Raw genomic sequence first — 54196 nt, forward strand, 5'->3', positions numbered from 1 at the left:
AGCGAGCGCGGCTGCAGGAAGACGCGGCCCGAGGGCTCGACCAGGCGCGGCGCAAAGGCGGCGGCATCCGGATAAGCCTTGGCCGCCGCCAGCAGGGCAGACACCGCGCCTGGCTGTATTTCGAGATCGGGGTTGACGATCAGGACGAAGGGCGTCACCGCCGCCCGTACACCACGGTTGTTGGCGCGGCCATAGCCTTCGTTACGGGCGTTGCTCAGGACTCGTGCGCCGTGTTGCGCTGCGACCTCGGCCGAGGCGTCGCCGCTGGCATTGTCGACGACGATCGCCGCGACGCCCTCGCCCGCCAGCGCGGCGAGGCAGGACGGCAGCACCTCAGCGCTGTCGAAGCTGACGACAATGGCGGTGACGTCGGCGGCGGAAAGGGTCATGGCCGCATCTGCGCGGGATGAGCGGCGCGAGGCAAGAGGCGATCAGCGTCGCGCGCCAAAACGCAGCTCCTGCTGGAGCCGTTCGCGCTCGGTCGCATCGCAACGGCGCGGCGCGTTGTAGGACTTCACCGCATAGCTCGCATTGGCGGCGACGAAACGGCCGCGTTGGTCGGCCGGCAGGCGCCCGATGATGCGGCTACGATCGACCCTCAGCCCGCAATCATAGGCGCGTGAGACCTGCGCAGCCGTGAATTCGGGCGTGCCGAGCATCGGCCCGGCCATCGTACAGCCGGCAAGGCTCAAGGCTGCGAGCGCGGCAAGGCTAGGCTTCAGTACAGCCATGGACGGTCAGGGCGCCTCGAATCGGCCGGCACGGACATCGTTCATCTTGCCGCGCAGCGTCGCCCGCTCTTCAGCGGTGCAGGGCTGCGGGCGGACGTCCTGGTTGATCATCTCGGCTTCGGACACCGTGACATAGGCCGAGCGCGCAGCCGCGAGTTGCTCGTCGTTCGCCCCACGTGCCTTCTCGGCAGCGATGAAGCGATCCAGCGTCGTGCGCTGCGGCGAGCCGGCCTTGCAGGCGATAGCGCGCGAGACCGTCGTCGCCAGCGCCGAAGCGCGGCCTGAAGTGGAATCGGCATGACCGGCGACGCAGGCGCCAAGCGGCAGCGCGACGAAGCAGGCGAGCAGCAGCGCTCGCCCGGCAGGCAGGTAGGCCATGGTCGCTCAGCCGTCTTTCTCGGTCAGGTTGACGCGCAGATGCGCCTCGCGCAGCTGCTTCGGGCTCGCCGGCGACGGCGCGCCCATCAGGAGGTCGACGGCCTGCTGGTTCATCGGGAACAGCGCGACCTCGCGCAGATTGGTCGCACCGGCGAGCAGCATGATGATGCGGTCGACACCCGCAGCCATGCCGCCATGTGGCGGCGCGCCGTACTGGAAGGCCCGGTACATGCCGCCGAAGCGCTCGATCACCGTCTCCTCGCCATAGCCGGCGATCTCGAAGGCCTTCACCATCGCTTCCGGCTTGTGGTTGCGGATGCCGCCGGAGGCGAGCTCGTAGCCATTGCAGGCGATGTCGTACTGGAACGCCTTGATCGAGAGCGGATCGTCCTCGAGCAGCGACTTCAGACCGCCCTGCGGCATCGAGAACGGGTTATGCGAGAAGTCGACCTTCTTCTCGTCCTCGTTGTACTCGAACATCGGGAAGTCGACGATCCAGGCGAAGGCGAAGGCGTTCTCGTCGATCAGCCCGAGCTCCGAGCCGACCTTGTTCCGGGCGCTGCCGGCGAACTTGTAGAACTTGTCCGGATCGCCCGCGACGAAGAAGCAGGCATCTCCGCCCTTCAGCCCCATCTGGGCGACGATCGCGGCGACACGCTCGGGACCGATGTTGTTGGCGATCGGCCCCTGCCCCTCACCGTCTTCCTTGACCATCAGATAGCCGAGGCCGGGCTGGCCCTCGCCCTGCGCCCAGGAGTTCATCCGGTCGCAGAAGGCACGGGAGCCGCCGCCCGGCGCGGGAATCGCCCAGATGCGGTTCTTCTCGCCTTCGAGGATGCGGGCGAAGACCTTGAAACCCGAGCCGCGGAACTGCTCGGAGACATCCTGCATCTCGATCGGGTTGCGCAAATCGGGCTTGTCGGAGCCGTATTTGCGCAGCGCCTCGGCATAGGGAATGCGCGGCCAGTTGCGGGTGACCGACTTGCCCTCGCCGAACTCCTCGAAGACGCCGGCAATCACCGGCTCCATCGTGGCAAAGACGTCTTCCTGCTCGACGAAGCTCATCTCGACGTCGAGCTGATAGAACTCGCCGGGAAGCCGGTCGGCGCGCGGGTCCTCGTCGCGGAAGCAGGGCGCGATCTGGAAATAGCGGTCGAAGCCCGCCATCATCAGGAGCTGCTTGTACTGCTGCGGCGCCTGCGGCAGCGCATAGAACTTGCCCGGATGCAGGCGGCTCGGCACCAGGAAGTCGCGCGCGCCCTCAGGGCTCGAGGCCGTCAGGATCGGCGTCTGGAACTCGGAGAAGCCGGACGTCTTCATGCGCTGGCGCAGCGAGTCGATCACCTTGCCGCGCAGCACGATGTTGTTGTGCAGCTTCTCGCGGCGCAGGTCGAGGAAGCGGTATTTGAGGCGGGTGTCCTCGGGATATTCGAGATCGCCGAAAACCGGCAGCGGCAGTTCGGCCGACGGGCCGAGCACTTCGATCGTGGTCGCGAAGACCTCGACGGCGCCCGTCGCGAGATTGGCGTTCTCGGTGCCGGCGAAGCGCGCCTTGACCTTGCCGTCGATGCGGATGACCCATTCGGCGCGCGCCTTCTCTGCATCGGCGAACGCCGGCGAATCCGGATCGATCACGACCTGGGTCAGGCCGTAATGGTCGCGCAGGTCGATGAACAGCACGCCGCCATGGTCGCGGATGCGATGGCACCAGCCGGACAGGCGCACGGAGGCGCCGATGTCGCTCTCGCGGAGCGCGCCGCAGGTGTGGGAACGGTAGCGGTGCAAGGTCACGGGTTCAGCTTTCCGGGCGTCCATGCGGCCAGGATCGGGCACGCAAGCGATTTGGCGCCGTAACCACACGCGCGCGGCTTGCTTGTCAAGAACGCCCGCGACATGGCGCGCGCTGATCTGCTATGAGCGCCGGCCATGAACCTGATCAACACCACCGACGAGCTCGCCTCCGCCTGCTCCCGCCTCGCCGCGCACCCCTTCGTCACCGTCGACACGGAGTTCCTGCGCGAGACGACCTATTACCCGAAGCTCTGCCTGGTCCAGATGGCCTCGCCGGACGAGGCCGTGATGCTCGACCCGCTGGCTGACGGCCTCGATCTTGCGCCCTTGATGGCGCTGATGACCGATCAGAACGTGGTCAAGGTCTTCCATGCCGCCCGGCAGGACCTCGAAATCGTCTGGATGCTCGGCAAGGTGCTGCCGACGCCGCTGTTCGACACCCAGGTCGCTGCGATGGTCTGCGGCTATGGCGACTCGGTCGGCTATGAGCAGCTTGTCAATGACCTCGCCAAGGCGCGCGTCGACAAATCCTCGCGCTTCACCGACTGGTCGCGCCGCCCGCTCAGCGAGGCACAGCTGACCTATGCCGAATCCGACGTCACTCATCTGCGCGACGTCTATCTGGCGCTGCAGGCCGATCTCGCCGCGAGCGGCCGCGAGAGCTGGGTCGCCGAGGAGATGGCGGTGCTCAATTCGCCGGGGACCTACGAGGTCAAGCCCGAGAACGCCTGGCAGCGGCTCAAGGGGCGCCTGCGCAAGCCGAAGGAGCTGGCGGTGCTGATGGAGCTCGCCGCATGGCGCGAGCGCGAGGCGCAGCATCGCGACGTGCCACGCCAGCGCGTGCTCAAGGACGATGCCCTGATGGACATCGTCCAGCGCGCGCCACGCTCGGCCGAGGCGCTCGGCGAATTGCGTTCCGTGCCGAATGGCTTCGAGCGCTCACGCGCCGGTGGCGAGGTGCTGGCCGCGGTCGAACGCGCATTGGCGCTCGACCCGCACAGCCTGCCCCGGCTCGAGCGAGAGCGTGGCCGGCCGAGTAACGGCGCCGTGCTCGATCTGCTCAAGGTGCTGCTCAAGGCAACCGCCGACACCGAACGCGTCGCACCGAAGATCATCGCCTCCAGCGACGATCTCGAGGAGATCGCCAGCAACGACGAGGCCGACGTGCCGGCGTTGAAGGGCTGGCGCCGCGAGCTTTTTGGCGAGAAGGCGCTGGCGCTGAAGAACGGCTCGCTATCGCTCAGGATCGTGCGCGGGCGGGTCACGGTCGGCTAGGGCCGCCATCAGGTCTGCAGCTGTCGTGTGAGCGCTGGCGGAGTTCGGGGGGCGACGTGTTCATCCTGTTCCATCAATTGCCGCTGACGGCGATGTTCCTCGCCGTCCTGGCGCTCAGCGTCGCGGCTTGCTGGTTTCTGATCGGCCTCGTCCGCTTCGCGATCCCTCGTCTTGGCTACCGCCTGGATGAGCCGCTGCCGATCCGCGATTCGATCATCAACACCTGCGGGGGGCTGTTCGCCCTGATCGTCGCCTTCTCCGCGGCCGGCATCTGGAACGACGCCGTTTCGGCGCGGACCGCGGTCCAGCGCGAGGCCGATGCGGTGGAGACGGCGTTGACGCTATCGGTGGTGCTGCCCGAGGAGACGCGGTCCGAGCTGACCAAGGGGCTGCAGGACTATCTGCATGAGGTCGTCGCGGTCGACTGGCCAGCAATGGCCAGAAGCACACCCCTCAACGATGCGATCTTCGATAAATCGGAAAAGCACCTGCTCGGTGCGATCCAGCTGGTCTCCCGACAGACTGCAGTGGCGGCCTATGCACCAGTGCTCAACCAGCTTCTCGAAATCCGCCATGCGCGGCTGGCGCGGCTGGCGGCTTCCATCGCCGGCATCACCTGGGCGCAATGGTGCGCGATGTGGCTGATCTCGACCGCCACCATGCTCTCGATCATCATCTGCAACAGCCACGCTTTCCGCATGCAGATCGTGGCAGCACATCTCTATGTGGTGGTGGTCTCGGCAGCCTACTTCGTCATCCTGGCGCATGACCGGCCGTTCGTCGGCCGGATATCGATCCAGCCGACGGCCTTCCAGCAGCTCATACCTCGTTAGAGAGGCAGGCTACGCCTCTGTCGCGGTTGTCGCGCGACGAAGGAAGTCCCGGAAGCTCTCTGGTTCGCGGCCCGTAAGGACAGCAAAGTCGTTAGAGACCCGGCTGTAGCGGCCTTCGGCGATCGAAGCGCACAGAGTGGAGAAGGCGCAAGGCCAGGGATCGTCAAGCTGCGCCGACGCCAGGGCCCGGTATTCGTCGATGGAGCAGGGACGATAGCCGACCTGGCTCGCGACCGTTTCGCCATAAGAGGCGGCGATCTCGTCAAAATCCAGCGCCAAATCTCCCGTGACCGTATGGATTTTGGGAGATTTGTCGGGGTTGGCTGCGACCGCCGCGATGGCGGCTGCCACGTCGTCACGCGAGATCGGCGCGACCCCGCCGTCCCCAGTGGGCAGCACCAGTTCTCCCGAGGTTTGGCTGGGGGAAAGCCAATGGTCGAGAATGAACTCACAATACAGGCCGCATCTGAGGATGATCGAAGGCACGGCGCAAGCCGCAAGGCGCCGCTCCGCGTCGCGGTAGACAGGCGCGAAGTAGAACGGCGACCGATCGTCGACATCAACGATGCTGGTGAAGACAATGTGCCTTGCGCCGGCCGCAGTCGCCGCCGCGATGGCGTTGGCGTGGTGGCGCATGACTGCGCTCGCCTCGCCGTCGCTCGATATGAGGACAATCTCGTCGATGCCCGCGAAAGCCCTCTTCAGGGCAGAGGCATCCTCGTAATCGGCGACGCGCAGGGCGATTTCGGGTGGCAGGCGTTCGGCAGCGGTTTGGCGGTCCCGAACCATCGCGACCACATCGTGGCCGAGCGACGCCAGCCTGCCGACGACAGCGCTCCCGACATGGCCGGTCGCTCCCGTGACGAGGATCATGGAGCGACCCTTCCCGCTCAGCGGATATCGATCTCGCGCCCGAGCAGCTTCGCGAGCTGCTTCAGCCGCCCGGTGACGCGCTCGCTCGCCAGTGATTTCAGATCGTCCGGCAGGCGCAGGACGAGGCGGCTGTCGACGCAAGTCAGCGGCGCCCGCGACAGGATGCCCGGCATGCCGGCCGAGATCAGATAGGCGACGCGGAAAGCCGCGGCGAGAATATGAATGCGCTCGAGCAGGCGCGTCGTCAGCAGCCGGCGCAGACCCTCGACCGCGGGCGCCGAGGCCTTCAGGCCGGCATAGCGATAGAACGCCGTCAGCGCGAGGAAGGCGCGGCCGGCATGGTCGACGCCGTTGAACGAAGCGTGGGCGATAACGTTCAACGTCTGCTCGCCGCGATAGTCGGGATGGGCGCGCCAGCCGATATCGGAGAGCAGGCAGGCGGCGCGCTGGAGCCGCTGCAGCGCCGGGTCGTCATGCGGATAGGCACCGGCGACGAGCTGATTGGTCCAGGCGATCAGATCTTCGGCGTGGCGCGGATCGCGGGCGCGCAGCCGATTGTAGTCCTCGGCGCCGCGCAGCAGCGCATCGGCAGAGCGCTCGCCCTTGTCGAGCTGCTCATGCAGCAGGCCTTCGCGCACGCCATTGGCGGAGATCACCACATTGCGCGGCCGGCCGCGCTTGATGATCTGGTCGAGCACCAGCGCGCCGTAGGCGAGCAGCGGGCGCCGGGCCGAGGAGACCGCCTCGATCGCTTCGAGCATCGAGGCGTCGGCACGCTCGACCAGGCGGACGAAGTCGCTCGCCTCGCGGGCCGGTACGATGTAGCCGTGCATGACGTTGAGCGGATAGCCCGACTGGCGCTGATGCAGGGTCGCGAGCGCGCGCCAGGTGCCGCCGACGGCGTAGAAATCACGCCCGCGCATCGCTGCCAACTGCGGGTGATGGTCGAGATCGTCGCGGACGATCTTCTCGGCCGCCTTCATCGAGTTCCCGGAACGATCGATCAGCGCGAGGCCGCCGAGCGGCAGGCTGATCCCCGCTCCGACCTTGTCACCGTCCACGGAAATCAGCTCGAGCGAGCCGCCGCCAAGGTCGCCGACGACGCCATGCGGCTGATCGAAGCCGGAGATCACGCCGAGTGCCGAGAGATAGGCCTCGCGATCGCCGGAGATCAGCTCGATCGGCTGGCCGACCGCCGCTTCGGCCCGCGTAATGAAGTCAGGACCGTTCTTGGCATAGCGGGCCGCCGCCGTAGCGATGACCCGCAGCTCGCCGACATGCATGGCCTCGCACAGGATGCGGAAGCGCACGAGCGCCGACAGAGCCTTGTCGATCGCGTCCGCCGCCAGCATGCCGGTCGACGCAACCTGCCGGGCAAGACCCGCCATCTCCTTCTCGTTGAAGACCTGCGCGGGAGCCCGCGACAGGTTTTCGTAGACGACGAGACGGACCGAGTTGGAGCCGATGTCGATGATCGCGACGGTGTCGCCGACGCTCAGCCGGCCCGGCGCCTGCTCAGGCCTTCTTGCTTGCGCGGCGGGAGAGGCTGCGCGGGCTCGAACTCGAGAGAGATTTTCCACGACCAGACAGACTCGGATTCGTCATGAAATACTTGTGGGCGTTGAACGACTCTTCGGCCGAAGGCGGGACAATGCGTCGCGAGCCGCCATCGGGCAAGATGGTCCAGCTCTGTTCGTTGTCGAGAAAGTTCGCCAGCATGATCTGTTCGAGCATCTGCTGGTGGACCGTCGCGTTCAGAATCGGCGTCAGCGCCTCGACGCGGCGGTCGAGGTTGCGCGGCATCAGGTCCGCCGAGGAGATGTAGAGCTTGGCCTTGGCCGAGGGCATGCCGTGGCCGGCGCCGAAGGCATAGACCCGGGTGTGCTCGAGGAAGCGCCCGACGATCGACTTGACCCGGATGTTGTCGGAGAGGCCCGGCACGCCCGGCCTGAGGCAGCAGATGCCGCGGACCACGAAATCGATCTGCACGCCGGCCTGGCTGGCGTCGTAGAGCGCGTCGATGATCTCGGGATCGACCAGCGAGTTGCACTTGCCCCAGATCGCGCCCTTGCGGCCCGCCTTCACATGCGCGACCTCCTCGGCGATGTCGTCGAGCAGGCGCTTCTTCAGGTTGACCGGCGAGACGGCCATGCGCTCCAGCTCGGCCGGCTCGGCATAGCCGGTGATGAAGTTGAAGATGCGGGCGACGTCCTGCGCCATCACCGGGTCGGCGGTGAAGAAGGAGACGTCGGTGTAGATCCGCGCCGTGATCGGGTGGTAATTGCCGGTCGCGATATGGCAATAGGTCGCGAACTGGCCGGCCTCGCGGCGCACCACCATCGAGAGCTTGGCGTGGGTCTTGAGCTCGATGAAGCCGTAGACGACCTGGACGCCGGCGCGCTCCAGATCCTTGGCCCAGCGGATGTTGGCTTCCTCGTCGAAACGCGCCTTGAGCTCGACCAGCGCGGTCACCGACTTGCCCGCCTCGGCGGCCTCGGCCAGCGCCTGGACGATCGGCGAGTTCGATGAGGTGCGGTAGAGCGTCTGCTTGATCGCGACGACATTGGGATCGCGCGCCGCCTGCTGCAGGAACTGCACGACGACGTCGAAGCTCTCATAGGGGTGGTGGACGATCAGGTCCTTCTGGCGGATGGCGGCGAAGCAATCGCCGCCATGCTCGCGGATGCGCTCGGGAAATCGGGCGTTGTAAGGCTTGAACTTCAGGTCCGGGCGGTCGACGCCGACGAGCTGCGAGAGTTCGTTCAAGCCGATCATGCCGTCGACGACGACGATCTCGTCGGGATCGACCTTGAGCTCGCGGATGATCATGCTGCGCAGATGCGCCGGCATGTCGGAGTGGAGTTCGAGCCGGATGACGACGCCGCGGCGGCGCTGCTTCAGCATCGTCTCGAAGACGCGGACCAGATCCTCCGCCTCCTCCTCGATGTCGAGATCGGAGTCGCGGATGATGCGGAAAGAGCCGGTGCCCTTGACCTCGTAGCCGGGGAAGAGCTTGCCGATGAAGAGCGCGACCAGGTCCTCCAGCATGATGAAGCGCTGGACGCCATCGCGGGCGAGATCGGGCAATTCGATGAAGCGGTCGATCTTCACCGGCACGCGGATCAGCGCATCGAGCGCGCGCCCGTCACTGACCCGTTCAAGCGCCAGCGCGATGGTGAAGCCGAGATTGGGAATGAAGGGGAACGGGTGGGCCGGGTCGATCGCCAGCGGCGTCAGCACCGGGAAGACGTAGTGGAGGAAGCGGTCTTCCAGCCAGATGCGGTCCTGCGCGCCGATATCGGCCGGCCGCAGCAGCACGATCCGATTCGCTTCCAGATCGTGCTTGAGCTCGGTCCAGCGGGTCTGCTGGTCACTGGTCAGAGCGTGAACGCCCTCGCCCAGCGCCGAAAGCTGCTCGGCCGGGCTCAAACCGTCCTGGCTCGGTGTCACCACGCCGGCCTTGAGCTGCTCGCGCAGGCCGGAGACGCGCACCATGAAGAACTCGTCGAGATTGTTCGCCGAGATCGAGAGGAAGCGCAGCTGCTCGAGCAGCGGATGATTGCGGTTGGAGGCCTCCTCCATCACCCGCCGGTTGAACTGCAGCCAGGACAGCTCCCGGTTCATGAAGCGCTTGGGCGATTGCCGAAGCTCCTCGTCGATTTGCAGGACCGCCGCTGTCGGAGCCGGGGCCACAGCCGCCTGGACCGGCGCTTCCGCCACATCTTGGGTCATTCGCTTCGCTCTCGCTGTCGATGCCGCTCGTGCCACTGCCGGTCCTGTAGCTGTGTTCTGTGTCGTTTTGCTTGCAGCCATCGCGACCGCCTTCGCCTTGAAGCCACCGTAGCGTGACGGTTCGATGACAGGCGAGACCGAAACGTCATGAACGGCCCGGGTCTGCAGTCGCCGGATTCTTCAGCAGTCCGGCAAGGAAGAGGTCGAGCGAGCGCTCCATAAGGTCCTCGGCTTCGGCCTCCGCGACGCCCCAGCTCGGAAACTGCCCGTCGATCAACATGCGCGCCAGGCCATAGACCAACGCGCGACCGGTGATTTGGATCAGTTGTGGGTCATCGACGCGCAGGAGCCCGCGCCGGCCCGCCTCCTCGAGCAACGCCACCATCTGCGCCTGGATCTGGGCATTGTTTGCGCCCAGCGAGGCCGAGCCGGCGAAATCGATCGCCCGGCGCGAGGAGATGATCTCGAAATGCGTCGGATTGCGCCGCGCCCAATCGAGGAAGGCCTTGCCGATGGCGCGAACCCGCCTGATCGGATCATCGCTCACCTCGCGTGCCAGCGCTGCGACGATCTCGGCCCGAAAGCGCACCATCGCCTCCTCGGCCACCGCCGTCATCAGCGCCACCTTGTCGGGAAAATGCCGGAACGGCGCCGCCGGCGAGACGCCGGCGCGGCGCGCCACCTCCCGGATGCTGACCGCGTCGAGCCCGCCTTCGGCTGCGAGTACCAACCCCTCGGCGATCAGCGCCTCGCGCAGATTGCCATGATGATAGGTCGAGGCGCTCGCGGCGCTCGTAGCCTTCCCCGTCCGACTCGCTTTCGTCGTGCTCATCACAGCGAGCCTAGACCAGTTTCCCGTTCCGCAGCAGCCGAGCTGAGCCGCCATGCTTGCCCATCACGATCATGTAATCATCGATTACATCCATTGCTGGAGCGCCATTGATATGTAATCACCGATTACATCTCGAAAACAACGAAGCGGAGATCTGTGATGTCGAACGAAACCAAGCGCGGCTCGGCGCTTCCAAGCGCACAGGAAGGCTGGCCCCTTCTGGCCACGCTCGCGGCGATCCTTACGGTTGCAGCCCTCGCCGCCTTCGCCTCCACCGGCGGCAGCGACGGTATCCGCATGGCCATCCGGTTGACGGCGCGGACCTCGCTCGCCCTCTTCCTGCTCGCCTTCACCGCCTCGGCGCTGTTTCGTGTCTGCCCGAACCCGTGGACGCGCTGGCAATTGCGCAACCGGCGGCAACTCGGCCTCGGCTTTGCCGTTTCGCATCTCCTGCACGCCATCGCCATCATCGCGCTCGCCGTCACCGACCCGAAGCTGTTCGCGGATCTCGGCGGTCCGAACATGCTGCCTGGCGGCGGCAGCGCCTATCTGGTAATCGCGGCGATGGCGGCGACCTCCTTCGACCGGACGGCCGCTCTGATCGGACCCGTCGCCTGGCGTCGGCTGCACCTGTTCGGTGCCTGGTACATCTGGCTGAGCTTCATGATCGCCTTCGGCATGCGCGCCCGGCTCGACATGGCCTACTGGCCCTTCATGGCTGCACTGCTCGGCGCCTGCGCGCTGCGCCTGATCTTCAGCAAATCCCCGTCATTTCCCCTGCTGCGGCGCTGACGCCGCTTGCGCCAGCCCCGCCCCTGCTGTTTGGTCGGCATGTGAATCTCGCATGCCTTCAGACGCACTTTTAGAGAATGAACTTGTCAGAGCAGAACCAGCACGCCGACGACCACGGCGATATCGTCTACCCTTCGGCCATTCCCTTCGTGCTGGCCCATCTCGCCTGCTTCGGGGCGCTCTGGAGCGGCGTCAGCGCGACCTCGCTCTGGCTCGCCTTTGGCCTGTACTGGCTGCGCATGTTCGCGGTGACCGGTGGCTACCACCGCTACTTCTCGCACCGGACCTACAAGACCAGCCGGGTCGGCCAGTTCGTGCTCGCCTTCCTCGCCCAGTCGACAGCCCAGAAGAGCGTGATCTGGTGGGCCTCGAAGCATCGGCACCATCATCGCTTCGCCGACACCGAGCATGATGTGCACTCGCCGGTGCTGACCTCGTTCTTCTATTCACATGTCGGCTGGATTTTCAGCAACGGCCACGATCGCTGCGACACCTCGACCGTCACCGACCTGACCCGATTCCCGGAGCTGCGCTTCCTGCACCGCTTCGAGCTGCTTCCGGCGGTGCTGCTCGCCATCGCCTGCTTCGCCATCGACGGCTGGAGCGGCCTGTTCGTCGGCTTCTTCTGGTCGACGGTCGCGGTCCATCACGCCACCTTCTGCATCAACTCGCTGGCGCATGTGCATGGCGACAAGGACTATGTCACCGGCGACGAGAGCCGGAACAACTGGTGGCTGGCGATCATCACCATGGGTGAAGGCTGGCACAACAACCACCACGCCTATCAGTACAGCGTCCGCCAGGGTTTTCGCTGGTGGCAGTGGGACCCGACCTATTACCTCATCCTCGGCCTGTCGAAGCTGCGCCTGGTCTGGGATCTGAAGGCGCCTCCACAGGCCGTCGTCGAGCGCTCGCAGGCGCTGCCGCCGCGCGTGATCGAGCGCTCGGCTGAGCGCCTCGCCGCCTCCGTGCCGGTGGAGCGCATCGTCCAGTCCCTGCGCGACGCCTATGCCAATGCGCCAGGCCTGCCCGAACTGCATCTGCCGACGCTGACGCTGCCCGAATTCCGCGAGGCGCTCACCGCGCTGCAGGCGCGGGCCAGCGAGCAGTTGCATGCGATGCAGGCGCAGGCTCAGGACGCGATCGCGCAGTGGCACATGCCGACCCTGCCGAGCCGCGAGGAGCTGGCCGAGAAAGCCGCCGCCATGTTCGTCAAGACGCCGTCGCTCGACGCAATCGCAGCGCGGGCACACGATCTCCTGATCGAGACCATCCATGCCCGCTTGACCGGCACGGCGAATACCGCCAAGGCCTGAGCGGTTACTCGTCCGGGAAAAGCGAGGCGACCACCTCGGTGGCCATGGCGCGGGTGACGCGCCGGCCGCGCTCGAGCGAAAGCCGGTCGAGCGCGTCGACGAGATCGCGCGCCGCGGCGAAGGAGCGCTCCATCCGGAGCGCCAGCGCCTCGATCGTGCCGGTATCGACGATCAGCTGACGGTCGACGAAGAGCTTGACCAGCAGCGCGCGCAGCAGCGCATCATCGGGCGGTGCGATCTCGGCCTGCGGTGCCAGGCGCAGGCGCGAGAGCAGGTCCGGCACCTTCAGACCCCACCGATCCGGTTCGGTCCGCGCCGTCAGCAGGACGGTGGCGCCGCGTGCCTTGGTGGCGTTGAGCAGATGGAACAGCGCCGGCTCATCAAGCGCAGCGCGGTCGCAATCCTCGATCACCAGCGCGCCGCCGGAAGTCAGATGCGGTACCTTGGCTTCGTCGAGCTCGGCGGCCGACACCGTCCAGGCATGCGCGCGCGCCGCCCAGATCGCAGCGAGATGGGTCTTGCCCGCCCCCTCCGGCCCGACCAGGCGCAGCCAGGAGGCCGGCCAGTTCGGCCAGCTCTCGATCAGCCCATAGGCCTGCTCGTTCGAGGGGCCGACGAGGAAATCCTCGACGCCGTGCCGGCTGTCGACCGGCAGATCGAAAGCAAGCTGGCGCGGCTTCACCGGCGGCTCAGAGCTCGGCATGGGGTTTGGGCAGCTTACCGGCATGGCCGCGATAATACGGGCTGGCGAGGTATTGCTGCAGCACGAAGCGGGCGAGCACACCGATGATCGCCGCCAGCGGCACGGCGAGCAGCAGGCCGACGAAGCCGAAGAGCGAGCCGAAGGCGAGCAGAGCGAACATCAGCCAGACCGGATGCACGCCGATCGAGTCGCCGACGAGCTTGGGCTGCAGGATGTTGCCCTCGATGAACTGGCCCGCGAAGAAGACGGCGAGCGTCAACAGCGGCATCGTCCAGTCCGGCCAGAACTGCACCGTCGCAACGCCGACCGAAAGCACGAGGCCGGTCAGCGAGCCGACATAGGGGATGAAAGAGAGAAAGCCGCTGATGATACCGATCAGCGCGCCGAAATTGACGCCGACCAACGACAGCCCGATCGCATAAAAGGTCCCGAGCAGCAGGCAGACCAGTGCCTGGCCGCGCAGGAAGCCGGCGATGGCGGTGTCCATCTCGTGCAGCAGGCCGCGGATCGTGTCGCGGTGGTCGAGCGGCAGCCAGCTGTCGACGGTCGCGACCATGCGGTCCCAGTCGGCCAGCAGGTAGAAGGCGATGACCGGGGTCAGCACCAGCAGCGAGAACACGCCGATGATCGCGGTGCCGCCTGACCAGAGCGACCCCAGCAGCTTGCCGACCCAGTTTGTCGCTTCCCCGACAAGATTGCCGAGCGAGCTCTGAGCGTCCTCGGCCAGCTTGGCGCCGCCGAAGCGCTCAAGCAGGGGCGCGCCGCGCTCCATGATCAGAGCCTGCAGCTTGGCAGCATCGGCGGGCAGCCGCGCGACCAGACCGGCAAGCTGCTGGCTGAGCAGCGGCGCCAGCAGCACCAGCCCGACGACGAAGATAAGCAGGAAGAGGCAGAGGATCGCGATCGTCGCGGTGAGCCGGCTGAGCCCCCAGCGCTCCAGCCGATCGGCCAGCGGATCGAGCAGATAGGCCAGCGCCAGCGCCGCGATGAACGGCAGGAGCACGTCCCTGAACAGCATCAGTGCGAGCACGAGGATGGCGAGAGCGAGCAGCCAGAAAAGCAGTTGACGCTGGAGACTCATGCACTCGCCTCTACTCGGCCACCTCGCGGCGCCCTGATTATGGTGATCCGAACCGGATCATCCAAGGAGCCGGCTCAGCCCGCCATGTGCCGCAGCCAGAGGGCGAGGTAGGCGCCCATCGAGGCGAGCGTCAAGGCCGCGACGATGATTTGCGCCGCTGGCATCACCGCGCCGGCGTCGATATCGAATGATTTCGAGCCGAGCACCAGCGCGGCGAAAACGAGTTGGGCGGCGGTGTTGAGCTTGCTGACGACGATTGGCGCGATCGTCACCGGCTTTTCCATCACCCAGGACAGTATCACTGCGGTGACAATCATCAGGTCGCGCGAGACCACCACGATCACCAGCCAGATCGGGATGATGCCGACGATGGCGAGCGTGATGTAGATCGAGACGATCAGTGCCTTGTCGGCAAGCGGATCGAGATAGGCGCCGAGCTCGCTCCTCATGTCGAAGCGCTTGGCGATGAAACCGTCGATGGCGTCGGAAACCCCGGCCGCGACGAAGAGGAAGAAGGCCTCGTCCCAGCGGGCATTGACGATCATGACGATCACCAGCGGCACCAGGATCAGGCGGCCGATCGTGATCAGGTTCGGAAGCGTCATCGCGGGAGACCTGCCGAAAGAATCGCACCTCAAGGTAGAACATGGGCGGGAGAAGTGCGAAACGCTTTCGCGGAAGGGCTTGCCCCCCGCCCTGCCCTTGCCTATTCGCTCGCGAAGCAAAAGGAGCGAGTGCCGATGACGAAACCGGGCGCCAACGGGCTGACCTATGCGCAGGCGGGTGTCGACATCGATGCCGGCAACGCCATGGTCGACGCGATCAAGCCGCTGGTGCGCTCGACGCGCCGTCCTGGCGCCGACGCAGAGATCGGCGGCTTCGGTGGCCTGTTCGATCTGAAGGCGGCCGGCTTCAGCGATCCGATCCTGGTCGCGGCCAATGACGGCGTCGGCACAAAGGTCAAGATCGCGATCGAGAGCGGCCGGCATTCCACCATCGGCATCGACCTCGTCGCCATGTGCGTCAATGACCTCGTCGTGCAGGGCGCCGAGCCGCTGCTCTTCCTCGACTATTACGCCACCGGCAAGCTCGACCCGAAGGCCGGCGTCGAGATCGTCCGCGGCATCGCCGAGGGCTGCCGTCAGGCCGGCTGCGCCCTGATCGGGGGCGAGACCGCCGAGATGCCGGGCATGTATGCCGGCAACGACTACGACCTCGCCGGCTTCGCCGTCGGCGCGGCCGAGCGCGGCACGCTGCTGCCGCGCGCCGATCTCGTGCCTGGCGACGTGGTGCTCGGCCTGCCGTCCTCCGGCGTGCATTCGAACGGCTATTCGCTGGTGCGCCGCATCGTCGCCCTCTCGGGCCTCGCCTGGGAGGCGCCCGCCCCATTCGCGCCGGAACAGACGCTGGCCGAGGCGCTGCTGGAGCCGACCCGGATCTATGTGAAGAGCCTGCTGCAGGCGCTGAAGGCGGCGCCCGGCATCAAGGCGCTGGCGCACATCACCGGCGGCGGTTTCCCCGACAACATCCCGCGCGTCCTGCCCGACGATCTCGGCGTCGCGATCGATCTGCCGGCGATCCTCGTGCCGCCCGTCTTCGGCTGGCTCGCCAAGGTCGGCGGCGTCGCCGAGCGCGAGATGCTGCGCACCTTCAACTGCGGCATCGGCATGATCGTCGTCGCAGAGGCCGCGCAGGCGGATGCCGTCATGGCGGCGCTGACCGAGGCCGGCGAAAAGCCGGTGCGGCTCGGCGAGGTCACGGCGCGCGGCGCGGCTGAAGCCGTCGCCTATCGCGGCAAGCTCGCCCTGTGAGCACGGCGGCAAGGCGGACGCGGACCGCGATCCTGATCTCCGGGCGCGGCTCCAACATGGTCGCGCTGATCGAGGCGGCCAAAGCCGCCGATTTCCCGGCCGAGATCGTGCTCGTCGCCGCCAATCGGCCGGAGGCCGGCGGATTGGAGCGGGCCGCCGCCGCCGGCATCGCCACGGCCAGCGTCGACCACCGTCCTTTCGGCAAGGACCGCGAGGCCTTCGAGCGCGCGCTGGACGAGGTGCTGCGAGCCAACCAGATCCAGCTCATCGCGCTCGCCGGCTTCATGCGGGTGCTGACGCCCTGGTTCGTGACGCGCTGGCAGGGCCGGCTGATCAACATCCACCCGTCGCTGCTGCCCGATTTCCGCGGCACGCACACCCATGCCCGAGCGCTGGAAGCGGGTGTCGCCGAGCACGGCTGTACGGTTCATTTCGTCGTGCCCGAGCTCGATGCCGGCCCGACCATCCTGCAGGCGAAGGTGCCGGTCCTGTCCGGCGACGACGAGGCAAGCCTGTCGGCGCGCGTGCTGGAGCAGGAGCATAGGATCTACCCGCAGGGGCTGGCGCTTGTGGCGTCCGGAGCGGCCAAGCTGGACGAGGTGGCGGCTGGCGCCTGAAGCTCCAGCCGTCATTCTCGGCCGGAACAAAGCGGATAGCCGAGAATCTCAGGACCAGAAGGCCCGGATCAATGCCTCCTTCGGCCTGAGATGCCTGGGCCAAGCCCGAGCATGACGAGCTTGACCCGCCTACTGCACCGCCTCCGGCTCGCTCTGCAGGCTTGACTGCTCCATCGCCCGCCGCGACGCGGCCTCCTGCTCCTCCTTCTGCCAGCGCCGGAACAGGTCGGCGCGGCGGGCCGGATAGCGCTCCTCGCGGGCGGTGAGCTCGGCGATGCGGTCGGTGCGGAAATGGCGGAAGGCCTGCCGGAGCTCGCACCAGGCGATGACGACGCGAACCCGGTCGAAGAAGGTCATGCCGATCGGCCAGATCATCCGCCGCGATTCGGCACCAGCCTCGTCGCGATAGGCGATGTCGAGCTTGCGACCGTTGCGGATAGCCGCACGGATGGCAGCGGCATCGACCTGGTCGACGATCGCGGAATCCTTGCAGTAGGCCGGCGCGAACAACGCGCCGTCGAGCAGGATCGGCCGCAGATGCGGCGGCAGCACCGCCGCGACCTTGGCGACGACGTCCTCGGCGGCGCGCGCCAAAGTCGGGTCGGCGCGCTCGGAGAGCCAGCGCATGCCGACGAGCACCGCCTCGATCTCGTCGGGCGAGAACATCAAGGGCGGCAGGTCGAAGCCGGCGTCGAGGACATAGCCGATGCCGGCCTCGCCGCGCACCGGCACGCCCTGGCGCAGCAAAGCGGCGATATCGCGATAGACGGTGCGGACCGAGACATCGAGCTCGGAGGCGAGCGTCTCGGCGGTGACGGGGCGACGCCGGCGGCGCAGTCCCTGAATCAGATCGAGCAAGCGTTCAGCGCGCTGCATGGCGAGGTTCCGCTTATGAGAAGATGGCGTAAGCTGATCTTGCTCTACTCGCCCTGACATTAAATGTCAGGAGCGTGGCAGCAGTGCATGCTGCATACCGAACACGGGGAAGATGAGAAATGCTGGAGCTTCACGTGTTCGGGCCTGCCTTCGGCCAACCCGACCCGAGCCCGTTCTGCATGAAGGGCATCATACTGATGGAGATGTCCGGCCTGCCCTATCGTCGGGTTCGCGGCAATCTGCAGAAGGCGCCGAAGGGCAAGTTCCCGGTGCTGCACGACGGCGACAAGGTCATCCCCGACACGACCTTCATCCGACTGCATCTTGAACAGGCGCACGGGGTCGACTTCGACAAGGGCCTGTCGGCCGAGCAGCGCGGCACAGCCTGGGCCGTCGAGAAGATGCTCGAAGACCACATGTACTGGATGGTGGTGCAGGAACGCTGGGCCAATCCCGCCAATTTCGACCGCGGGCCGCGGCGCTTCTTCGATGCCGTGCCGGCGCCGTTGCGGCCGCTGGCCGTCGCCATGATCAAGCGCCAGGTCCGCCGCAGCCTGCATGGTCACGGCATGGGCCGGCACAGCGACGTGGAGCGGCTCGCACTGGCAAAGCGGGCGCTGGAGGCGCTCGCCGGCATTCTCGGCGGGAAGCCTTACCTCACCGGTCCAGACCCAAGCGGTGCCGACGCGACGTTCGGCGCCTTCATGATCGCCGGGCTTTGCGAGGTCTTCGACTCGCCCCTGCGTGGCGCGCTGCAGGAGCACGCCAATCTGGTCGCCTATGCCGGCCGGATGCGCGAGCGCTACTTCAACGCCGATGCAGCGGGCGCGGCATCATGAGCCGCGCTGTGCTCAGGGCCGCTTCAGCTTGCAACGGTCGATGAAGTCGTAGCCCTTCTCGCGGGCCGTATCGTTGAAATAGCCGGTGTCGCGGAAAGCCTGGATCTCATCCTTGGTCATGGCGTTGACCGTGCCCTTGGCGTAGCAGCTGCAAGGGGTGTGCACCGCCTCGCGCGTCGTGCTCATCAGCCGCGACTGGGTGATCAGGCAGGCGTCGAAGGCGCGCAGCTGGATCATATAGGGCGTCAGGTTCTTCGCCGTCGGGTCCGGCGGCGGCAGTGCGCTCGTGCTGCCGGCGGCCATCGCCGCACCGGCAGACATCAACAGGGACAATCCCGCGGCCCAGACGACCGCCCCAACCTGCCGCTTCATCATCACTTGCGTTGTCCGTTTCCGCGGCTGAGCCCGGGGAGACTCCCGAATCTCCCCTCGACAGGCTGTACCGTCGCGCGGCGCGGATCGTCCACAGCGGCATCTAAAAAGCAATGACGCAAAGGTCACACCGCCTTGCGAATCCAGACCTTGTTGTCGTGGAAGGCGGCACCGCCATAGGGCGCCGGTGAATCCGCACCGGTGATGGTGTTGATGCCACGGCCGCCGCGATGGGCGCCGTTCGGCCAGATCGACTCGGCGATGACGACGCCGCGCACCAACCCATCGAACAACACCGCGTCGAGCTCGACCGTGCCGCGCCGGTTGCCGACGGTGACATGATCGCCGGCGGCGATGCCGAGCCCGGCCGCATCCTCCGGGTGCAGCATCAGCGTCGGCGCGCCCTCCTTCTTCCTGGCGGTCGGCGTCTCGGTGAAGCTCGAGTTCAGGAAATTGCGCGCCGGGCTGGTGGCGAGCCGGAAAGGATGCTCCTCGTCGGCCGCTTCGATCACACCCCAATGATCGGGCAGTGCGGGCAGCGCCTCGTGCGGGCCGACGAGGCCGGCATTGCTGTTCGGGACCTTGGTCCAGTCCAGCTTGAAGCGGAACTTGCCGTCGCGCCAGCCGAAGCCGTTGAGATAATGCGCCGTCTCAAAATCCGGCTGCACGTCGAGGAAATCATTGGCGACCAGCTCTTCGAGCGTGCCGCGACCGGTCTCCTGCAGGGTCCAGTCGACAATCTCGCGCGGCGTCATCGTGAAACCGCGGTGCTCGGCGCCGAGACGCTGCGACAGGGCGCAGATCACCTCGTGGTTCGACCGGCATTCGCCCGGCGGATCGACGAGCTTGCCGCCCCACATGATGTGCTGGTGGCCGCCGCCCTGATAGAGGTCGTCATGCTCCATGAACTGCGTCGCCGGCAGCACGATATCGGCCATCAGCGCGGTCTCGGTCATGAACTGCTCGTGCACGACGGTGAAGAGGTCGTCGCGGGCAAAGCCGCGCTTCACCAGCTCCTGCTCGGGCGCGACAGTGACGGGATTGGTGTTCTGGATGAACAGCGCCCTCACCTGCCCGCCCTCGCGCAACGCCTCGGCATCGCCGGTCAGCACGCGCCCGATCTGCGACTGGTCGAGCTGGCGCACGCTGCGGTCGATCTTGTCGAGGCCCTCGATCAGGCCCTTGCGCCATTTGTAGATGCCGCTGTTCGAGTGGAAGGCGCCGCCGCCCTCATACTGCCAGGCGCCGGTGACGGTCGGAATGCAGGAGGCGGCGTGGATGTTGACCGCCCCGTTGCGCTGACGGGCGAAGCCGTAGCCGAGCCGGAAGAAGCTCTTCTTGCGCGTGCCGACCAAGGCCGCGAATTCCTCGATCTCGGCGATTGAGAGGCCGGTGATCGCCGCCGCCCATTCCGGCGTGCGGGTCGCAAGATGCGCTTCGAGCTCGTCCGGCACATCGGCAAAGCGGGCGAGGTAATCGCGATCGGCGTGGCCATCGCGGAACAGCACATGCATGACGGCGCAGGCGAGCGCACCATCCGTGCCCGGCTTGAGCACGAGGGCAAGATCGGCCTGGTCGAGCGTGGCATTGCGATAAATGTCGATCGCGACGATCTTGGCCCCGCGCTCCTTCCGCGCCTTGACGGCGTGATGCATGACGTTGACCTGGGTGTGCACGGCATTGGTGCCCCAGATCACGACGCAATCCGACTTCGCCATCTCGCGTGGGTCCGGCCCGGCGAGCTTGCCGGTGCCGGCAATGAAGCCGGTCCAGGCCGTGGTGGTACAGATCGTCGAGTACTGGCCGGAATAGCGCTTGGCATGGCGCAGGCGATTGATGCCGTCGCGCATCACCAACCCCATGGTGCCGGCATAATAGTAGGGCCAGACCGCCTCGGCGCCGTGCTCGGCCTCGATCGCCAAGAAGCGCCCTGCGATCTCGTCGAGAGCCTCGTCCCAGGAGATGCGCTCGAAAGCGCCGGAGCCCTTCGGCCCGACGCGCCGTAGCGGATAGAGCAGCCGGTCGGGATGATGGATGCGCTCGGCGTAGCGGGCGACCTTCGCGCAGATCACGCCATCGGTGTAGCTCTGGCGCTTGTTGCCGCGGACCCGGCCGATCGTCTTGCCGTCGATGACCTCGACCTCGAGCGAACAGGCCGAGGGGCAGTCATGCGGGCAGACCGAGGAGAGGCGCGCGATGCGGGGAAGCTCTGTCATGCTCCCTTCCTAGAACAGGTCCAGTGTCGGCGGAAGCGGGGCGGTTGCATTGTCAGGCTGCAACCGGGCAAGGTGCCCGCATCCGGCGGCTGGGGATTCGGCCGGGCCATCAGCCATACGAGCAGCGTTGTCGCAGGCAGCCGCTCGTCAACTCCGGATTAAGACTAATGATTCAGTTTGACCGCATCCGAGTAGTCCAAGGCGCCATGGCGCCGGAGTTCTGACGATGCGTTGCGTTGCGTTCCTTGCCGGCCTTGCGGCCGTGTGCCTGTCCCTTGCGCTGGCTGCCCCTGCGCAGGCGCAATCGCCCCAGTACAGCCAGTACACCTCGCCCCAGCCGGTGCAGAACTGGCACCTGACGCTCGGCGCCGGCCTGCGCTACCAGCCCGATTATATGGGCTCGAACGACTATGTCTTCCGCCCGCGACCGGTCATCTCGCTGGGCCGCGGCACCAAGAGCACCTGGTGGACCTCCGAGGACGATGCGATCAGCATCGGCTTCTTCTCGGGCCAGGCCTGGCGCGTCGGCTTCTCCGGCAACCTGCTCTGGGAGCGCAAGGCCGACACCAACGTGGCCCTGCGCGTCATGGGCGTGCCGGATACCAAGTTCGGCGCCGAGGCCGGCGCTTTCGTCGAATTCTACCCGACCTCATGGATGCGCGCCCGCGTCGACCTGCGCCGCGGCATCGTCGCCCATGATGCGATGGTGGCGGAGGCCAAGGTCGACGTCTTCCAACGCATCGGCGCCTGGTCGCTCGGCGTCGGCCCGCGCATGACGATCGTCGGCTCCGACTATATCCGCACCTATTTCGGCAGCACCGTTGCCGGCAATGGCGGCATCCTGCAGCGCTACAATGCCGGCGTGCACTCGGTCGGAGCGATTGCGCAGGCGACCTATCACTGGTCCGACAAGCTGCAGACCACGGCTTATGTCGAGTACAAGCATCTCGTCGGCGACGCCGCCAAGGCTCCGATCGTCAAGGCTTTCGGCGACCGCGACTCCGTCACCTTCGGCATCTCGGCGAGCTACGCCTTCGACCTGGGCTTCTGACGCGCTCGGTCCGGCAAACAAAAAAGGGCGGGTCCATCGGACCCGCCCTTCTCATTTCCAGGGAATGAGAAGCCGGCTCAGCCGACGATCTCGTTGCCCGCGAAGAACTGCGCGATCTCGATCGCGGCGGTCTCCGGCGCGTCCGAGCCATGCACGGTGTTCTCGCCGACCGACTGGGCGAAGAGCTTGCGGACGGTGCCGTCGGCGGCATTGGCCGGGTTGGTCGCGCCCATCACCTCACGGTACTTGGCGATGCCGTCCTCGCCTTCGAGGACCTGCACGACGACCGGGCCGGAGGTCATGAACTCGACGAGCTCGCCGAAGAAGGGCCGCTCCTTGTGGACGGCGTAGAAGGTCTGCGCCTGCTCCGTGGTCATCTGGATGCGCTTCTGCGCGACGATGCGCAGGCCGGCCTTCTCGATGACCGCGTTGACCGCGCCAGTGAGATTGCGCTTCGTCGCGTCGGGCTTGAGAATGGAGAAGGTACGCTGGACAGCCATCGTTATTATCCTTGGGGCAAAACTGGGAATGCGGCGCGCTTATAGCGGCGCCCTCCCCGTGCCACAAGGCTGAGGCGCACCTTGCGGGCTCAGGATCCGCCGTTATGATCTAGGCCATGATCGCCGCGACGGCCCTCGTAATCCTGATGTCGACGCACCTGGAAGGGTGTGCGGGATCAGCATTGCGCTAAGCGCGCCGCGATCATCCCCCACGAACCCTGCCGCGGCGAGCAGGGTTCGATGGAATTCAGCTCTCCCGGTTGCCTCGGAGAGCCGACATGACATTTGGAAGAGATGAGTATCCCGATCAGTTGGAACATCCGGCTGGTTCCAGCCAGCTATTGATCCGGGCTGTGTGTGGCGATGATCTGGAAGCGCTGACGGCGCTGGTCAATCTGCCGGGCTTTCGCGCCGGGACCTTGCGCCTGCCCTATCAAAGGGCTGAAGTGACGCGGCGCTGGCTGGAGGATCCGGATACCGAGGGGCTCAACATCGTCGCACTCCGCGACGGCGGGCTGATCGGCCAGGCCGGCTTTGCGCGCTATCGCGGCCGGCGGGCGCATGCCGGCTATATCGGCATCGGCGTGCATGACGATCATCACGGCACCGGCGTCGGCACGGCGCTGCTCGGCGAGATCGTCGACGCCGCGGACAATTGGTTCGGCCTGAAGCGGCTCGAGCTGACGGTCTACGCCGACAATGCGGCGGCGATCGCGCTCTACCGCAAGTTCGGCTTCGAACCGGAAGGGCTTCTGCGCGCCTACGCTTTCCGCGCCGGCGCCTATGCCGATGCGCTCACGATGGCGCGGCTGCGTGCCTGAACCTCAGTGCCGGGTCAGGAAGCGACGTGCCTCGCGCAGCGCCTCGGCGACCTCGTCGCGGCTCATCTCCAGCGCCAGCTCGCTGCGATGGGCGGCGGCGCGGGCGCAGCCCTTGGCGAAGGCGACGTTGAACCAGGTCTGCGCGGCGACGAGGTCGACCGGGCCGGAACGGCCGGACGCATGCATCAGGCCCAGCTCGTAATAGGCGTCGGCGGAGGCTTCCATCGGGATGGCCAGCGAGGCCGGGATCGCGCTCATTTCCATGCGTGCCATGACAATAACCCCTGTTTTCCTTCGATGCCGGCCCGTTTTGAGGCCGCGGCTTGTGAGGAGAGGTTCGTGCCGGGCGGTAAAAGACTCCGCTAAAATTCGAGATGAATCGAAGCTCAACGAGTCGCAAACGAGCAGTTAAATCAAGATTCGATTCAGGCTCGCATGCCGAATTTTTCAATGATTACAATTGGCTCTGGATTCGACCTCGGCGAACGCGTCAACTTCGGATTCACCTTGCCCCAAGGTCATCGAGGCTGCCGAGATCGGGCGAGAAGGCATCTTGAAGCCGACGCAGGCTCGGATATAGTTTATATCTGAACCATATGGCGACGCAGATCGCCACAACCGAGGAGGAACGCCATGGCCATTCGCCTGACTATGACTGCCGCCGGCCTGCTACTCGCTTTCGCCGTCCCCGCTTCGGCTCAGGACGTCACCGGCACCTGGCTGCGCGACACCGGCGCATCGAAGGTTCGCTTCACCAAATGCGGCGAGGCGATGTGCGGCACGATCTCCTGGCTCAAGGAGACAAGCGGCCCGGCCAAGGTCGGCCAGCGCATCTTCTACGACATGAAGCCGTCCAGCGCCGGCAAATGGAGCGGCAGCGCCTTCAATCCGGAGGACGGCAAGACCTATTCCGGCACGATGACGCTCGCGGGCGACACGCTGACCACCGCCGGCTGCGTGTTCGGCGGGATGATCTGCCGCACGGTGAAGTGGTCGCGCAGCAACTGACGTTTTCCCGCGAACGGCGGGAAAACGTCATCCTCGGGCGAAGCGAAGCGTAGACCCGAGGATCTCTTGTCCGGAGATGCTCGGGTCAAGCCCGAGCATGACGCAAACGATCAGCGCGCCTTCTGGCCGAACAGAACAGCCTTTTCCTCGGGCGTGCTGATCCCGGCCGGATTGCGCAATTCTTCGGCGACGGCAATGCCGCGCTTGACCGCCGGGCGCGCCAGCATCGTCTCGAGCCAGCGCCCGACATTGGGGAACTGCTTGATGTCCTGACCCTGGCGCTCCCAGCCACGGGCCCAGCCGACGCAGGCCATGTCGGCGATCGAATAGTCGTCGCAGATGTACTCGCGGCCCTCGAGGCGCCTGTTCAGCACGCCGTAGAGCCGGTTTGCCTCGTTGGTGTAGCGGTCGATCGCGTAGGGCACCTTCTCGGGCGCATAGATGCGGAAGTGATGGGTCTGGCCGAGCATCGGGCCGAAGCCGCCCATCTGCCAGAACAGCCATTCGTCGACGGCGACGCGGCCGCGCTCATCGGCCGGATAGAACTTCCCGGTCTTGCGGCCGAGATATTGCAGGATCGCGCCGGACTCGAAGACCGAGATCGGCTTGCCGTCCGGGCCATCGGGATCGACGATCGCCGGCATGCGGTTGTTCGGCGAGATCGCCAGAAACTCCGGCTTGAACTGGTCGCCCTTGCCGATGTTCACCGGGATGATGGTGTAGGGCAGCCCGGCTTCCTCGAGCATGATGGTGATCTTCCAGCCGTTCGGTGTCGGCCAGTAGTGGAGATCGATCGGCTTGCCCTGCACTGCTGACATGTCCCAGTCCTCGCGGGTTATTACGGGTCGCCGGGACATCTAGGTCTCGACCGGCACTCCTGTAAGAACCAGTCCCGCGCGCTCCACGCGGACGCGGCATGCAGGCTGCGCCGTCACAGCTCCAGCTTGAAGCCCTCATGGCTCTGGTCGAAGCCGAGACGACGGTAGAAGCGGTGCGCCGCCTCGCGCGACTTGTTCGAGGTGAGCTCGACCAGGCCCGCACCGCTCTGGCGGGCAAAGGCGACGGCGTGGGCAACCATGGCCTCGCCGATGCGCCGGCCGCGAAGGGCTGGATCGACATGGACGCTTTCGAGCTTGGCACGCTTGCGGCCGCGGTTGATCAGCCCGGGAATCAGCGTGACCTGCAAGGTCCCGACCACCTTTCCGTCGAGCTCGGCGACGAAGAGCGTGTTGTGCGGACTGGCTCCGACCTCGTCGAAGGCCTCGAGATAAGATGGGTGGCTTGCCTCCGCCGCGATCTCCGCGTCGCTACGCGACTGCTTGGCAGCGCCCTGCATGATCAGCCAAGCGACCCGCGCGGCATCCTCGCGGCGCGCTTCGCGCACGGTCACATTGGCGAGAGCGACTGCCTCGATCATCATCGTCTCCGTCGGGAATTTGCCAGGCGCATTCTCAGATCGTCACCAGGCGCTTGGCCATGATCAGCGTGTTGGGGGTGTCCTCGCGCCCGTCGAAGCGGGCCTGGCGCTGCAGGAAGAAGCCCATGCGCTCATAGAAGGCGATTGCAAGCTCGTTCTGGCTCTCGACCTCCAGCCGTGCCACCGGTGCGTCGGGAAAGCAGGCGAGCGCGACCTGCAGGAGCGTGCGCCCGATGCCCTCGCCCTGCCGAGCCGGCGAGACATAGAGCCGCGTCAGCATGGCGGCCCGATCGGGCTCGCGCCGGGCCGAGGCGGTGCCGACGACCTCCTCACCCAGAAGCGCGACCAGGAAGACACCGCTGTCGCGGCCGAGCTGGGCCGCGAGCGCATCGAGCGAGTGCCAGGCATTGGTGATCTGCGCGACACGCTGCCAGCCATAGATGCCGTCATAGGCATCGTGCCATGTCTCGACCAAAAGTGAGCGGACCGCCGGAAGGTCGGCGGTCTCAGCGTCGCGGATGATCAAGTCCTTTGGCGTCACTCGATGCCTAGTTTCTTCTTCAGGATCTCGTTCAGCGCCTGCGGGTTGGCCTTGCCGCCCGAGGCCTTCATCGCCTGGCCGACGAACCAGCCGAGCATTGTCGGCTTCAGCTTGACCTGCTCGACCTTGTCCGGGTTGGCCGCGATGATCTCGTCGACCGCCTTCTCGATCGCGCCGGTGTCGGTGACCTGCTTCATGCCGCGGGTTTCGACGATCTCGCGCGGGTCGCCACCTTCCGTCCAGAGGATCTCGAACAGGTCCTTGGCGATCTTGCCGGAGATGACACTCTCGCCGATCAGGTCGACGAGGCCGCCGAGCTGCGCTGCCGAGACGGGCGAAGCCACAACGTCCTTGCCTTCCTTGTTGAGGCGGCCGAACAGCTCGTTGATCACCCAGTTGGCAGCGGCCTTGCCGTCGCGACCTTTCGCGACCGCCTCGAAATAATCGGCCTGCTCACGCTCGGCGACCAGCACCGAGGCGTCATAGGGCGAGAGCCCGTACTGCGAGATGAAGCGCTCCTTCTTGGCGTCCGGCAGCTCGGGCAGATGCGCCTTCAGCTCGGCGATGAAGGCATCGTCGAATTCGAGCGGCAGCAGATCGGGATCCGGGAAGTAGCGATAGTCGTGCGCCTCCTCCTTGGAGCGCAGCGAACGGGTCTCGCCCTTGGCGGGATCGTAGAGCCGCGTCTCCTGGTCGATCGTGCCGCCATCCTCGATGATGCCGATCTGGCGGCGGGCCTCGACCTCGATCGCCTGGCCGATGAAGCGGATCGAGTTGACGTTCTTGATCTCGCAGCGCGTGCCCAAGGGCGCGCCCGGCTTGCGCACGGAGACGTTGACGTCGGCACGCAGGTTGCCCTTTTCCATGTCGCCATCGCAGGAGCCGATATAGCGCAGGATGGTGCGCAGCTTGGAGACATAGGCCTTGGCCTCGTCCGCGGAGCGCAGATCGGGCCTGGAGACGATCTCCATCAGCGCCACGCCCGAGCGGTTGAGGTCGACGAAGCTCATGGTCGGATGCTGGTCGTGCATCGACTTGCCGGCATCCTGCTCGAGATGCAGGCGCTCGATGCCGACGCTGATCTGCTCGGTCGGCGAGAGATCGACCGCGATCTCGCCCTCACCCACGATCGGATGCTTGAACTGGCTGATCTGGTAGCCCTGCGGCAGATCGGGGTAGAAATAATTCTTGCGGTCGAAGACCGAGCGCTTGTTGATCGCAGCGTTGAGACCGAGCCCGGTACGGACCGCCTGGCGCACGCATTCCTCGTTGATCACCGGCAGCATGCCCGGCATCGCCGCGTCGACCAGGCTGACATGGGCGTTCGGTTCGCCGCCGAAGGCGGTCGAGGAGCCGGAGAACAGCTTGGCGTTCGAGGTGACCTGAGCATGGATCTCGAGACCGATCACGATTTCCCAGTCGCCGGTCGCGCCCTTGATCAGCCTCTTCGGGTCGGCGGGGCGGACATGCGCATTCATGAGGTGACTTCCACGAGGTGTTGCTACTGACGCAGGCGCGCGCGTCCCTCAGGTAGAGCTTCGGCCCGCCGCCATCAAGCATCCGTTGATCCGGTTTCGCTGGGCTCGAAGCGCCAACGGTCGGCACAGATGAAAAAAGCGCCAGAATTGTCGAGTGAAGAAACTTGACAATCGTCAGTCCAATGGGGTTGTTGCGCAATCGGCCGGAAACCGTGAAGGTTGTGCCGCGCCCGCATTTTCGGAGTTTCACATGATCCGCCGCTCCAGCCGGGCCCTCGCCGCCCTGGCGGTCCTGCTTCCGGCCCTCTCCGCCGAGGCGCTCGCTCAAGGCGCACCGCCGGCTCCGCCGGTCACCGTCGCCACGCCGCTCGCCAAGCGCGTCACCAACTGGGACGAGTTCACCGGCCGCTTCGAGGCCAGCGAACAGGTCGAGGTCCGGGCTCGCGTCTCCGGTTTCCTCGATTCGGTCCATTTCCGTGATGGTGACCTGGTCAAGACCGGTGACCTGCTGTTCACCATCGACCAGCGGCCCTACAAGCTCGCCGTCGACGCCTCGCGGGCTGAAGTCGCGCGCGCCAAGGCGCAGGTCGACCTTAACCAGAACGAGGTCGAGCGTGCCGAGGCACTGACGCAGAACCGCACCATTACCGCCCGCGACATCGACCAGCGCCGCGCCAACCTCAACGGCGCGATCGCCAGCCAGCAGGCAGCCGAGGCCAACCTGAAGACGGCCGAGCTCAATCTGGAGTGGACGCAGGTGCGCGCCCCGCTTGCCGGCCGCGTCTCGAACAAGCGGGTCGACCAGGGCAACCTGATCGCCGGCGGCCAGTCCGGTGCGACTCTGCTGACTACGATCGTGGCGGTCGACCCAATCAAGTTCGTCTTCGACGCCTCCGAGGCCGACTATCTTCGCTATGCGAAGTCACAGGATTTGCGGAAGCCCGGCACGCCGGTACGTGTGCGGCTTTCGAGCGAAACCAAATGGGACCGGGAAGGCAAGATCGACTTCGTCGACAACGCGCTGAACGCCCGTTCGGCGACGATCCGCACCCGCGCCGTCTTCCCGAATGCCGACGGGCAGCTGACGCCGGGAACCTTCGGACGGCTGCGGCTCTTCGCCGGCGAGGGCGACGCGTTGCTGGTGCCGGACGCCGTCATCGTCTCCGACCAGGCCAACAAGATCGTGCTGACTGTCGGTGCCGACAACAAGGTCGTGCCGAAGCCGGTTCAGCTCGGCGCGATCAGCGATGGGCTACGCGTTATCACAAGCGGCCTCACATCGAGCGACAAGGTGATCGTCAACGGCATCGCCAATCCGATGGTGCGGCCGGGCGTCGCGGTGACGCCGCAGCCGACCGAGATAAAGGCCGCCGCCGCCAACTGAAGGCCTCGATAGGCCGCTTCAAGAGTGGACGGCATATTCCGTCCACCCTGCCCTCTTTGGCCAGGACCAAAGCATGTTCCGCTTCGCCCATTTCTTCATCGACCGGCCGATCTTCGCGACCGTGCTCTCGGTGCTGCTGACGATCGCCGGCGCCATCACCCTGCGCACCCTGCCGATCGCGGAGTATCCCGAGATCGCGCCGCCGACCGTCACGATCACCGCCAACTATCCAGGCGCCTCGGCGGAGGTCGTCGCTTCGACGGTCGCCGCGCCGATCGAGCAGGAAGTCAACGGCGTCGACGACATGCTCTACATCTCGTCGCAGTCGACCGGCGACGGACGCGTCACGATCAACGTCGTCTTCAAGGCCGGCACCGACGTCGACCAGGCCCAGGTTCTCGTGCAGAACCGCGTCTCGGCCGCCGAGCCGCGCCTCCCGCAAGAAGTGCGCACGCTCGGCCTGCAGGTCCGCAAGGCCTCGCCCGACTTCCTGATGGTCATCCACATGCTGTCGCCCGACGGCTCGCGTGACCAGCAATACGTCTCGAACTACACGACGCTCAACGTCAAGGACGTGCTCACCCGCGTCGAGGGCGTCGGCGACGTGCAGGTCTTCGGCGCGCGCGACTATTCGATGCGCGTCTGGCTCGACCCCGCCAAGGTCGCGGCACGCAATCTGACCGCGGGCGACGTCGTCGCTGCGATCCGCGCCGCCAACATCCAGGTCGCGGCGGGCGCGATCAACCAGCCGCCGGCGACGTCGGACGGCGCCTTCCAGCTCTCGGTCAACACGCTCGGGCGCCTCACCAGCATCGACGAGTTCTACAACATCGTCGTCCGTTCGGATGCGGATGGCGGCACGATCCGTGTCCGCGACATCGCCCGCGTCGAGCTCGGCGCGCAGGACTATCTCTCCAACTCCTATCTCGACAACAAGGAAGCCGTCGCGATCGGTGTCTTCCAGCGTCCGGGCACGAACGCGCTGGCGGCCTCGGAGGCCCTCATCAAGACGATGCAGGAGCTGTCGAAGAACTTCCCTGCCGGCGTCGAGCACACCATCGTCTACAACCCGACGGAGTTCATCAGGGAATCGGTCTCGGCCGTGGTGACGACGCTGCTCGAGGCGATCGTGCTCGTCGTGATCGTCGTGATCCTGTTCCTGCAGACCTGGCGCGCCGCGATCATCCCGATCATCGCGATCCCGGTCTCGCTGGTCGGCACCTTCCTGGTGATGAGCGCGGTCGGAATCTCCTTCAACACGATCTCGCTGCTGGCGCTCGTGCTGGCGATCGGCATCGTCGTCGACGACGCGATCGTCGTGGTCGAGAACGTCGAGCGCTACCTCGCACAGGGGATGAGCGCGGTCGACGCAGCGCACAAGACCATGGACGAGGTCGGCGGCGCGCTGCTCGCGATCGCGCTCGTGCTCTGCGCCGTGTTCATCCCGACCGCCTTCATCACCGGCCTGCAAGGCACGTTCTACCAGCAGTTCGCGGTGACGATCGCAGCCTCGACGGCGATCTCGTGCTTCGTCTCGCTAACCTTGTCGCCGGCCCTGGCGGCGATCCTGTTGAAGCCGCACAGCCATGAGGAGCCGAAAGGCTTCCTGGCGACCCTCAGCGCGCCGCTGCGCTGGTTCTTCAAGTACTTCAACAAGGGCTTCGACTGGCTCTCGCGCGCTTATGGCGCGGTGACCTCGCGCCTGATCCGCTTCGGCGTCGTCATGCTGCTGATCTATGCCGCGTTGATCGCGGTCGCCGGCAGGCAACTCGCCGTGGTTCCGACGGGCCTCGTGCCGCAGCTCGACCGTGGTTACTTCATCGCCGTCTTCCAGCTGCCGGCCGGCTCGTCGCTGCCGCGCACCGACGCCGTCATCCGCAAGGCGACCGACATCTTGCTGTCGCGGCCGGGCGTTGCCCATGCCGTCGCCTTCGCCGGCCTCGACGGCGCGACCTTCACGCTGGCGCCCAATGCCGGCGTCGCCTTCGTCACCCTTTCCGATTTCAAGGAACGGGCCAAGGCCGGCCTGACCACGCAGGGGATCCTCAACGATCTGCGCACCCAGCTGTTCCAGATCGGCGAGGCCTTTGCCTTGATCGTCGAGCCCCCGGCCGTCCCAGGCATCGGCACCGGCGGCGGTCTCAAGGGGTATGTCCAGGATCGCGGCGGCAAGGGCCTGGCAGCGCTGGAAGGCGCGACCTGGGCGGTGGCCGGAACGGCGGGCCAGACGCCCGGCATCCAGCAGCCCTTCACGCTGTTCTCGACCAAGACGCCGCAGATCTACGCCGATATCGACCGAACCAAGGCGGAGATGCTCGGCGTTCCCGTGACCCGTATTTTCGAGACCCTGTCGGTCTATATGGGCTCGGCCTATGTCAATGACTTCAACATCCTCGGCCGCACCTTCCGCGTGACGGCGCAGGCCGACAATCCCCAGCGGCTCGACATCCGCGACGTCGCCGACCTGAAGACGCGCAATGCCGATGGCGAGATGGTGCCGATCGGCTCGGTCGCGACCTTCTCGGACACGACCGGCGCCTATCGCGTGCCGCGCTACAACCTCTATCCGGCAGCCGAAGTGCAGCTGTCGATGGCGCGCGGCTACTCGACCGGCCAGGGCATCGCGGCGGTGGAGAAGATCGCGAGCCAGGTGCTGCCTGCCGGCTTCGCCTTCGAATGGACCGAGATCGCGCTGCAGGAGAAGCTCGCCGGCAATACCGCGATCATTGCCTTCGGCCTCGCCGTCGTCTTCGTCTTCCTGCTGCTGGCGGCGCTGTACGAGAGCTGGACCTTGCCGCTCGCCGTCATCCTGATCGTGCCGATGTGTATCCTCGCGGCGATGATCGGCGTCGGCTACAAGGACTTCGACCGCAACGTTCTGGTCGATATCGGCCTCGTCGTGCTCGTCGGCCTCGCAGCAAAGAACGCGATCCTGATCGTCGAGTTCGCCAAGCAGGCCGAGGACGAGGGCATGAGCCGGCGTGATGCCGCGATCGCGGCCGCCAAGACGCGGTTGCGGCCGATCCTGATGACCTCGCTCGCCTTCATCCTGGGCGTGCTGCCACTGACCATCTCGATCGGCGCCGGCGCGGAAATGCGCCAGGTGCTCGGCGTCGCGGTGTTCTCGGGCATGATCGGCGTCACCTTGTTCGGCCTGCTGTTCACCCCGGTGTTCTACGTCGTGGTGCGCTGGCTCGCCTCGCTCGGCGGCAAGAAGAAGCCGGCGGAGCCGAAGCAGGCCACGCCGCAAGCGCACTGACGGAGCAATAGCGTGTCTCCCGCCGCCATCATCATTGGCATGGTGGCGGGGGTCATCCTGCTGATCGTCGCGGGCAACGCGCTCGCTTCATATCGCCGGTTGCGCCGCGCGGAATTCATCCGGCGCTATGCCTGGCCGCGCGGGCTGCTTGACAAGCTCACGGGCCATCATCCCAGCTTCACCCGCAAGGAGACCGCGCTGGTCTCCGAGGGCCTGCGCCAGTTTTTCCTCGCCTATCTCAATTCCGGGCGGCGCGAGGTCGCGATGCCATCGCAGGTCGCGGACGATCTCTGGCACGAGTTCATCCTCTACACCCGCGACTATGGCCGGTTCTGCGACGGCGCCTTCGGGCGCTTCCTGCATCACACGCCAGCGGTCGCCCTGCGCGAGGGCGCGCCGCGCGACAACTCGGCCCTGCGCCGCGTCTGGTGGCAGTGCTGCCAGGACGAGAACATCGACCCGCGGCAGCCCAGCAGGCTCCCTCTCCTTTTCGCCCTCGACACAAAGCTCAAGATCGCCAACGGCTTCGTCTATGCCCCGGATTGCGAGGCACTGCGGCGCAACGGCGATCGCGGCACGCAATGCGGCGGCGACTTCTCGAGCTCCTCCTTCGACGGCAGCACCAGCGGATTTGGAGACAGCAGCAGTTCCTCCGATGCTGGTAGCTCCGACAGCGGCGGAGGCGACGGCGGTGGTTGCGGCGGAGGCGGCGGCGACTGAGCCGCGGCTCAGTTCTGCTTGATCTTCGAGCCCTTGATCACGACGTCGGAGCTCGCCGTCGCATTGATCTTGCCGCTCGCCCGGATCGTCACGTCCTTGCCCTTGAGATCGACAGAGCCGTCCTTCTTCAGGTTGAGCTCTGCCGAGCCGGCATCGAGCCGGATGCTGTCGGCGGCCTTCACCACGAGCGCCTTGCCGCTGGCGATCTCGAAATCCTTGCTGCTGTCGAGATCGATGCTGACCGACGCTGCGACCTCGAAGGCGCGCGTCGCCAGGCTGATCTCGCGGTTGGCGTTCATGGCGAGCGCAGTGCCTGCGATGAGGCTGATGCCGGTGCCGGCCGTCGTCCGCATGCCGGCGCCGACATTGACGACATAGGCCGAGCCCACCGCCGTCCGGAAATTGCTGCCGACGGTCAGCGCCAATTCGGCTCCGACATTGATCGTGAAGGTGCCACCGACCGTGATCGACAGGCCGGCCGGAGCCGTGATCGCGACCGTGCCACCGCGCCCGACATTGACCGCCTGCAGCAGGGCTGCGAGTTGTGCTTCGAGCGCGGCGATGCGCCGGTTCAAGGCCTCGACTTCCGGCGTCGCCATCAGCCCATCCCTCTTCTTTTGCGCGCAGTCGACATAATCTATCACGAAACCTGGCGGCTCGCGGCGCCACTATCCCTTTGCGCCACGCAACCAATCCGGCTCCATCGGCGTATCAGAGCATCGCATCGAGAAGGCCTCACCGAGTGACCGAACGCCCTGCCCTGCTCTGGTTCCGCGACGATCTGCGCCTGTCCGACAATCCAGCCCTGAGAGCGGCGATCGACCGCGGCCCGCTCATCTGCCTCTACATCTTCGACATATCGACGGACCGCCGCCCGCTCGGCGGAGCGGCGCGCTGGTGGCTATCGCGCTCTCTAACCGCGCTGTCCGAGGCCGTCTCGGCGAAAGGCGGCGAATTGCTGATCCTGCGTGGCGATCCGGCCGAGTTGCTGCCACAGATCGTGCAAGCGGCCGATATCGGCTACGCCGCCTGGAACCGACGCTATGACGGCACGGCGATCGCACTCGACAAAGGGCTGAAGGCCGAACTCTCCGCTACCGGAGTCGCTGTCGAGAGCTTCAACGCCAATCTCCTGAACGAGCCATGGCAGGTCACGACGAAGGCCGACGGCCCGTTCAAGGTGTTCACGCCCTATTGGCGTGCCGCGCGCGAACACGGTGAGCCCTCGGCGCCACTTCCGACATCGGACAAGCTGAGCAAGGCGAGGCTGCCGGCGGCCTTGCGCGAGCAGGCGCTTACGGTCGCCGACCTCGCCCTGGAGCCTTCCTCTCCCGACTGGGCCGGCGGATTGCGCGACGCCTGGACGCCGGGCGAGGACGGGGCGCAGGAGCGGCTCGGCACCTTCCTCGACGACGCGATTGCCGGCTATCGCGAGGGGCGCGACCGGCCGGACAAGCTCTCGACCTCGTGGCTGTCGCCGCATCTGCGCTTCGGCGAAATCAGCCCGCGCCAGATCTGGCACGCCATGCAAACAGCGCTGGACACGGGCGACACGCCGGGCTCGGCTGCCGATGTCGAGAAGTTCTTCAGCGAGATCGGCTGGCGCGAGTTCTCCTATCACCTGCTGTTCCACAATCCCGATCTCGCGACGGCCAACTTCAATCGCCGCTTCGACGCGATGTCCTGGGAAAAGGACGAAGCCGGCCTGAAAGCATGGCAGAAAGGCTTAACCGGCTATCCGATCGTCGATGCCGGCCTGCGCCAGCTCTGGCAGACCGGCTGGATGCACAACCGCGTCCGGATGATCGCGGCCTCCTTCCTGATCAAGCATCTTCTGACCGACTGGCGCGCGGGAGAGGCCTGGTTCTGGGATACGCTGGTCGATGCCGATCCGGCGAACAATCCGGCGAGCTGGCAATGGGTCGCGGGCTCAGGTGCCGATGCAGCGCCGTATTTCCGCGTCTTCAACCCGGTGACACAGGGCGAGAAGTTCGACCCGAAGGGCATTTACGTCCGGCGCTTCGTCCCCGAGCTGGCGGAGCTGGACGACAAGTTCATCCATCGTCCCTGGGAAGCGCCGGCGGCTGCGCTGAAGCAGGCCGGGATCGTCCTCGACCGGGACTATCCGAAGCCGATCATCGCCCTCGATTTCGGCCGCCGGCGCGCCCTCGACGCCTTTGCCGCCCTTCGATCCGAGTAGCCGACCGACATGACGCTGCCTCCCGCTTCCTTTGTCACGCGCGCCTCTCTTGCCGCTGATCTCGCCGCACTCGGGCTTGCCTCGGGCGATGCCGTCATGGTCCATGCTGCCGTCAGCAGGGTCGGCCGCCTGCTCGACGGCCCCGACACCATCATCGCCGCGCTCTCCGATGTCGTCGGCCCCGAGGGCGCAGTCCTCGCTTATGCCGATTGGGAGGCGCGCTACGAGGACCTGACGGACAAAGAAGGCCGCGTGCCGCCTGAGTGGCGCGACCACATCCCGCCATTCGATCCGCAGCGCTCGCGCGCCATCCGCGACAATGGCGTGCTGCCGGAATTCCTGCGGACGACGCCGGGCGCGCGGCGCAGCGGCAATCCCGGCGCCTCGCTCGTCGCACTCGGGGCGAAGGCTGAATGGTTCACGGCCGAGCACCCGCTCGACTACGGCTATGGCGAGCGCTCGCCGCTCGCAAAGCTGGTCGAGGCAGGCGGCAAGGTGCTGATGCTCGGCGCGCCGCTCGATACGTTGACCCTGCTGCACCATGCCGAGCACCTGGCTGACATCCCCGGCAAGCGCATCCGGCGGATCGAGGTGCCGCTGGCGACTCCGGCCGGCACGCAATGGCGCATGATCGAGGAGTTCGACACCGGCGACCCGATCGTCGACGGGCTGGCCGAGGACTATTTCGTTGAAATCGTGACGGAGTTCCTCGCCAGTGGCCAAGGCCGGCAGGGACTGGTCGGCGCCGCCCCATCCGTGCTGGTCGATGCTGCTCCGATCACCAGCTTCGGCGCGAACTGGCTCGAAGCGCGGTTCGGATCACGCTCGTCTTGATTCTTGGCTCCGTCGCCCAAGCCGTTGGGCAGAGAGTCGTCTCCAGCTACACCGCCCCATCGCGACGGCCGCCGCGATGCTCGCCGGCCAGCTTGCGCATCGCCCAGAAATAGGCCGGGTAAGGCAGCAGCCGCATCCCCTTCATCAGCCAGGCGAGACGGCGCGGGAAGACGATCTCGAAGCGGTCGCGGGCAAAGCCGTCGACGATGCGCGCCGCAGCCTCTTCGAGCGACACCATGAACGGCATCGGAAAACTGTTGCGCTGGGTCATCGCCGTGTCGACGAAGCCGGGATTGACCAGTTGCAGGCGGATGCCTTGCCGCTCGCAATCGAATTGCAGTGCCTCGCAGAGATGGATGGCGGCTGCTTTCGACGCGCCGTAAGCGGCTGCGCCCGGCAGGCCGCGATAACCCGCCAGCGAGGCGTTCACCGCGATCTGGCCCTTGCCACGCGCCGCCATGCGCTCGGCGACAGCAGCCGCGCCACGCACGACGCCGATGAGATTGACCGCGAAGACCTGCTCGAAGGCGGCGACGTCGATCAGGCCGGGCCCGTTGCGCGGGGCGATGCCGGCATTGAGGAAGGCGAGCGCGATCGGCCCATGCACGCTCTCGATGCCCTCGACCACCGCAGCCATCGCCATCGGATCGGCGACGTCGCCGCAATGAGCGACGATCCGCCCCGGCAAACCATCCGCGCTCAGCGCCAGCGTTTCGAGCTTGTCGAGCCGGCGCGCGGTCGCGGCGACCGTCCAGCCGCGCCGCGCCAATTCCAGCGCCACGGCCGCGCCGATGCCGGAACTCGCTCCGGTCACCCAGGCGACACCGTCCTGCGGCCCGATGCGCGGCATGGTCATCTTTCGGTCGAGCCTCCAGGCCGCGGTAGTCCTGCTCGGACCGTAGTGATGCGGAGCCCTCAGCGGAAGCCCTGCCGGCACCGTCCCCACTTGGCTTCCCACCATCTTTTCCAGCCCGGCCTCGCCTGCGATAAGCTGACTGGAAGAAGGAGATCGCGATGCCGACCGAATTGCTGTTCCGAGCCGATGCCTATCTTGGCGAAACGCCTGCGACCGTTGTCGCGATCAACGAGCGCGGCGGCATCGAGCTCGACCGGACGGTGTTCTACGCCACCGGCGGCGGCCAGCCGGGCGATGTCGGCGTCCTCGTCCGCAGCGACGGCACCGAGATCGCGGTCGGCACGGCGATCTACAATCCCGAGGACAAGAGCCGCATCCTGCATGTCCCGCTCGAAGGCCAGGCCGCGCCGGCCGTCGGCGACACGGTGACGGCAAAGCTCGACTGGGAGCGCCGGCTGAAGCGCATGCGCATCCACACCGCGCTGCATCTGCTCAGCGTCGTCCTGCCCTATCCCGTCACCGGCGGCGCGATCGGCGACGGCGACGGCCGGCTCGATTTCGACATTCCCGAGGGCGGGCTCGACAAGGCCGAACTGACCGAGAAGCTCAATGCACTGGTGGCGAAGAATGCAGCGATCAGCGAGCGCTGGATCACCGACGAGGAGCTCGACGCCAATCCCGGCCTGGTCAAGACCATGTCGGTCAAGCCGCCGCGCGGCTCGGGCCGGGTCCGGCTGGTCTCGATCGATGGCATCGACCTGCAGCCCTGCGGTGGCACGCATGTGCGCAACACCTCCGAGATCGGCGCGGTCGTCGTCACCGATGTCGAGAAGAAGGGCAAGCAGAACCGGCGCGTGCGCATCGCGCTCGCTTGAACGTTCCGTCATAACATCCTGAAAATAGACTCTTTCGAGGACGCGCGCATGGCCCGCAACGACATCTTCGTCTCCACGCAATGGCTGGCCGAGCGGCTCGACGCGCCCGACATCGTCATCGTCGATGGCTCCTATTACCTGCCGGCCCAGAAGCGCGACGCGGCGGCCGAATATGCGCAGCAGCGCATCCCCGGCGCGGTCCGTTTCGACATCGACGCGATCAAGGACGAGAGCTCCAGCCTGCCGCATATGCTGCCGCGGCCGGACGCCTTCGCCGCCGCCGTCGGCGCCATGGGCATCGGCGACGGCATGCGCATTGTCGTCTATGACGGGCTCGGCCTGTTCTCGGCGCCGCGCGTGCGCTGGACCTTCCAGACCTTCGGCGCCAAGGATGTGGTCATCCTCGACGGCGGCCTGCCGCAATGGCTGGCGGAGGGCCGGCCGGTCCGGGATGGCACTCCAAGGCAGCGTGCACCGCGCACATTCACCGCCAGGCTCGACCATTCCGCCGTTGCCGATATCGACGACGTGGCGCGCGCGCTGGAGAGCGGCGCCATCCAGGTGGTCGATGCACGCCCGGCCGACCGCTTCCGCGGCGAGGCGCCGGAGCCGCGGCCCGGCCTGCGCTCGGGCCACATGCCGGGCGCGCTCAACCTGCCCTCCTCCGCCTTGGTGGCCGACGGCAAGCTCAAGGAGCCGGAGGCGCTCGTCGCGGCCTTCCGCGAAGCCGGCGTCGACATCGACAAGCCGTTGCTGACGAGCTGCGGCTCGGGCGTCTCGGCCGTGATCCTGTCGACGGCGCTGGAGCTGCTCGGCAAGCCGGCGCGCTCCGTCTATGACGGCTCCTGGGCCGAGTGGGGTGCGAGCGAGCGCCCGGCCGCAACCGGACCGGCGAAGGGCTGACTAGTTATTTGTTTTGCGCGAATTCTGATCGTTCGACCGTGCCGGTCGAACGGAAAGCGCGCTAGAAAACCGACCAGCCGGTGCGCTCGACCAGGCGTTCGAGCGCGAGCGCGCCGACATGCGAGGTGCCGGCAGCGTTGAGCCCGGGCGACCAGACCGCGATCGCCGCCTGCTTCGGCACGATGGCGAGAATGCCGCCGCCGACGCCGCTCTTGCCGGGCAGGCCGACCTTGAAGGCGAACTCGCCCGAGGCGTCGTAATGGCCGCAGGTCATCATCAGCGCCTTGACGCGGCGGGCCCGCGCCGGGCGGCAGACCATGTCGCCGGTCAACGGGTCCACCCCATCGCCCGCGAGAAACAGGCCGGCGCGGGCGAGTTGGACGCAACTCAAGCTCAGCGCGCATTGGTGGAAATAAACGTCGAGGACCTCGGCGACCGGGTTCTTCAGATTGCCGAAGGCGCGGATGAAATTGGCGAGGCTGGCATTGCGGAAGCCGGTCTGCGCCTCCGACCCCGCCACCTCCTTGTCGATCGCCACTGTGCGGTCGCCGGAGCGCTCGCGCAGGAAGGCGAGGATCTCGGCCGCCGTCTTCTTCGGCGTCCGGCCGGTCAGTAGCGCATCGGTGACGACGAGCGCGCCGGCATTGATGAACGGGTTGCGCGGCACGCCGCGCTCCTGCTCGAGCTGGACGATCGAATTGAAGGGCGAGCCCGAGGGTTCGCGCCCAACTCGGTGCCAGAGCCGGGCGCCGACCCGCTCCAGCGCCAGCGTCAGGGTGAAGACCTTGGAGATGCTCTGGATCGAGAATGGCACCGTGGCGTCGCCGGCTTCCGCCCGCTCGCCGCTGCAGGTGATGACGGCAAGGCCGAAGCCGCGCGGATCGACTCGCGACAGCGCCGGAATGTAGTCGGCTACCTTACCGGCGCCGATATGATCTGAGACATCGGCATGCACGGCCGCGACGGTGTCCGAGAGGTTGCGCATGTCCGAACTCCGCCACGTCCTAGCCGATAACCGGTCGACCTTGGCATTCGCCCATCCGTGCCGCAATCGCGCCACCCAGAGCTTGGCAAACTCGGTACCCCCTGCGCATGCTGCGCCCGCGCTGGGGAACCAACTATGACTTATTGCCTCGGGATCCTGTTGCCGTCGGGCCTGATCCTCGCCTCGGATTCCCGCTCCAGCGCCGGCGTCGACCAGATCGCCGTGGTCAAGAAGCTCGCTCTGTTCGAGGTCGCGAACGAGCGGGTGATCGCGATCCTCTCGGCTGGGAACCTGGCGACGACACAGGCCGTGATCACGATGATCAGGCAATACACCAAGCATAAGCAGGACAGCGCCTCGGGCGGCGAGAACCGCGACATCCTGGCGGCGCGCACGATGTTCGACGTGGCGCAGATCGTCGGCGGCGTCTTGCGCGAGGTGCTGCGCGCCAATCGCGCCTTCGTCGAGCCCTATGGCGACCCGAATGGCTCCTTCCTGGTTGCCGGCCAGATCGCAGGCGAGCCGCACCGGCTCTTCCAGGTCTATTCGGCCGGCAACTTCGTCGAAGCCTCGGGACGCACCCAGTTTCTCCAGCTTGGCGAGACCAAATACGGCAAGCCGATCCTCGACCGGGCGCTGCAGGAGGCGAGCGGGCTCGACGAGGCGGCCAAGCTTGCTCTGCTCTCCTTCGATGCCACGGTCCGCTCGAACCTCTCGGTCGCTCCGCCGATCGATCTCTTGCGCTACGAGGCCGACAGTTTCTCGACCCGGCATCTCGCCAAATACGACAGTAATCACCCCTATTGGGCCGACATGCGCCAGCGCTACAGCGACGGGCTGACGGCGCTGGTGGCGAGCCTGCCGGCACCGGATTTCCCTCCTTGACTACTGCAGCAGCGCGACCATCGCCGCATAGCCGCGGCGGCGGGCATGCTCGAGCGGCGTGACGCCGTCGCGATCGGCGAGGTCGCGGCGCGCACCCGCCCCGACCAGCGCCCTCACCGTCTCGACATGACGCGGTCCGCCATCGCCGAGGATCACCGCTTCGATCAGCGCGGTCCAGCCGAGATTGTTGACATGGTCGAGCGGCGCGCCGGCGGCGATCAACTCGCGCACCACGCCGTCATGGCCGAGATGGGCGGCCGCGATCAGCGCCGTGCCGCGATAGGGGCTGGTGATGGCGCGCGCGTCGCCCCCGATGGCGAGCGCAGTGCGCATGGTCTCCAGATCGTCGGCGACGGCTGCGATCGTGATCGCATCATAGGATTGGCCGTCGAGAGCGCGGGGATCGGCTCCCGCCTTGGCGAGTTCGCGCATCGCCTCGCGCTGACGGGCATGGGTCGCGACATGCAGCGCGGTGCGGCCTCCGCCGTCCCGGGCTTCGAGCCGGTTGCCGGATGCGACTGCTTGACGGAGGGCAGCGAGGTCGCCGCGATGAGCCGCAAGATGCAGCGCATCATAGGCTGCGATCTCGGCCGGCGATGGCGGAATCTGGGCTTCCGCAACAGGACTCAGGCTGAGGCTCCCAACGATGAGAAGGCTCCGAAACGCGTTTCGGCAAACGTTAGCCCCGCGTCGTTTCGTCTCAGGCATCGGCGTTTACCCATCATTCTAGCGCGATCGGCGCGATTAAATGCAATTTGCTCAAAATAGGGTCAGCTTTGCTGTCCCTTCCCCCTTGCGAGCTGTCCCACGTCGCCCTATTTCCTGTGCACCGCAGCAGCGATGTTGCGGCGCCCTCCTTGGGCGTTTCCTCCCTAGACTTGGGCCTGCGCTTCGGCGTGGGCCTTTTTCTTTGCGCAGAAGGCTACGCAGCTGGCATCGGCCGCGCAACCGGGCGCCGCTGATCAGTCGATCGCGATCATCACGTCGGAGGCCTTCACCACGGCATAGGCCTTCTGCCCGACGGCGAGCTGTAGCTCCTCGACCGCGGCATTGGTGATCGCCGAGGTGACGATGGTGCCGCCGACATCGAGCTTCACATGGGCGGTGGTCGCGCCCTTGACGATCTCGACGATGGTGCCCTTGAGCTGGTTGCGGGCAGAAATCTTCATGCTGGTCTCCTCGATCTGACAACCTCGCGAGTCCGCGTCACGCAGACTCGACCTTTGGTCGCTCACCGTTATATTCGGCCGCACATAGCGACAGCAACTGCAGCGAGGCCCCTCATGCCATCGAACCGCCGAAACGTTCTGGGTTTCACCGCCGCGCTGCTGATCGGCGTCGCCTCCTTCACCGGCCCGGCCCTCGCCCAGAGCAAGGAGCTGGTGATCTTCGCCGCCGCGAGCCTGAAGAACGCACTCGACGAGGCCACAGCTAATTGGGTCAAGGAGAGCGGCAAGCCGGCACCCAAGATCTCCTATGCCGCCAGCAACGCGCTGGCGAAGCAGCTCGAACAGGGCGCGCCGGCCGACCTCTTCCTCTCGGCCGATCTCGACTGGATGGACTATGCGGCCGGCAAGAACCTGATCAACAAGGACAGCCGCATCAGCCTGCTCGCCAACCGGATCGCGCTGATCGCACCCGCCGATGCCACGACCACCGTGACGCTGGCGCCGGGCGTCGATCTCTCCGCCGCGCTCGGCTCCAGCCGGCTCGCGATGGGCAATGTCGATTCGGTGCCGGCCGGCAAATACGGCAAGGCGGCGCTGGAGAAGCTCGGCGGCTGGGACAAGGTCAAGGACAAGATCGCCCAGAGCGACAATGTCCGCGCCGCGCTGCTCCTCGTCTCGCGTGGCGAAGCGCCGCTCGGCATCGTCTACACCACCGACGCCGCCGCCGATCCCAAGGTCAAGGTGATCGCGACCTTCCCGGAAGACACCCACCCGCCGATCGTCTACCCCGTCGCCATCACCAAGGATTCGGCCAATCCCGACGCGCAGGGCTTCCTCACCTATTTACGCGGCAACGGCGCCAAGGCCAGCTTCGAGAAGCAGGGCTTCACGGTCCTGAACAAGCCCGCTTCATCCTCGTAAGGCATTGCTCGTAAGGGATTGCTCGTGAGCGCCTGGCTGACGCCGGAAGAATGGACGGCCGTTCGCCTCAGCCTGATCGTCGCGACCACCGCCATGCTGGCGAGCCTCCCTCTGGGGCTCGCCGTCGCCTGGCTGCTGGCGCGCGGGCGCTTCTGGGGCAAGTCACTGCTCGACGCCGTCATCCATCTGCCGCTGATCCTGCCGCCGGTCGTCACCGGCTATCTCCTGCTGATCGGCTTTGGCCGGCGCGGGCCGATCGGCCAGTTCCTCTATGACTGGTTCGGCATCGTGCTGTCCTTTCGCTGGACGGGGGCGGCGCTCGCCTGCGCCGTGATGGGCTTCCCGCTGATGGTCCGGGCGATCCGGCTCTCGATCGAGGCGATCGACCGCAAGCTCGAGGATGCGGCGGGAACGCTCGGCGCAGGTCCGTTCTGGGTATTCCTGACGGTGACGCTGCCGCTCGCCTTGCCCGGCATCCTCGCCGGCATGATCTTGTGCTTCGCCAAGGCGATGGGCGAGTTCGGCGCGACCATCACCTTCGTCTCCAATATTCCCGGCGAGACGCAGACGCTGCCCTCGGCGATCTACACCTTCACCCAAGTGCCGAATGGCGACGCCGGCGCAATGCGGCTCACCCTGATCTCGATTGCGATCTCGGTGGCGGCGCTGTTCGCGTCGGAATTCCTGGCGCGGCTGGTCGGCCGGCGGATCGCCGTCGAATGAGCGCGGTCATCGAGGTTTCCGTGGCGCATAGACTGGGCGCCTTCGCGCTCGATGCGGACTTCGCGTCAGATGGTCGCCTGACGGCGCTGTTCGGCCGCTCGGGCTCGGGCAAGACCTCGCTCGTCAACGTGATCTCCGGGCTGATCCGGCCGCAGTACGGCCGCGTCGTCATCGACGGGCGGGTGATGGTCGACAGCGCCATCGGCGTCTTCGTGCCCAAGCACAGACGCCGCATCGGCTATGTCTTCCAGGAAGCGCGGCTCTTCCCGCATCTCTCGGTCCGGCAGAACCTGCTCTATGGCCGCTGGTTCGCGCCGAAAGCGGAAGATGGTGGCAGCAAGCTCGACGACGTTCTCGATCTGCTCGGCATCGGCCATCTCTTACAAAGGCAGCCGGGTGCGCTCTCCGGTGGCGAGAAACAGCGCGTCGCGATCGGCCGCGCTTTGCTGGCCAAGCCGCGGCTGCTGCTGATGGACGAGCCGCTCGCCTCGCTCGACGAAGAGCGCAAGGCCGAAATCCTGCCCTATATCGAGCGCCTGCGCGACGGATTCGGTATTCCGATCGTCTATGTCTCGCACTCGATCGCCGAGGTGGCGCGGCTGGCCACCCATCTCGTCATCCTCGACCAGGGCAAGGTGTCGATGAGCGGGCCGACGGCCGAGTTGATGTCTCGCCCCGACGTCCCGATCCTCTCCACCTCGGCGGAGGCCGGCTCCATCCTCGAGGCGCGCGTTCTGCGGCATGAGCCCGAACACGGGCTGACGATCCTGGAGACCCCGGCGGGGCCATTGCAGATCGGTAGGCGCAAGGCTCCGGAAGGGACGGCATTGCGCGTGCGCATCCTCGCCAGTGACGTGATGCTGAGCTTGAAGCCGCTCGACGGGATCAGTGCCCTCAACGTCCTGCCCGGAACGGTCGCTGCGATCGGCGCACGGCATGGCGATGGCGGAGCGCTGGAAGTAAGGCTCGACTGCAACGGCGCCGGCCTGCTCGCCCGCCTCACCGTGAAATCGGCCGAGCAGTTGGAGTTGAGGCCCGGCAGCGCGGTCTATGCGGTGATCAAGAGCGTCTCGATCGATACGCCGTGAGCGCTCAGGCCTTCTTGCCCGGCTCGCGCAGGGGCGCCGTCAGGGAGACCGCCGCGCGCAGCGCCGCGATCTCATATGCTCCCGCTTCAAGCGTCTTCGCCTCGATGGCGCGATAATTCGCGACGATCTCGCGACCGAGCGGGGTCAGATGGGCCCCGCCGCCCTTGGCCCCACCGGGCTGCGCCTCGACCAATGGCGCGCGGAAGATGCGGTTGAGATCGTCGACGAGCAGCCAGGCGCGCCGATAGGACATCTTCATCGAACGACCGGCGGCCGAGATCGAGCCGGTCTCGCCGATCGCCTCCAGGAGCTGCACCTTGCCGGGGCCGAGGCGTCCGCCCGGCGTGAAGTCGAGCCGGAAGCTGAAGCGCGTGGCTGGCAGAGACTTGTCAGCCTTGGACATGTCCGGCCCTCCGCGGCCGCGCGCGCTCAATAGAGCCGCGTGCGATAGCCTTCTTCCATATTGGCGTCGGCTTCGGCGGCGTCGATTGCCTTGGTCTGCTCGGCGACGATACGCCCCAGCGTCGGGAAGCTGCCCCGCTCGACCTGTGACTCCTGACCCCAGAGCTTCGAGCGGATCAGTGCCTTGCCGCAGTGGAAATAGGCTTCGTCGACCTCGACGATCAGGCCGAGCTTCGGCGCCTTCTCCTGCATGGCCAGGGGCTCCAGCAGCGCCGCATCCGTGGTCATCCGCGCCCGGCCGTTGACGCGCAGGGTCTCGTTGATCCCTGGCACGAAGAAGACGAGGCCGACACCGGGAGCGCTCAGGACATTGCCGAGGGAATCGACCCGGTTGTTGCCGCGCCGGTCGGGGATCAGCAATGTCCGCTCGTCGAGCACCTGGACGAAGCCTGGCCCGTCGCCGCGTGGACTGGCATCCGCCCTGCCCTCGCTATCGGCACTCGCCAGCACGAGGAACGGCGAGAGCGCGATGAAATCGCGGCAGAACTGGTCGAGCCGATCGAGCACCTTCTTCTGCGCGAGCGGATGCACTTCACCGACCAGTGAGCGCAGTTGCGCCGGATCCTCGACAGTCAGGCTCGGCTTCTCGCTGATCGCGCTCATCTCACTCTCCGAAGGCATGCCGGGCCAGCCGGCGAAGGAGGCATAACATGGCTTCAAGACCGACCGAAGCCTCGCCGGACAACCTCAGGTAATGCGCCTGACGCTGTCGGCGATCTCGTCCGGCTCGAACAGGCGTTTCCAGTCGGGCCGGAGGATCGTCTCCTTGCCGAAGACGATCGCCTTGTTGCAGGCGTCGGAGAACACGCCCTGGACCTCGTCGAAGGTCACCGCCGCAAGGATGTTCATGTGGCCGAGCAGGAAGTCGCGCGCCGCCTCGCGCGGCACGCCGCGGGCGATCGCCTCCTCCATCGCCTCGCGCATCGCGTCGAGCAGCGTGGCGCAGACGGTTTCCGACAGGCCGGGCTCGAGGATCGCCATCTGCTCGACGGTGACCCGATGCGAGCGCATCACCGGCGCCCAGATCGCCCGCGCCACTTCCTCTCCAAGCGCGTAATGCGCTTCCGGCCCCTGCATCAATGCGTTGACGATATGCTGCTTGGCGGCGATTCCACCGAAATGATCGGCGCGCGCCGCCGGGTCGGTCTCGTCGTTGAAGATCGGCGGATGGCAGGGATGGGTGACGAAATAGGTGATGTCGGCACGCTCGGGCAGATGGCCGGCATGAGGCGCGGCGGCATCGAGGATGACGACGATCGTCCCGGCCGCCAGCTTCGGCACGAGATCGCGGGCCACCGCGCCGACGGCGGTATCCGGCACCGCCAGAATCACGACCTCCGCCCCCGCGATCGCGGCATCAGGCTCTATACAAGCGGCGCCGAACGCTTCGCGAACGCGCTCGCGGCCCGCCGGACTGACCTCGACATGACGGGTCTCGAAGCGCGAGCGGGCGAGATTGCGGCCGAGCCGCATGCCCATCTTGCCGCCGGCACCGAACAGCGCGACCACCGTCATCGTCTTCCTCCGGATTCACGCGTCCGTTGCCGACGCTGTCCGACAAGCTCGCAGGCCTTTCCATCAGGCGTCAACGCCGGCGTCCCGCAGCTTGCGTGCGCCCGTTGTCCGGTTGACGCATGACCCATACGTCAATCTTGCATGCAAGATGACGCCTAAGATTGACGCGCTTGGACGATGACGGGATAGTCTGCGCCCCTGTCACCCCTTCCGGATCATCATGCCTCGCCCGACGCCGTCCACCGCCCTCGAACGCTTGCGCGTGCTCGACCTGACGCGTGTGCGCGCCGGGCCGACCTGCGCCCGCATCTTCGCTGATTTCGGCGCCGACGTGATCAAGATCGAAAGCCCGCCGGGTATCGACCCGAACGAGAACATGAGTGGGCCGCGGCATGGCTACGACATGCAGAACCTGCACCGGAACAAGCGCTCACTGACGCTCAACCTGAAGAAGGAGCCGGCCAAGGCGATCCTGCGCCAGCTGATCGCCGACGCCGACCTTCTGGTCGAGAACTTCCGGCCAGATGTAAAGGAGCGGCTCGGCCTCGATTTCGAGACGCTGCATGCGCTCAACCCGCGGCTGATCCTGGTCTCGATCTCGGGCTTCGGCCAGAGCGGCCCCTATCGCCTGCGCGCCGGCTTCGACCAGATCGCCCAAGGCATGGGCGGGATGATGTCGGTGACCGGCCTGCCTGGCCAGGGGCCGGTGCGCGCCGGCATCGCCGTCGCCGATTCCGCTGCCGGGCTCTATGGTGCAATCGGCGCGCTGGTGGCGCTGCAGGAGCGCACCGTCTCGGGGAAGGGGCAATGGGTGCAGACCTCGCTGCTCGAAGCCCAGATCGGCATGATGGACTTCCAGGTGGCGCGCTATCTGGTCGAGGGCAAGGTGCCGCCCCAGGCCGGCAACGACCATCCCTACGCAACGCCGATGGGCGTCTATGCGACGCGCGATGGCCATATCAATCTCGGCGTCGGTGCCGAAGGGCACTGGCGTTCCTTCTGCGGCGCGCTCGGCCGGCCCGAGCTCGCGACCGATCCGCGCTATGACAACATGGAGAAGCGCTTCGCGGCGCGCCCTGAATTGCGCGTGCTGCTCGAGGAGATCATGTCCATACGGGACAGTGCCGATTGGCTTGCGGCATTCGAGGCCGCCTCCGTCCCGGCTGGGCCGATCTATGCGGTCGACGCCGTCTTCGACGATCCGCAGGTCCAGCATCTCGGCATCGCGCAGCCGGTCCACCATCCCAAGCTCGGCGACATCCGCGTCGTCGGCGAACCGGTCAGCCTGTCGCGCACCCCGGCAAGTATCGCGACGCCGACGCCGGACGCCGGCGACCATAATCACGAAATCCTCGCCGAGCTCGGTTTCGATGAGGCGGCCATTGCCGGCCTCAAGGCCGAAGGCGCGATCTGAAAGGTATTTGGATGACTGACGAGATCCTCTACGACGTCGCCGACAGGGTCGGCACGGTCACGCTCAACCGCCCGCAGGCGCGCAATGCGCTGACCTTCGCCATGTACGAAGGTCTGGCCGAGATTCTCGGCAACCCGGAGAAGCACGGCGCGCCGAAGGTATTCGTCGTGACCGGCGCCGGCGACAAGGCCTTCGCCGCCGGGACCGACATCGCCCAGTTCCGTGAGTTCAAGACGGCGGAAGACGCCCTCGCCTACGAGAACCGGATCGAGCGGGTGATCACGTCGATCGAGAGCTGCCCGGTACCGACCATCGCGGCGATCGCCGGCGCGGTCACCGGCGGCGGCGCGGCGATCGCCTGCGCCTGCGATCTCCGGATCGCGACGCAATCGGCCCGCTTCGGCTTTCCGGTGGCGCGCACGCTCGGCAACTGCCTGTCGATGGCGAATTATGCGCGGCTCGCCAGCCTGCTCGGCCCGGCCCGCGTCAAGGACATCATCTTCACCGCAAGGCTGGTCGAGGCCGAGGAAGGCCATCGCGTCGGCCTCTACAATGAGCTCGTCGCCGACCATGCGGCGCTGATGGCGCGGGTGAAGGAGCTGGCGGAAACGATCCGTGGCCATGCGCCGCTGACCATGCGCGCCACCAAGGAGGCGTTGCGTCGGCTCACAGTGGCGGCGAGCGCCGATGTCGACGGGGATGACCTCGTCACCCTCTGCTACACCAGCGCCGATTTTCGCGAGGGCATGGAAGCCTTCCTCGGCAAGCGCACGCCGAACTGGCAGGGCAAATGAGCGAGACCATCGGCTTCATAGGCCTCGGTCTGATGGGCGCAGGCTTCTGCAAGCGCCTGATCGCGACCGGCCGCAAGGTCGTCGGCTATGATCTCGACCCGGCCCGCCGGGCTGAAGCGGAAGCGCTCGGCGTCGCCCTCGCCGCCTCCCCGGCCGAGGTGGCCGAGCGTGCCAATCCCATCTGCATCGCAGTGACCACCACCAAGGCGGTGCAGGCGGTGGTGAGTGGCGAAGGCGGCATCCTGTCAGCCAAGTTGTCAGCGGGCGCCATCGTCATCGATTTCTCGACGACCGAGATCGGCGTGACCAAGGCGCTCGCAGCGGCGCTGTCGGAGGCCGGCATCGGCTTCATCGATGCCCCAGTCTCGGGCGGTCCGCCGGCGGCCGAAGCCGGCAAGCTCGCGATCATGGCGGGCGGCACGCCGGAGGCGATCGAGGCGGTGCGGCCGCTGGCCGAGAGTCTCGGGCTCTTCACGCATATGGGCGCGGTCGGCGCCGGTCAGGCGACCAAGCTGGTCAACCAGGCGCTGTGTCTCACCAATTATGTCGTGGTTGCGGAATCGCTCCGGCTGGCGGAAGCCTACGGCGTCGATGCCGACAAGATTCCGGCGGCGCTGGCGCCAGGCCTTGGCAATTCGGCAGTGCTGCAGGTGATGATGCCGCGCATGGTCGCGCGCGATTTCGCGCCGAAAGGCTATGCAAGGCAGGTGCTGAAGGACCTGGAGATGCTGATGGAGGCCGGGCGCGAGCAGCACCTTGCCATGCCGATGGTCGCCCAGGCATTGATGCTTTACCGGATGCTGGTCGCTCAGGGCGATAGCGAGCTCGACGCGATCGCAGTGCTGAAGATGCTGCCGGAGGTCGAGCAGCCCTCACATTGACCTGCGATCAGGCGCTGTCTGATTTCGCAGCCTTGTCCTTCAGCGCCGCGACGAGCCCGGAGAGACCATTGCGGACGTGCTCGCGGAGGCGCTGGCTCGCCAGCGCGGCGTCGCCGGCGGTGAGCGCCGCCAGGATCTGCTCGTGCTCCTGGATCGCCATCTTCCAGCGCTTCGGCCAGAGGTTCGAGGAATAGCGGGCCCGGTCGACCCGGAGCGCCAGCAACTCCCAGATCCAGAGCAGCACGGGATTGCCGGAGAGTTCGACGATGCGGCGATGGAAGGCCTTGTTGGCCTCGAAATAGCCCGGCAGCTCGTCGCGGGTGTGATGCAGCATCATCCTGTAGTGCAGCATGCCGATCTCGGCGACGGCCTCGTCCGTGGCGCGCGCCGCGGCGAGCTCGCCGGCCAATCCCTCGATCGTCGAGACGACATCGATCAGCGCCTCGATCTCGCCGACATCGAGCTCGGCGACGACGGATGACTTGTTCGGCAGCGCGCGGAGCAGGCCGTCCTGGGTCAGCGTCTTGATCGCCTCGCGGACCGGCGTGCGCGAGACGCCGAGTTGCAGGCAGAGCTCGCGCTCATTGAGCTTGGCGCCCGGCGCCAGCGCCCCGGTGACGATCAGGTTGCGCAATTGCGCGACCGTGCTGCCATGCAGAGCGCCCTTGCGCCGCCCCGGCTGAGGCTGCGGCAACTGGGCGAGAAGCGCTGCGAGCGGGGTCGTGTCGGCCGGACTATCCATGACGCTCTGTATATCGCGTGGCCGCTCCGCTGTCGAAAAATTCTTGCATACAAGAATTCAGACCCCTAGAACGGAGCCGCCGGGTCGCCGGCATCCCTTTCCGCAATCCGGGCAGCGCCATGCACATCGTCGACCTTTCCATGCCGATCGCGCCGCATTTCCGCTGGCCGGTGGAGCTTTCGATCAAGGGCGACATCGCAGCGGGCGACCAGTTCCGGGTGTCGAAGATCAACGGTCCCTGCCATGGCTTCTCGCATGTCGATGCGCCCGCCCATTTCGTCGCCGGCGCGCCGACGATCGAGGCGACGCTGCTCAGCCGGGTGGTCGGCCCCTGCCGGGTGCTTGATCTGAGCGGCTGCCCGGCCAATCAGCCGATCGGTCCGGAACATCTCGCCGCCGCCGATGCCGGCGGAGCCGATGGCGAGATCCTGTTGCTGGCGACCCAGTGGAACGACCAACGCGACTACAACGACAAGAGCTTCTGGACCGAGGCGCCCTGGCTGACGCTCGAGGCGGCGCAGTGGCTGGCCGAGCGCAAGCCGACCGCCGTCGCCTTCGACTTCCCGCAGGACTATCCGATCCGCCTCCTGCTCGAAGGCAAGGAGGTGCCCAAGCCCGAGCATGTCACCCACCATGTCCTGCTCAGCCATGGCGTCACTCTGATCGAATACGTCGTCAACACCAGCAAGCTCAAGGCGCCGCGCAACCTGTTCTCGGCCGCGCCGCTGCTGATCCCGAACGCCGACGGCGCACCTGCGCGCATCTACGCCATCGAAGGCCTGGCCATCTGACGGCGACCGCCCTGCCCCGCTCGAACGAAAGCTGCCCTAGTGAACATCGAGAACCTGTTCGCGCTGAAGCCCAGCGCGCCCGATCGCGTCATCTCCGCTGCCCTGGTCGGCGCCGGCGAGTTCGGCGCGAGCTTCATCGGCCAGGCGCGACGCGCCCCGCATATCGAGCCGCGCGTCGTCTGCGACCTCGATATCGGCCGCGCCCGCAAGGCGGCGCTCGCCGGCGGCCTCAGCGAGGCTGAGATCGTCGACTGCCATAGCGCCGCCGAGGCCAAGGCCGCACTTGATCGCGGGCTCGTCGCGCTGATCGGCGATGCCGCCCATCTCGAAGGACTGCCGGTCGACGTCGTCGTCGAGGCGACCGGCGATCCGGAAGGCGCGGCGATGACCGCGCTCGCAGCGATCGAAGCCGGCCGCCATCTCGTCATGGTGACCAAGGAGGCCGAATGCATCATCGGCCCGATCCTGGCGCATCGCGCAAGGCAAAAGGGCGTCGTGCATACTCCGGTCGATGGCGACCAGCCGAGCCTGCTGATCGGCCTGATCGGCTGGGCCCGCGTGCTCGGCCTGCCGATCGTCGCTGCCGGTAAATCATCGGAATCCGATTTCGTCTGGGATCCCGAGGCCGGCACGGTCACAGCCTGGGAGAAGGCGGTGCCGGCCGCCGATTTCGCTGCCGCCTTCGGCAAGCTCGGCAGCGACCCGCTCACTCTGCTCGACGCCCGCGCCAAATTGCCATTCCCGCGCGCCACCGTGCCCGATCTCTGCGAGATGGGTATCGTCGCCAACCATACCGGGCTGATGCCGGACGTCGCGGCGATGCATGCACCGATCGCGCGCACGACCGAACTGCCGAGCCTGTTCCGGCCGGCAGCCGAGGGCGGCCTGCTTTCGGCTAAGGGCCGAGTCGACATGTTCAACTGCCTGCGGCGGCCGGACGAGCTCTCCTTCGCCGGCGGCGTCTTCGTCATCGCCGAGACGCCTGACATCGCCACCGGCAAGCTCTTTGCCGGCAAGGGCATCCCGTGCTCGCCGGATGGCCGCTATGTCCTGCTGCACAATCCCGTGCATCTGCTCGGGGCTGAGGCGCCGATGTCGGCGCTCTCGGCCGCCCTGCTCGGCCAGTCGACCGGCGGCGCCGAGGTCCTGCCGCGCGTCGACCTGACGGCCCGGGCGAGTCGCGACCTCGAGCCGGGCGAGACGCTGACCATGGGCTATCGCCACGTCATCGAGGGGCTGGAGCCGCAACTGACATCGGCAAGGCCGCTGGGGCCAAGCGAACCCGTCCCCTATTACCTAACCGCCGGCCGGCCGGTCGTACGCAAGGTCGCCCGCGGCGCCGTCGTCACCTGCGCCGATGTCGCACTCGACGAGAGCACGACGCTGGTTCGCCTGCGCCGCGAGCAGGACGCGCTGTTCAACTCCGGCGCGCTTTGACTTTACGGCAACATTCTGTATGCAGCATACAATAATCGACAAGATTAAAGCGGGCGACCGCTGAGGAAACGATCGGGAGGCAGGGATGACGGGCGCAAGTGCCGGACCAGCCGGACATGGCCTGAAGCACGCCTGCCTTCCGCCGCAGCGGAGCTAGCTCATGGTCGCGAGCCCCGACCAGCGCGCTCGTTTCCTCGCCTCCGGCGCCGATGACGACCTGCCGATCATCGACGCCCATCACCACTTCTTCGATCTTGCGCGCAACTATCACCCCTGGCTGAGCGACCACCCGGTCGCCTTCCGCTATGGCGACTACAGCGCAATCAAGCGCGACTTCATGCCGGACGATTATCGCCGCGCGATCGACGGGCACCTCGTCGTCGGCTGCGTGCTGATGGAAGGCGAATGGGACCCGCGCGATCCGATCGGCGAGATGCGTTGGGCTTCCGAGGTCGCACGCGAGCACGGCCTGCCGAACGCCGCAATCGGCCAGATCTGGCTCGACCGCGCGGATGTCGGCGAGGTCGTCGCGGCCTATCGCGATATGCCTCTGGTGCGCAGCGTCCGGCACAAGCCCAAGGCCGCCGCTCGTGAGGACCACCGCTCCGATTTCGCCGTGCCCGGTTCGATGCGTGATGCCAAATGGCGCGACGGCTATGCCCTGCTGGCCGAAGCCGGGCTCAGCTTCGATCTGCAGACGCAGTGGTGGCATCTCGACGAAGCCGCCGAGCTCGCCCGCGATTTCCCGGCGACGACCATCATCCTGAACCATGCCGGTCTGCCGGCCGACCGCAGCCCCGAGGGCCTCGCCGCCTGGCGTGCGGCGCTCGATCTTCTTGCTCGCGAGCCCAATGTCGTCGCCAAGATCTCCGGCATCGGCGTGCCTGGACAGGCGTGGACGCTGGACCTGCAGTCGCCGGTGATCGGGAGCGTGCTCTCTGCCTTCGGCGCCGAGCGCTGCGCCTTCGCCAGCAATTTCCCGGTCGACAGCCTCTGCGCCTCGTTCGGCACGATCTTCGACGTGTTCAAGGCCGGGGTTCGCGAGAGGCCGGCGGCCGAGCGCCTCGCCCTGTTCCACGATAATGCCGCGCGCTGGTACGGGCTGGCCGCAGACGGAGCCGCTTGATGAAACTACGCGCCCTGCTCCTGCGGCTGACCGAGGACCTGCTGATCGCCGGCTTCGTCGTGATGATCGCCATGGTCTTCGGCAATGTCGTGCTGCGCTACGGCTTCAGCTCCGGCATCATCTCCTCGGAGGAGTTGTCGCGGCTGATCTTCGTCTGGCTGACCTTTGGCGGCGCCTTCCTGGTGGCGAAAGACGGCCAGCATCTCGGCATGACCACCGTCGTCACCATGCTCGGCCGCAATGGCCGCTGGTGGTGCCGGCTCGCGGTCGAGGCGCTGTCGCTGCTGTGCATGGGAATGCTGGTGGTCGGCTGCTGGCAGCAGGCTTCGATCAATGTCGAGAACCACC

General features: G+C 66.7%; 57 protein-coding genes (2 of these 57 running past the window's edge). 28 read left to right on the plus strand and 29 right to left on the minus strand.

All coding sequences use genetic code 11. The annotated features are described in order from the left end of the window. The 4 genes in view from B6S44_RS04860 to aspS are tightly spaced (at most 42 nt apart) and all read right to left on the minus strand, a layout consistent with a single transcriptional unit that may run on beyond the window. On the minus strand, positions 1–389 hold the 5' portion of the coding sequence (locus B6S44_RS04860) for a glycosyltransferase family 2 protein (RefSeq protein ID WP_129155647.1). 508 nt of this gene lie to the left of the window's left edge; 389 of the gene's 897 nt are visible here — the first part of the coding sequence; its start codon is at positions 387–389; its stop codon lies beyond the left edge, outside the window. A 42-nt stretch (positions 390–431) separates the two neighbouring features. Then, positions 432–731 carry a hypothetical protein gene (locus B6S44_RS04865; RefSeq protein ID WP_129155648.1) on the minus strand — a complete coding sequence of 100 codons (300 nt, stop codon included), beginning with the start codon at positions 729–731 and terminating at the stop codon, positions 432–434. Between the two features lie 6 nt (positions 732–737). Further along, positions 738–1109, minus strand: a complete 372-nt coding sequence (locus B6S44_RS04870; RefSeq protein WP_129155649.1) for a hypothetical protein — start codon at positions 1107–1109, stop codon at positions 738–740. A 6-nt stretch (positions 1110–1115) separates the two neighbouring features. After that, positions 1116–2894, minus strand: a complete 1779-nt coding sequence (gene aspS / locus B6S44_RS04875) for an aspartate--tRNA ligase (RefSeq protein ID WP_129155941.1) — start codon at positions 2892–2894, stop codon at positions 1116–1118. A gap of 141 nt (positions 2895–3035) precedes the next feature. On the opposite strand from aspS, the gene rnd reads away from it, so the two are divergent. Both rnd and B6S44_RS04885 read left to right on the plus strand, forming a co-directional pair. After that, positions 3036–4175, plus strand: a complete 1140-nt coding sequence (rnd, locus tag B6S44_RS04880; RefSeq protein ID WP_129155650.1) for a ribonuclease D — start codon at positions 3036–3038, stop codon at positions 4173–4175. Positions 4176–4231: 56 nt separating this feature from the next. Next, complete coding sequence (locus tag B6S44_RS04885) at positions 4232–5008, plus strand: bestrophin-like domain (protein ID WP_129155651.1); 777 nt, start codon at positions 4232–4234, stop codon at positions 5006–5008. Between the two features lie 9 nt (positions 5009–5017). Here the strand turns inward: B6S44_RS04885 and B6S44_RS04890 are convergent, their stop codons facing one another. From B6S44_RS04890 to B6S44_RS04905, 4 genes are all read right to left on the minus strand, one after another. Next, entirely contained in the window at positions 5018–5881 is an 864-nt protein-coding gene (locus B6S44_RS04890; RefSeq protein ID WP_129155652.1) for an NAD(P)H-binding protein, read from the minus strand. Between the two features lie 17 nt (positions 5882–5898). Next, the gene (gene ppx / locus B6S44_RS04895; RefSeq protein ID WP_129155653.1) at positions 5899–7461 is read right to left on the minus strand and encodes an exopolyphosphatase; all 1563 of its coding nucleotides are present in this window, start codon (positions 7459–7461) and stop codon (positions 5899–5901) included. Next, positions 7397–9694: an RNA degradosome polyphosphate kinase gene (locus B6S44_RS04900; protein ID WP_129155654.1), complete on the minus strand. Its 2298-nt coding sequence runs from the start codon at positions 9692–9694 to the stop codon at positions 7397–7399. Before B6S44_RS04900 ends, ppx begins: the two co-directional genes overlap by 65 nt. 64 nt (positions 9695–9758) lie before the next feature. Continuing rightward, the gene (locus tag B6S44_RS04905) at positions 9759–10445 is read right to left on the minus strand and encodes a TetR/AcrR family transcriptional regulator (RefSeq protein ID WP_129155655.1); all 687 of its coding nucleotides are present in this window, start codon (positions 10443–10445) and stop codon (positions 9759–9761) included. Positions 10446–10604: 159 nt separating this feature from the next. Here B6S44_RS04905 and B6S44_RS04910 point away from each other — a divergent pair, with 159 nt between their 5' ends. Further along, on the plus strand, positions 10605–11237 hold the full coding sequence (locus tag B6S44_RS04910) for a hypothetical protein (protein ID WP_129155656.1): 633 nt from the start codon (positions 10605–10607) through the stop codon (positions 11235–11237). A gap of 77 nt (positions 11238–11314) precedes the next feature. Further along, on the plus strand, positions 11315–12553 hold the full coding sequence (locus B6S44_RS04915; protein WP_129155657.1) for an acyl-CoA desaturase: 1239 nt from the start codon (positions 11315–11317) through the stop codon (positions 12551–12553). A gap of 4 nt (positions 12554–12557) precedes the next feature. Here B6S44_RS04915 and B6S44_RS04920 read toward each other — a convergent pair whose 3' ends face one another. The 3 genes from B6S44_RS04920 to B6S44_RS04930 all read right to left on the minus strand — a co-directional run bounded on the left by B6S44_RS04920 (position 12558) and on the right by B6S44_RS04930 (position 14942). Next, positions 12558–13256 (minus strand): P-loop NTPase family protein, encoded by a 699-nt coding sequence (locus tag B6S44_RS04920; protein WP_129155658.1) that lies wholly within the window; start codon positions 13254–13256, stop codon positions 12558–12560. Continuing rightward, a complete protein-coding gene (locus tag B6S44_RS04925) occupies positions 13243–14337 on the minus strand; it encodes an AI-2E family transporter (RefSeq protein WP_129155659.1) in 1095 nt (364 codons plus the stop codon). Before B6S44_RS04925 ends, B6S44_RS04920 begins: the two co-directional genes overlap by 14 nt. 74 nt (positions 14338–14411) lie before the next feature. Next, positions 14412–14942: a CDP-alcohol phosphatidyltransferase family protein gene (locus B6S44_RS04930; protein WP_129155660.1), complete on the minus strand. Its 531-nt coding sequence runs from the start codon at positions 14940–14942 to the stop codon at positions 14412–14414. 135 nt (positions 14943–15077) lie between these two features. Between B6S44_RS04930 and purM the strand changes: the two genes are divergently transcribed. Both purM and purN read left to right on the plus strand, forming a co-directional pair. Continuing rightward, positions 15078–16148, plus strand: a complete 1071-nt coding sequence (gene purM / locus B6S44_RS04935) for a phosphoribosylformylglycinamidine cyclo-ligase (protein ID WP_129155661.1) — start codon at positions 15078–15080, stop codon at positions 16146–16148. Beyond that, the gene (purN, locus tag B6S44_RS04940; RefSeq protein WP_129155662.1) at positions 16145–16765 is read left to right on the plus strand and encodes a phosphoribosylglycinamide formyltransferase; all 621 of its coding nucleotides are present in this window, start codon (positions 16145–16147) and stop codon (positions 16763–16765) included. The genes purM and purN overlap by 4 nt, the downstream gene beginning before the upstream one ends. Positions 16766–16894: 129 nt before the next feature. Here the strand turns inward: purN and B6S44_RS04945 are convergent, their stop codons facing one another. Beyond that, positions 16895–17641 (minus strand): helix-turn-helix transcriptional regulator, encoded by a 747-nt coding sequence (locus tag B6S44_RS04945; protein WP_129155663.1) that lies wholly within the window; start codon positions 17639–17641, stop codon positions 16895–16897. A 119-nt stretch (positions 17642–17760) separates the two neighbouring features. Here B6S44_RS04945 and B6S44_RS04950 point away from each other — a divergent pair, with 119 nt between their 5' ends. Next, on the plus strand, positions 17761–18480 hold the full coding sequence (locus B6S44_RS04950; protein ID WP_129155664.1) for a glutathione S-transferase family protein: 720 nt from the start codon (positions 17761–17763) through the stop codon (positions 18478–18480). Between the two features lie 12 nt (positions 18481–18492). On the opposite strand, the gene B6S44_RS04955 is transcribed toward B6S44_RS04950, so the two are convergent. Both B6S44_RS04955 and B6S44_RS04960 read right to left on the minus strand, forming a co-directional pair. Beyond that, the gene (locus B6S44_RS04955) at positions 18493–18855 is read right to left on the minus strand and encodes a hypothetical protein (protein WP_129155665.1); all 363 of its coding nucleotides are present in this window, start codon (positions 18853–18855) and stop codon (positions 18493–18495) included. 122 nt (positions 18856–18977) lie between these two features. After that, positions 18978–21068, minus strand: coding sequence for a molybdopterin-containing oxidoreductase family protein (locus B6S44_RS04960; protein ID WP_129155666.1), 2091 nt, complete (start codon positions 21066–21068; stop codon positions 18978–18980). A 226-nt stretch (positions 21069–21294) separates the two neighbouring features. Here B6S44_RS04960 and B6S44_RS04965 point away from each other — a divergent pair, with 226 nt between their 5' ends. After that, a complete protein-coding gene (locus B6S44_RS04965; RefSeq protein ID WP_129155667.1) occupies positions 21295–22119 on the plus strand; it encodes a MipA/OmpV family protein in 825 nt (274 codons plus the stop codon). 77 nt (positions 22120–22196) lie between these two features. On the opposite strand, the gene ndk is transcribed toward B6S44_RS04965, so the two are convergent. Next, a complete protein-coding gene (gene ndk / locus B6S44_RS04970; protein ID WP_126112144.1) occupies positions 22197–22619 on the minus strand; it encodes a nucleoside-diphosphate kinase in 423 nt (140 codons plus the stop codon). A gap of 278 nt (positions 22620–22897) precedes the next feature. On the opposite strand from ndk, the gene B6S44_RS04975 reads away from it, so the two are divergent. Next, complete coding sequence (locus B6S44_RS04975) at positions 22898–23440, plus strand: GNAT family N-acetyltransferase (protein WP_126112146.1); 543 nt, start codon at positions 22898–22900, stop codon at positions 23438–23440. Between the two features lie 3 nt (positions 23441–23443). Here B6S44_RS04975 and B6S44_RS04980 read toward each other — a convergent pair whose 3' ends face one another. After that, positions 23444–23713 (minus strand): SEL1-like repeat protein, encoded by a 270-nt coding sequence (locus B6S44_RS04980; RefSeq protein ID WP_129155668.1) that lies wholly within the window; start codon positions 23711–23713, stop codon positions 23444–23446. Between the two features lie 360 nt (positions 23714–24073). On the opposite strand from B6S44_RS04980, the gene B6S44_RS04985 reads away from it, so the two are divergent. Next, positions 24074–24448 carry a DUF2147 domain-containing protein gene (locus B6S44_RS04985; RefSeq protein WP_129155669.1) on the plus strand — a complete coding sequence of 125 codons (375 nt, stop codon included), beginning with the start codon at positions 24074–24076 and terminating at the stop codon, positions 24446–24448. Positions 24449–24558: 110 nt separating this feature from the next. Here the strand turns inward: B6S44_RS04985 and B6S44_RS04990 are convergent, their stop codons facing one another. The 4 genes from B6S44_RS04990 to gatB form a co-directional block, all read right to left on the minus strand. Next, positions 24559–25266 (minus strand): glutathione S-transferase N-terminal domain-containing protein, encoded by a 708-nt coding sequence (locus B6S44_RS04990; RefSeq protein ID WP_129155670.1) that lies wholly within the window; start codon positions 25264–25266, stop codon positions 24559–24561. Positions 25267–25379: 113 nt separating this feature from the next. After that, positions 25380–25868, minus strand: a complete 489-nt coding sequence (locus tag B6S44_RS04995; RefSeq protein ID WP_129155671.1) for a GNAT family N-acetyltransferase — start codon at positions 25866–25868, stop codon at positions 25380–25382. A gap of 31 nt (positions 25869–25899) precedes the next feature. Further along, positions 25900–26406 carry a GNAT family N-acetyltransferase gene (locus B6S44_RS05000; protein ID WP_206735081.1) on the minus strand — a complete coding sequence of 169 codons (507 nt, stop codon included), beginning with the start codon at positions 26404–26406 and terminating at the stop codon, positions 25900–25902. Then, positions 26403–27884: an Asp-tRNA(Asn)/Glu-tRNA(Gln) amidotransferase subunit GatB gene (gatB, locus tag B6S44_RS05005; RefSeq protein ID WP_129155673.1), complete on the minus strand. Its 1482-nt coding sequence runs from the start codon at positions 27882–27884 to the stop codon at positions 26403–26405. Before gatB ends, B6S44_RS05000 begins: the two co-directional genes overlap by 4 nt. A gap of 250 nt (positions 27885–28134) precedes the next feature. Between gatB and B6S44_RS05010 the strand changes: the two genes are divergently transcribed. The 3 genes from B6S44_RS05010 to B6S44_RS05020 all read left to right on the plus strand — a co-directional run bounded on the left by B6S44_RS05010 (position 28135) and on the right by B6S44_RS05020 (position 33247). Continuing rightward, entirely contained in the window at positions 28135–29268 is a 1134-nt protein-coding gene (locus B6S44_RS05010; RefSeq protein WP_129155674.1) for an efflux RND transporter periplasmic adaptor subunit, read from the plus strand. A gap of 73 nt (positions 29269–29341) precedes the next feature. Beyond that, positions 29342–32527: an efflux RND transporter permease subunit gene (locus tag B6S44_RS05015; RefSeq protein ID WP_129155675.1), complete on the plus strand. Its 3186-nt coding sequence runs from the start codon at positions 29342–29344 to the stop codon at positions 32525–32527. Positions 32528–32539: 12 nt separating this feature from the next. Beyond that, entirely contained in the window at positions 32540–33247 is a 708-nt protein-coding gene (locus B6S44_RS05020) for a glycine-rich domain-containing protein (protein WP_248309455.1), read from the plus strand. An 8-nt stretch (positions 33248–33255) separates the two neighbouring features. Here the strand turns inward: B6S44_RS05020 and B6S44_RS05025 are convergent, their stop codons facing one another. Beyond that, positions 33256–33846: a DUF2345 domain-containing protein gene (locus tag B6S44_RS05025; protein WP_129155676.1), complete on the minus strand. Its 591-nt coding sequence runs from the start codon at positions 33844–33846 to the stop codon at positions 33256–33258. Between the two features lie 143 nt (positions 33847–33989). Between B6S44_RS05025 and B6S44_RS05030 the strand changes: the two genes are divergently transcribed. Further along, positions 33990–35447, plus strand: a complete 1458-nt coding sequence (locus B6S44_RS05030; protein ID WP_129155677.1) for a cryptochrome/photolyase family protein — start codon at positions 33990–33992, stop codon at positions 35445–35447. A 9-nt stretch (positions 35448–35456) separates the two neighbouring features. Continuing rightward, positions 35457–36281 (plus strand): aminoglycoside 3-N-acetyltransferase, encoded by an 825-nt coding sequence (gene aac(3) / locus B6S44_RS05035; RefSeq protein ID WP_129155678.1) that lies wholly within the window; start codon positions 35457–35459, stop codon positions 36279–36281. A 46-nt stretch (positions 36282–36327) separates the two neighbouring features. On the opposite strand, the gene B6S44_RS05040 is transcribed toward aac(3), so the two are convergent. Then, positions 36328–37137: an SDR family NAD(P)-dependent oxidoreductase gene (locus B6S44_RS05040; RefSeq protein ID WP_129155679.1), complete on the minus strand. Its 810-nt coding sequence runs from the start codon at positions 37135–37137 to the stop codon at positions 36328–36330. Between the two features lie 158 nt (positions 37138–37295). Between B6S44_RS05040 and B6S44_RS05045 the strand changes: the two genes are divergently transcribed. Beyond that, positions 37296–38012 carry an alanyl-tRNA editing protein gene (locus tag B6S44_RS05045; protein ID WP_129155680.1) on the plus strand — a complete coding sequence of 239 codons (717 nt, stop codon included), beginning with the start codon at positions 37296–37298 and terminating at the stop codon, positions 38010–38012. Between the two features lie 48 nt (positions 38013–38060). Then, positions 38061–38915 carry a 3-mercaptopyruvate sulfurtransferase gene (gene sseA / locus B6S44_RS05050; RefSeq protein WP_129155681.1) on the plus strand — a complete coding sequence of 285 codons (855 nt, stop codon included), beginning with the start codon at positions 38061–38063 and terminating at the stop codon, positions 38913–38915. A gap of 61 nt (positions 38916–38976) precedes the next feature. Here the strand turns inward: sseA and B6S44_RS05055 are convergent, their stop codons facing one another. Next, positions 38977–39900 (minus strand): glutaminase, encoded by a 924-nt coding sequence (locus B6S44_RS05055; protein WP_129155682.1) that lies wholly within the window; start codon positions 39898–39900, stop codon positions 38977–38979. Positions 39901–40035: 135 nt separating this feature from the next. Between B6S44_RS05055 and B6S44_RS05060 the strand changes: the two genes are divergently transcribed. Next, positions 40036–40785 carry a proteasome-type protease gene (locus tag B6S44_RS05060; RefSeq protein ID WP_129155683.1) on the plus strand — a complete coding sequence of 250 codons (750 nt, stop codon included), beginning with the start codon at positions 40036–40038 and terminating at the stop codon, positions 40783–40785. On the opposite strand, the gene B6S44_RS05065 is transcribed toward B6S44_RS05060, so the two are convergent. Together B6S44_RS05065 and B6S44_RS05070 are read right to left on the minus strand one after the other, a co-directional pair. Next, positions 40786–41493: an ankyrin repeat domain-containing protein gene (locus B6S44_RS05065; protein ID WP_129155684.1), complete on the minus strand. Its 708-nt coding sequence runs from the start codon at positions 41491–41493 to the stop codon at positions 40786–40788. Positions 41494–41747: 254 nt separating this feature from the next. Continuing rightward, positions 41748–41954: a TOBE domain-containing protein gene (locus B6S44_RS05070; RefSeq protein ID WP_129155685.1), complete on the minus strand. Its 207-nt coding sequence runs from the start codon at positions 41952–41954 to the stop codon at positions 41748–41750. A 114-nt stretch (positions 41955–42068) separates the two neighbouring features. Here B6S44_RS05070 and modA point away from each other — a divergent pair, with 114 nt between their 5' ends. Genes modA through modC form a run of 3 tightly spaced genes read left to right on the plus strand, consistent with a single transcriptional unit; the run spans position 42069 to position 44686 of the window. Further along, on the plus strand, positions 42069–42875 hold the full coding sequence (modA, locus tag B6S44_RS05075) for a molybdate ABC transporter substrate-binding protein (protein ID WP_129155686.1): 807 nt from the start codon (positions 42069–42071) through the stop codon (positions 42873–42875). 24 nt (positions 42876–42899) lie between these two features. Continuing rightward, positions 42900–43598: a molybdate ABC transporter permease subunit gene (gene modB, locus B6S44_RS05080; protein WP_465246088.1), complete on the plus strand. Its 699-nt coding sequence runs from the start codon at positions 42900–42902 to the stop codon at positions 43596–43598. Next, positions 43595–44686, plus strand: a complete 1092-nt coding sequence (gene modC, locus B6S44_RS05085) for a molybdenum ABC transporter ATP-binding protein (RefSeq protein ID WP_129155688.1) — start codon at positions 43595–43597, stop codon at positions 44684–44686. The genes modB and modC overlap by 4 nt, the downstream gene beginning before the upstream one ends. Before the next feature lie 4 nt (positions 44687–44690). Here modC and B6S44_RS05090 read toward each other — a convergent pair whose 3' ends face one another. The 3 genes from B6S44_RS05090 to B6S44_RS05100 form a co-directional block, all read right to left on the minus strand. Beyond that, positions 44691–45089 (minus strand): winged helix-turn-helix domain-containing protein, encoded by a 399-nt coding sequence (locus B6S44_RS05090; protein ID WP_129155689.1) that lies wholly within the window; start codon positions 45087–45089, stop codon positions 44691–44693. A 26-nt stretch (positions 45090–45115) separates the two neighbouring features. Next, on the minus strand, positions 45116–45751 hold the full coding sequence (locus B6S44_RS05095; protein WP_248309456.1) for a pyridoxamine 5'-phosphate oxidase family protein: 636 nt from the start codon (positions 45749–45751) through the stop codon (positions 45116–45118). Between the two features lie 84 nt (positions 45752–45835). Next, positions 45836–46663: a phosphogluconate dehydrogenase C-terminal domain-containing protein gene (locus B6S44_RS05100; RefSeq protein ID WP_129155691.1), complete on the minus strand. Its 828-nt coding sequence runs from the start codon at positions 46661–46663 to the stop codon at positions 45836–45838. Positions 46664–46883: 220 nt separating this feature from the next. Here B6S44_RS05100 and B6S44_RS05105 point away from each other — a divergent pair, with 220 nt between their 5' ends. From B6S44_RS05105 to B6S44_RS05115, 3 genes are read left to right on the plus strand one after another with little or no spacing between them, the layout of a single operon-like run. Beyond that, positions 46884–48077, plus strand: coding sequence for a CaiB/BaiF CoA transferase family protein (locus tag B6S44_RS05105; RefSeq protein ID WP_129155692.1), 1194 nt, complete (start codon positions 46884–46886; stop codon positions 48075–48077). A gap of 11 nt (positions 48078–48088) precedes the next feature. Next, entirely contained in the window at positions 48089–48871 is a 783-nt protein-coding gene (locus B6S44_RS05110; RefSeq protein WP_129155693.1) for an enoyl-CoA hydratase/isomerase family protein, read from the plus strand. Continuing rightward, the gene (locus B6S44_RS05115; RefSeq protein ID WP_129155694.1) at positions 48868–49752 is read left to right on the plus strand and encodes an NAD(P)-dependent oxidoreductase; all 885 of its coding nucleotides are present in this window, start codon (positions 48868–48870) and stop codon (positions 49750–49752) included. The genes B6S44_RS05110 and B6S44_RS05115 overlap by 4 nt, the downstream gene beginning before the upstream one ends. A gap of 7 nt (positions 49753–49759) precedes the next feature. On the opposite strand, the gene B6S44_RS05120 is transcribed toward B6S44_RS05115, so the two are convergent. Continuing rightward, positions 49760–50494: a GntR family transcriptional regulator gene (locus B6S44_RS05120; protein ID WP_129155695.1), complete on the minus strand. Its 735-nt coding sequence runs from the start codon at positions 50492–50494 to the stop codon at positions 49760–49762. Between the two features lie 119 nt (positions 50495–50613). Between B6S44_RS05120 and B6S44_RS05125 the strand changes: the two genes are divergently transcribed. The 4 genes from B6S44_RS05125 to B6S44_RS05140 form a co-directional block, all read left to right on the plus strand. Then, positions 50614–51285: a cyclase family protein gene (locus B6S44_RS05125; RefSeq protein ID WP_129155696.1), complete on the plus strand. Its 672-nt coding sequence runs from the start codon at positions 50614–50616 to the stop codon at positions 51283–51285. A 39-nt stretch (positions 51286–51324) separates the two neighbouring features. Further along, the gene (locus B6S44_RS05130; RefSeq protein WP_129155697.1) at positions 51325–52722 is read left to right on the plus strand and encodes a flagellar biosynthesis protein FlgA; all 1398 of its coding nucleotides are present in this window, start codon (positions 51325–51327) and stop codon (positions 52720–52722) included. Positions 52723–52882: 160 nt separating this feature from the next. Further along, entirely contained in the window at positions 52883–53848 is a 966-nt protein-coding gene (locus B6S44_RS05135) for an amidohydrolase family protein (protein WP_129155698.1), read from the plus strand. Continuing rightward, a protein-coding gene (locus tag B6S44_RS05140) for a TRAP transporter small permease (RefSeq protein WP_129155699.1) crosses the window boundary here: on the plus strand, positions 53848–54196 show its 5' portion. The gene runs 197 nt beyond the window's last position; 349 of the gene's 546 nt are visible here — the first part of the coding sequence; it begins with the start codon at positions 53848–53850; the stop codon falls past the right edge of the window. The genes B6S44_RS05135 and B6S44_RS05140 overlap by 1 nt, the downstream gene beginning before the upstream one ends.

Source organism: Allobosea sp. Tri-44, from assembly GCF_004123845.1.
Classification (GTDB): Bacteria; Pseudomonadota; Alphaproteobacteria; order Rhizobiales; family Beijerinckiaceae; genus Allobosea.

Excerpts from the sequence above, each read along its gene's own strand:
- B6S44_RS05070 (WP_129155685.1), bottom strand. The coding sequence starts at position 41,954 with ATGAAGATTTCTGCCCGCAACCAGCTCAAGGGCACCATCGTCGAGATC.
- B6S44_RS05100 (WP_129155691.1), bottom strand. The coding sequence starts at position 46,663 with ATGACGGTGGTCGCGCTGTTCGGTGCCGGCGGCAAGATGGGCATGCGG.
- modC (WP_129155688.1), top strand. The coding sequence starts at position 43,595 with ATGAGCGCGGTCATCGAGGTTTCCGTGGCGCATAGACTGGGCGCCTTC.
- B6S44_RS04865 (WP_129155648.1), bottom strand. The coding sequence starts at position 731 with ATGGCTGTACTGAAGCCTAGCCTTGCCGCGCTCGCAGCCTTGAGCCTT.
- B6S44_RS05025 (WP_129155676.1), bottom strand. The coding sequence starts at position 33,846 with ATGGCGACGCCGGAAGTCGAGGCCTTGAACCGGCGCATCGCCGCGCTC.
- gatB (WP_129155673.1), bottom strand. The coding sequence starts at position 27,884 with ATGAATGCGCATGTCCGCCCCGCCGACCCGAAGAGGCTGATCAAGGGC.
- B6S44_RS04945 (WP_129155663.1), bottom strand. The coding sequence starts at position 17,641 with ATGCAGCGCGCTGAACGCTTGCTCGATCTGATTCAGGGACTGCGCCGC.
- B6S44_RS04980 (WP_129155668.1), bottom strand. The coding sequence starts at position 23,713 with ATGGCACGCATGGAAATGAGCGCGATCCCGGCCTCGCTGGCCATCCCG.
- B6S44_RS05015 (WP_129155675.1), top strand. The coding sequence starts at position 29,342 with ATGTTCCGCTTCGCCCATTTCTTCATCGACCGGCCGATCTTCGCGACC.
- B6S44_RS05125 (WP_129155696.1), top strand. The coding sequence starts at position 50,614 with ATGCACATCGTCGACCTTTCCATGCCGATCGCGCCGCATTTCCGCTGG.
- B6S44_RS05110 (WP_129155693.1), top strand. The coding sequence starts at position 48,089 with ATGACTGACGAGATCCTCTACGACGTCGCCGACAGGGTCGGCACGGTC.
- B6S44_RS04965 (WP_129155667.1), top strand. The coding sequence starts at position 21,295 with ATGCGTTGCGTTGCGTTCCTTGCCGGCCTTGCGGCCGTGTGCCTGTCC.
- rnd (WP_129155650.1), top strand. The coding sequence starts at position 3,036 with ATGAACCTGATCAACACCACCGACGAGCTCGCCTCCGCCTGCTCCCGC.
- B6S44_RS05120 (WP_129155695.1), bottom strand. The coding sequence starts at position 50,494 with ATGGATAGTCCGGCCGACACGACCCCGCTCGCAGCGCTTCTCGCCCAG.
- B6S44_RS05060 (WP_129155683.1), top strand. The coding sequence starts at position 40,036 with ATGACTTATTGCCTCGGGATCCTGTTGCCGTCGGGCCTGATCCTCGCC.
- B6S44_RS04925 (WP_129155659.1), bottom strand. The coding sequence starts at position 14,337 with ATGAGTCTCCAGCGTCAACTGCTTTTCTGGCTGCTCGCTCTCGCCATC.
- B6S44_RS04990 (WP_129155670.1), bottom strand. The coding sequence starts at position 25,266 with ATGTCAGCAGTGCAGGGCAAGCCGATCGATCTCCACTACTGGCCGACA.
- B6S44_RS04890 (WP_129155652.1), bottom strand. The coding sequence starts at position 5,881 with ATGATCCTCGTCACGGGAGCGACCGGCCATGTCGGGAGCGCTGTCGTC.
- B6S44_RS04900 (WP_129155654.1), bottom strand. The coding sequence starts at position 9,694 with ATGGCTGCAAGCAAAACGACACAGAACACAGCTACAGGACCGGCAGTG.
- sseA (WP_129155681.1), top strand. The coding sequence starts at position 38,061 with ATGGCCCGCAACGACATCTTCGTCTCCACGCAATGGCTGGCCGAGCGG.
- B6S44_RS04870 (WP_129155649.1), bottom strand. The coding sequence starts at position 1,109 with ATGGCCTACCTGCCTGCCGGGCGAGCGCTGCTGCTCGCCTGCTTCGTC.
- B6S44_RS04905 (WP_129155655.1), bottom strand. The coding sequence starts at position 10,445 with ATGAGCACGACGAAAGCGAGTCGGACGGGGAAGGCTACGAGCGCCGCG.
- modA (WP_129155686.1), top strand. The coding sequence starts at position 42,069 with ATGCCATCGAACCGCCGAAACGTTCTGGGTTTCACCGCCGCGCTGCTG.
- B6S44_RS05010 (WP_129155674.1), top strand. The coding sequence starts at position 28,135 with ATGATCCGCCGCTCCAGCCGGGCCCTCGCCGCCCTGGCGGTCCTGCTT.
- purM (WP_129155661.1), top strand. The coding sequence starts at position 15,078 with ATGACGAAACCGGGCGCCAACGGGCTGACCTATGCGCAGGCGGGTGTC.
- B6S44_RS05055 (WP_129155682.1), bottom strand. The coding sequence starts at position 39,900 with ATGCGCAACCTCTCGGACACCGTCGCGGCCGTGCATGCCGATGTCTCA.
- B6S44_RS04995 (WP_129155671.1), bottom strand. The coding sequence starts at position 25,868 with ATGATGATCGAGGCAGTCGCTCTCGCCAATGTGACCGTGCGCGAAGCG.
- B6S44_RS05115 (WP_129155694.1), top strand. The coding sequence starts at position 48,868 with ATGAGCGAGACCATCGGCTTCATAGGCCTCGGTCTGATGGGCGCAGGC.
- B6S44_RS04930 (WP_129155660.1), bottom strand. The coding sequence starts at position 14,942 with ATGACGCTTCCGAACCTGATCACGATCGGCCGCCTGATCCTGGTGCCG.
- B6S44_RS04910 (WP_129155656.1), top strand. The coding sequence starts at position 10,605 with ATGTCGAACGAAACCAAGCGCGGCTCGGCGCTTCCAAGCGCACAGGAA.
- B6S44_RS05090 (WP_129155689.1), bottom strand. The coding sequence starts at position 45,089 with ATGTCCAAGGCTGACAAGTCTCTGCCAGCCACGCGCTTCAGCTTCCGG.
- B6S44_RS05095 (WP_248309456.1), bottom strand. The coding sequence starts at position 45,751 with ATGAGCGCGATCAGCGAGAAGCCGAGCCTGACTGTCGAGGATCCGGCG.
- B6S44_RS04960 (WP_129155666.1), bottom strand. The coding sequence starts at position 21,068 with ATGACAGAGCTTCCCCGCATCGCGCGCCTCTCCTCGGTCTGCCCGCAT.
- B6S44_RS04955 (WP_129155665.1), bottom strand. The coding sequence starts at position 18,855 with ATGATGAAGCGGCAGGTTGGGGCGGTCGTCTGGGCCGCGGGATTGTCC.
- ndk (WP_126112144.1), bottom strand. The coding sequence starts at position 22,619 with ATGGCTGTCCAGCGTACCTTCTCCATTCTCAAGCCCGACGCGACGAAG.
- B6S44_RS05135 (WP_129155698.1), top strand. The coding sequence starts at position 52,883 with ATGGTCGCGAGCCCCGACCAGCGCGCTCGTTTCCTCGCCTCCGGCGCC.
- B6S44_RS04975 (WP_126112146.1), top strand. The coding sequence starts at position 22,898 with ATGACATTTGGAAGAGATGAGTATCCCGATCAGTTGGAACATCCGGCT.
- B6S44_RS04950 (WP_129155664.1), top strand. The coding sequence starts at position 17,761 with ATGCTGGAGCTTCACGTGTTCGGGCCTGCCTTCGGCCAACCCGACCCG.
- B6S44_RS05105 (WP_129155692.1), top strand. The coding sequence starts at position 46,884 with ATGCCTCGCCCGACGCCGTCCACCGCCCTCGAACGCTTGCGCGTGCTC.
- B6S44_RS04915 (WP_129155657.1), top strand. The coding sequence starts at position 11,315 with ATGAACTTGTCAGAGCAGAACCAGCACGCCGACGACCACGGCGATATC.
- B6S44_RS04920 (WP_129155658.1), bottom strand. The coding sequence starts at position 13,256 with ATGCCGAGCTCTGAGCCGCCGGTGAAGCCGCGCCAGCTTGCTTTCGAT.
- B6S44_RS05065 (WP_129155684.1), bottom strand. The coding sequence starts at position 41,493 with ATGCCTGAGACGAAACGACGCGGGGCTAACGTTTGCCGAAACGCGTTT.
- B6S44_RS04985 (WP_129155669.1), top strand. The coding sequence starts at position 24,074 with ATGGCCATTCGCCTGACTATGACTGCCGCCGGCCTGCTACTCGCTTTC.
- B6S44_RS05045 (WP_129155680.1), top strand. The coding sequence starts at position 37,296 with ATGCCGACCGAATTGCTGTTCCGAGCCGATGCCTATCTTGGCGAAACG.
- B6S44_RS05040 (WP_129155679.1), bottom strand. The coding sequence starts at position 37,137 with ATGACCATGCCGCGCATCGGGCCGCAGGACGGTGTCGCCTGGGTGACC.